The 54,054-nt window shown below is 71.8% G+C and carries 60 protein-coding genes and 1 riboswitch (2 of these 61 running past the window's edge); of the genes, 32 read left to right on the forward strand and 28 right to left on the reverse strand.

Annotated features, from left to right (window positions below; genetic code table 11):
• Positions 1–724 carry the 5' portion of an FAD-binding oxidoreductase gene (locus tag ACGF3C_RS06795; protein WP_393219565.1) on the reverse strand. Its footprint begins 677 nt before the window's first position, so the window shows 724 of its 1,401 coding nt (coding positions 1–724); the start codon lies at positions 722–724; its stop codon lies beyond the left edge, outside the window.
• A 67-nt stretch (positions 725–791) separates the two neighbouring features.
• Here ACGF3C_RS06795 and ACGF3C_RS06800 point away from each other — a divergent pair, with 67 nt between their 5' ends.
• Complete coding sequence (locus tag ACGF3C_RS06800; RefSeq protein WP_357227851.1) at positions 792–1,076, forward strand: DUF4031 domain-containing protein; 285 nt, start codon at positions 792–794, stop codon at positions 1,074–1,076.
• Here ACGF3C_RS06800 and ACGF3C_RS06805 read toward each other — a convergent pair.
• A complete protein-coding gene (locus ACGF3C_RS06805; RefSeq protein ID WP_393219568.1) occupies positions 1,048–1,704 on the reverse strand; it encodes a metal-dependent phosphohydrolase in 657 nt (218 codons plus the stop codon). The genes ACGF3C_RS06800 and ACGF3C_RS06805 overlap by 29 nt on opposite strands.
• Before the next feature lie 106 nt (positions 1,705–1,810).
• Between ACGF3C_RS06805 and ACGF3C_RS06810 the strand changes: the two genes are divergently transcribed.
• Positions 1,811–3,046 carry an FUSC family protein gene (locus ACGF3C_RS06810; RefSeq protein ID WP_393219571.1) on the forward strand — a complete coding sequence of 412 codons (1,236 nt, stop codon included), beginning with the start codon at positions 1,811–1,813 and terminating at the stop codon, positions 3,044–3,046.
• Between the two features lie 23 nt (positions 3,047–3,069).
• Here ACGF3C_RS06810 and ACGF3C_RS06815 read toward each other — a convergent pair whose 3' ends face one another.
• Positions 3,070–4,329, reverse strand: a complete 1,260-nt coding sequence (locus tag ACGF3C_RS06815) for an aminotransferase class V-fold PLP-dependent enzyme (RefSeq protein WP_393219574.1) — start codon at positions 4,327–4,329, stop codon at positions 3,070–3,072.
• 46 nt (positions 4,330–4,375) lie between these two features.
• Positions 4,376–4,496: riboswitch (SAM riboswitch) on the reverse strand.
• Positions 4,497–4,519: 23 nt separating this feature from the next.
• On the opposite strand from ACGF3C_RS06815, the gene ACGF3C_RS06820 reads away from it, so the two are divergent.
• A complete protein-coding gene (locus ACGF3C_RS06820) occupies positions 4,520–6,010 on the forward strand; it encodes a PrsW family intramembrane metalloprotease (RefSeq protein ID WP_357227861.1) in 1,491 nt (496 codons plus the stop codon).
• A gap of 344 nt (positions 6,011–6,354) precedes the next feature.
• Here ACGF3C_RS06820 and ACGF3C_RS06825 read toward each other — a convergent pair whose 3' ends face one another.
• Together ACGF3C_RS06825 and ACGF3C_RS06830 are read right to left on the reverse strand one after the other, a co-directional pair.
• Positions 6,355–6,522 carry a hypothetical protein gene (locus ACGF3C_RS06825; RefSeq protein ID WP_167337262.1) on the reverse strand — a complete coding sequence of 56 codons (168 nt, stop codon included), beginning with the start codon at positions 6,520–6,522 and terminating at the stop codon, positions 6,355–6,357.
• 147 nt (positions 6,523–6,669) lie between these two features.
• Entirely contained in the window at positions 6,670–7,008 is a 339-nt protein-coding gene (locus ACGF3C_RS06830) for a co-chaperone GroES (protein ID WP_091402887.1), read from the reverse strand.
• A 105-nt stretch (positions 7,009–7,113) separates the two neighbouring features.
• Here ACGF3C_RS06830 and ACGF3C_RS06835 point away from each other — a divergent pair, with 105 nt between their 5' ends.
• Positions 7,114–8,478 (forward strand): AI-2E family transporter, encoded by a 1,365-nt coding sequence (locus tag ACGF3C_RS06835; RefSeq protein ID WP_357227864.1) that lies wholly within the window; start codon positions 7,114–7,116, stop codon positions 8,476–8,478.
• 113 nt (positions 8,479–8,591) lie between these two features.
• Here the strand turns inward: ACGF3C_RS06835 and ACGF3C_RS06840 are convergent, their stop codons facing one another.
• Positions 8,592–10,826, reverse strand: coding sequence for an ATP-dependent DNA helicase (locus tag ACGF3C_RS06840; RefSeq protein ID WP_393219581.1), 2,235 nt, complete (start codon positions 10,824–10,826; stop codon positions 8,592–8,594).
• Positions 10,827–10,930: 104 nt separating this feature from the next.
• Between ACGF3C_RS06840 and ACGF3C_RS06845 the strand changes: the two genes are divergently transcribed.
• Positions 10,931–11,437 (forward strand): DUF402 domain-containing protein, encoded by a 507-nt coding sequence (locus ACGF3C_RS06845; protein WP_355005828.1) that lies wholly within the window; start codon positions 10,931–10,933, stop codon positions 11,435–11,437.
• A gap of 24 nt (positions 11,438–11,461) precedes the next feature.
• Here the strand turns inward: ACGF3C_RS06845 and sigJ are convergent, their stop codons facing one another.
• A complete protein-coding gene (gene sigJ / locus ACGF3C_RS06850; protein ID WP_393219585.1) occupies positions 11,462–12,427 on the reverse strand; it encodes an RNA polymerase sigma factor SigJ in 966 nt (321 codons plus the stop codon).
• A 189-nt stretch (positions 12,428–12,616) separates the two neighbouring features.
• On the opposite strand from sigJ, the gene ACGF3C_RS06855 reads away from it, so the two are divergent.
• The 5 genes from ACGF3C_RS06855 to ACGF3C_RS06875 all read left to right on the forward strand — a co-directional run bounded on the left by ACGF3C_RS06855 (position 12,617) and on the right by ACGF3C_RS06875 (position 17,170).
• Positions 12,617–13,558, forward strand: a complete 942-nt coding sequence (locus tag ACGF3C_RS06855) for a PPK2 family polyphosphate kinase (protein WP_393219588.1) — start codon at positions 12,617–12,619, stop codon at positions 13,556–13,558.
• 127 nt (positions 13,559–13,685) lie between these two features.
• Positions 13,686–14,312: a DUF47 domain-containing protein gene (locus ACGF3C_RS06860; RefSeq protein WP_053655020.1), complete on the forward strand. Its 627-nt coding sequence runs from the start codon at positions 13,686–13,688 to the stop codon at positions 14,310–14,312.
• 4 nt (positions 14,313–14,316) lie between these two features.
• Positions 14,317–15,324, forward strand: a complete 1,008-nt coding sequence (locus ACGF3C_RS06865) for an inorganic phosphate transporter (RefSeq protein WP_357227134.1) — start codon at positions 14,317–14,319, stop codon at positions 15,322–15,324.
• 167 nt (positions 15,325–15,491) lie between these two features.
• Positions 15,492–16,016 carry a SigE family RNA polymerase sigma factor gene (locus tag ACGF3C_RS06870; RefSeq protein ID WP_393219593.1) on the forward strand — a complete coding sequence of 175 codons (525 nt, stop codon included), beginning with the start codon at positions 15,492–15,494 and terminating at the stop codon, positions 16,014–16,016.
• Positions 16,013–17,170, forward strand: a complete 1,158-nt coding sequence (locus tag ACGF3C_RS06875; protein WP_393219596.1) for a hypothetical protein — start codon at positions 16,013–16,015, stop codon at positions 17,168–17,170. The genes ACGF3C_RS06870 and ACGF3C_RS06875 overlap by 4 nt, the downstream gene beginning before the upstream one ends.
• A gap of 37 nt (positions 17,171–17,207) precedes the next feature.
• Here the strand turns inward: ACGF3C_RS06875 and ACGF3C_RS06880 are convergent, their stop codons facing one another.
• Positions 17,208–18,176: a Gfo/Idh/MocA family protein gene (locus ACGF3C_RS06880; protein ID WP_393219599.1), complete on the reverse strand. Its 969-nt coding sequence runs from the start codon at positions 18,174–18,176 to the stop codon at positions 17,208–17,210.
• Positions 18,177–18,413: 237 nt separating this feature from the next.
• Here ACGF3C_RS06880 and ACGF3C_RS06885 point away from each other — a divergent pair, with 237 nt between their 5' ends.
• Complete coding sequence (locus ACGF3C_RS06885; RefSeq protein WP_357227146.1) at positions 18,414–19,247, forward strand: NUDIX hydrolase; 834 nt, start codon at positions 18,414–18,416, stop codon at positions 19,245–19,247.
• Between the two features lie 207 nt (positions 19,248–19,454).
• Here the strand turns inward: ACGF3C_RS06885 and pstB are convergent, their stop codons facing one another.
• The 7 genes from pstB to ACGF3C_RS06920 form a co-directional block, all read right to left on the reverse strand.
• A complete protein-coding gene (pstB, locus tag ACGF3C_RS06890) occupies positions 19,455–20,231 on the reverse strand; it encodes a phosphate ABC transporter ATP-binding protein PstB (protein ID WP_112584183.1) in 777 nt (258 codons plus the stop codon).
• Between the two features lie 17 nt (positions 20,232–20,248).
• Complete coding sequence (gene pstA / locus ACGF3C_RS06895) at positions 20,249–21,337, reverse strand: phosphate ABC transporter permease PstA (RefSeq protein WP_357227128.1); 1,089 nt, start codon at positions 21,335–21,337, stop codon at positions 20,249–20,251.
• Positions 21,334–22,425 (reverse strand): phosphate ABC transporter permease subunit PstC, encoded by a 1,092-nt coding sequence (gene pstC / locus ACGF3C_RS06900; protein WP_355005819.1) that lies wholly within the window; start codon positions 22,423–22,425, stop codon positions 21,334–21,336. The genes pstA and pstC overlap by 4 nt, the downstream gene beginning before the upstream one ends.
• A gap of 38 nt (positions 22,426–22,463) precedes the next feature.
• Positions 22,464–23,570: a phosphate ABC transporter substrate-binding protein PstS gene (gene pstS / locus ACGF3C_RS06905; protein WP_393219604.1), complete on the reverse strand. Its 1,107-nt coding sequence runs from the start codon at positions 23,568–23,570 to the stop codon at positions 22,464–22,466.
• Between the two features lie 291 nt (positions 23,571–23,861).
• On the reverse strand, positions 23,862–24,788 hold the full coding sequence (mshD, locus tag ACGF3C_RS06910; protein ID WP_357206454.1) for a mycothiol synthase: 927 nt from the start codon (positions 24,786–24,788) through the stop codon (positions 23,862–23,864).
• 58 nt (positions 24,789–24,846) lie between these two features.
• Positions 24,847–25,647 (reverse strand): polysaccharide deacetylase family protein, encoded by an 801-nt coding sequence (locus tag ACGF3C_RS06915; RefSeq protein WP_393220735.1) that lies wholly within the window; start codon positions 25,645–25,647, stop codon positions 24,847–24,849.
• 232 nt (positions 25,648–25,879) lie between these two features.
• Complete coding sequence (locus ACGF3C_RS06920) at positions 25,880–26,599, reverse strand: response regulator transcription factor (protein WP_357233574.1); 720 nt, start codon at positions 26,597–26,599, stop codon at positions 25,880–25,882.
• A 241-nt stretch (positions 26,600–26,840) separates the two neighbouring features.
• On the opposite strand from ACGF3C_RS06920, the gene ACGF3C_RS06925 reads away from it, so the two are divergent.
• The 7 genes from ACGF3C_RS06925 to ACGF3C_RS06955 all read left to right on the forward strand — a co-directional run bounded on the left by ACGF3C_RS06925 (position 26,841) and on the right by ACGF3C_RS06955 (position 31,942).
• Positions 26,841–27,899, forward strand: a complete 1,059-nt coding sequence (locus tag ACGF3C_RS06925) for a hypothetical protein (RefSeq protein ID WP_357233572.1) — start codon at positions 26,841–26,843, stop codon at positions 27,897–27,899.
• A gap of 104 nt (positions 27,900–28,003) precedes the next feature.
• Positions 28,004–28,792 carry a DUF2993 domain-containing protein gene (locus tag ACGF3C_RS06930; protein ID WP_357233570.1) on the forward strand — a complete coding sequence of 263 codons (789 nt, stop codon included), beginning with the start codon at positions 28,004–28,006 and terminating at the stop codon, positions 28,790–28,792.
• 105 nt (positions 28,793–28,897) lie between these two features.
• On the forward strand, positions 28,898–28,975 hold the full coding sequence (locus ACGF3C_RS06935; RefSeq protein ID WP_310503780.1) for an Ms5788A family Cys-rich leader peptide: 78 nt from the start codon (positions 28,898–28,900) through the stop codon (positions 28,973–28,975).
• A 206-nt stretch (positions 28,976–29,181) separates the two neighbouring features.
• The gene (locus tag ACGF3C_RS06940) at positions 29,182–30,030 is read left to right on the forward strand and encodes a sulfurtransferase (RefSeq protein WP_355005814.1); all 849 of its coding nucleotides are present in this window, start codon (positions 29,182–29,184) and stop codon (positions 30,028–30,030) included.
• 2 nt (positions 30,031–30,032) lie between these two features.
• On the forward strand, positions 30,033–30,353 hold the full coding sequence (locus tag ACGF3C_RS06945; protein ID WP_355005813.1) for a DUF1416 domain-containing protein: 321 nt from the start codon (positions 30,033–30,035) through the stop codon (positions 30,351–30,353).
• A gap of 195 nt (positions 30,354–30,548) precedes the next feature.
• Complete coding sequence (locus ACGF3C_RS06950; protein ID WP_357234686.1) at positions 30,549–31,007, forward strand: winged helix-turn-helix domain-containing protein; 459 nt, start codon at positions 30,549–30,551, stop codon at positions 31,005–31,007.
• Between the two features lie 71 nt (positions 31,008–31,078).
• Entirely contained in the window at positions 31,079–31,942 is an 864-nt protein-coding gene (locus ACGF3C_RS06955; RefSeq protein WP_357234684.1) for a hypothetical protein, read from the forward strand.
• Between the two features lie 10 nt (positions 31,943–31,952).
• Here ACGF3C_RS06955 and ACGF3C_RS06960 read toward each other — a convergent pair whose 3' ends face one another.
• From ACGF3C_RS06960 to ACGF3C_RS06970, 3 genes are all read right to left on the reverse strand, one after another.
• A complete protein-coding gene (locus tag ACGF3C_RS06960) occupies positions 31,953–34,007 on the reverse strand; it encodes a glycogen debranching N-terminal domain-containing protein (RefSeq protein WP_393219610.1) in 2,055 nt (684 codons plus the stop codon).
• Complete coding sequence (locus tag ACGF3C_RS06965; RefSeq protein WP_357229726.1) at positions 34,004–34,384, reverse strand: SCP2 sterol-binding domain-containing protein; 381 nt, start codon at positions 34,382–34,384, stop codon at positions 34,004–34,006. The genes ACGF3C_RS06960 and ACGF3C_RS06965 overlap by 4 nt, the downstream gene beginning before the upstream one ends.
• A 79-nt stretch (positions 34,385–34,463) precedes the next feature.
• Positions 34,464–34,838 (reverse strand): DsrE family protein, encoded by a 375-nt coding sequence (locus tag ACGF3C_RS06970; protein WP_124820325.1) that lies wholly within the window; start codon positions 34,836–34,838, stop codon positions 34,464–34,466.
• Positions 34,839–34,850: 12 nt separating this feature from the next.
• Here ACGF3C_RS06970 and mtfM point away from each other — a divergent pair, with 12 nt between their 5' ends.
• Both mtfM and ACGF3C_RS06980 read left to right on the forward strand, forming a co-directional pair.
• Entirely contained in the window at positions 34,851–34,955 is a 105-nt protein-coding gene (mtfM, locus tag ACGF3C_RS06975) for a small membrane protein MtfM (protein ID WP_030327764.1), read from the forward strand.
• A 2-nt stretch (positions 34,956–34,957) separates the two neighbouring features.
• Complete coding sequence (locus tag ACGF3C_RS06980) at positions 34,958–35,548, forward strand: FABP family protein (RefSeq protein ID WP_357229741.1); 591 nt, start codon at positions 34,958–34,960, stop codon at positions 35,546–35,548.
• 3 nt (positions 35,549–35,551) lie between these two features.
• Here the strand turns inward: ACGF3C_RS06980 and ACGF3C_RS06985 are convergent, their stop codons facing one another.
• On the reverse strand, positions 35,552–36,433 hold the full coding sequence (locus ACGF3C_RS06985; RefSeq protein WP_393219615.1) for an aminotransferase class IV: 882 nt from the start codon (positions 36,431–36,433) through the stop codon (positions 35,552–35,554).
• 68 nt (positions 36,434–36,501) lie between these two features.
• Between ACGF3C_RS06985 and ACGF3C_RS06990 the strand changes: the two genes are divergently transcribed.
• From ACGF3C_RS06990 to ACGF3C_RS07005, 4 genes are all read left to right on the forward strand, one after another.
• Positions 36,502–36,930, forward strand: coding sequence for a Fur family transcriptional regulator (locus ACGF3C_RS06990; protein ID WP_091402843.1), 429 nt, complete (start codon positions 36,502–36,504; stop codon positions 36,928–36,930).
• Entirely contained in the window at positions 36,927–38,039 is a 1,113-nt protein-coding gene (locus ACGF3C_RS06995) for a folate-binding protein (RefSeq protein ID WP_357229732.1), read from the forward strand. The genes ACGF3C_RS06990 and ACGF3C_RS06995 overlap by 4 nt, the downstream gene beginning before the upstream one ends.
• Before the next feature lie 23 nt (positions 38,040–38,062).
• On the forward strand, positions 38,063–38,890 hold the full coding sequence (locus ACGF3C_RS07000) for a 3-keto-5-aminohexanoate cleavage protein (protein WP_357229734.1): 828 nt from the start codon (positions 38,063–38,065) through the stop codon (positions 38,888–38,890).
• Positions 38,891–38,984: 94 nt separating this feature from the next.
• Positions 38,985–39,944: an asparaginase gene (locus ACGF3C_RS07005; RefSeq protein ID WP_393219620.1), complete on the forward strand. Its 960-nt coding sequence runs from the start codon at positions 38,985–38,987 to the stop codon at positions 39,942–39,944.
• A gap of 7 nt (positions 39,945–39,951) precedes the next feature.
• Here ACGF3C_RS07005 and ACGF3C_RS07010 read toward each other — a convergent pair whose 3' ends face one another.
• Complete coding sequence (locus ACGF3C_RS07010; protein ID WP_393219623.1) at positions 39,952–40,749, reverse strand: alpha/beta fold hydrolase; 798 nt, start codon at positions 40,747–40,749, stop codon at positions 39,952–39,954.
• Between the two features lie 112 nt (positions 40,750–40,861).
• Between ACGF3C_RS07010 and ACGF3C_RS07015 the strand changes: the two genes are divergently transcribed.
• The 6 genes from ACGF3C_RS07015 (at position 40,862) to ACGF3C_RS07040 (ending at position 45,073) form a co-directional block, all read left to right on the forward strand.
• Positions 40,862–41,449: a helix-turn-helix domain-containing protein gene (locus tag ACGF3C_RS07015; protein ID WP_393219626.1), complete on the forward strand. Its 588-nt coding sequence runs from the start codon at positions 40,862–40,864 to the stop codon at positions 41,447–41,449.
• On the forward strand, positions 41,446–42,084 hold the full coding sequence (locus tag ACGF3C_RS07020) for a hypothetical protein (protein WP_357202021.1): 639 nt from the start codon (positions 41,446–41,448) through the stop codon (positions 42,082–42,084). Before ACGF3C_RS07015 ends, ACGF3C_RS07020 begins: the two co-directional genes overlap by 4 nt.
• Positions 42,085–42,155: 71 nt before the next feature.
• A complete protein-coding gene (locus tag ACGF3C_RS07025; protein ID WP_334507220.1) occupies positions 42,156–42,470 on the forward strand; it encodes a DUF2516 family protein in 315 nt (104 codons plus the stop codon).
• Complete coding sequence (locus ACGF3C_RS07030; RefSeq protein WP_355005802.1) at positions 42,467–43,354, forward strand: alpha/beta hydrolase; 888 nt, start codon at positions 42,467–42,469, stop codon at positions 43,352–43,354. The genes ACGF3C_RS07025 and ACGF3C_RS07030 overlap by 4 nt, the downstream gene beginning before the upstream one ends.
• A gap of 11 nt (positions 43,355–43,365) precedes the next feature.
• Positions 43,366–44,103 (forward strand): alanyl-tRNA editing protein, encoded by a 738-nt coding sequence (locus tag ACGF3C_RS07035; RefSeq protein WP_124858939.1) that lies wholly within the window; start codon positions 43,366–43,368, stop codon positions 44,101–44,103.
• Positions 44,104–44,158: 55 nt separating this feature from the next.
• Entirely contained in the window at positions 44,159–45,073 is a 915-nt protein-coding gene (locus tag ACGF3C_RS07040; RefSeq protein ID WP_393219633.1) for an SDR family oxidoreductase, read from the forward strand.
• Here ACGF3C_RS07040 and ACGF3C_RS07045 read toward each other — a convergent pair.
• The 5 genes from ACGF3C_RS07045 to ACGF3C_RS07065 are packed head-to-tail and all read right to left on the reverse strand — an operon-like array spanning position 45,064 to position 49,628.
• Entirely contained in the window at positions 45,064–46,032 is a 969-nt protein-coding gene (locus ACGF3C_RS07045) for a YafY family protein (protein WP_357225640.1), read from the reverse strand. The genes ACGF3C_RS07040 and ACGF3C_RS07045 overlap by 10 nt on opposite strands.
• A gap of 23 nt (positions 46,033–46,055) precedes the next feature.
• Complete coding sequence (locus ACGF3C_RS07050; protein ID WP_357225643.1) at positions 46,056–46,697, reverse strand: response regulator transcription factor; 642 nt, start codon at positions 46,695–46,697, stop codon at positions 46,056–46,058.
• Complete coding sequence (locus ACGF3C_RS07055; protein WP_357225646.1) at positions 46,694–47,962, reverse strand: sensor histidine kinase; 1,269 nt, start codon at positions 47,960–47,962, stop codon at positions 46,694–46,696. Before ACGF3C_RS07055 ends, ACGF3C_RS07050 begins: the two co-directional genes overlap by 4 nt.
• Before the next feature lie 11 nt (positions 47,963–47,973).
• Positions 47,974–48,708, reverse strand: a complete 735-nt coding sequence (locus tag ACGF3C_RS07060; RefSeq protein ID WP_357225650.1) for an ABC transporter permease — start codon at positions 48,706–48,708, stop codon at positions 47,974–47,976.
• 11 nt (positions 48,709–48,719) lie between these two features.
• Positions 48,720–49,628, reverse strand: a complete 909-nt coding sequence (locus ACGF3C_RS07065) for an ABC transporter ATP-binding protein (protein WP_112584211.1) — start codon at positions 49,626–49,628, stop codon at positions 48,720–48,722.
• Between the two features lie 200 nt (positions 49,629–49,828).
• Here ACGF3C_RS07065 and ACGF3C_RS07070 point away from each other — a divergent pair, with 200 nt between their 5' ends.
• Complete coding sequence (locus ACGF3C_RS07070) at positions 49,829–50,620, forward strand: EI24 domain-containing protein (RefSeq protein ID WP_357225655.1); 792 nt, start codon at positions 49,829–49,831, stop codon at positions 50,618–50,620.
• 1 nt (position 50,621) lies between these two features.
• Entirely contained in the window at positions 50,622–51,137 is a 516-nt protein-coding gene (locus tag ACGF3C_RS07075; RefSeq protein WP_357225658.1) for an O-acetyl-ADP-ribose deacetylase, read from the forward strand.
• 143 nt (positions 51,138–51,280) lie between these two features.
• Here the strand turns inward: ACGF3C_RS07075 and ACGF3C_RS07080 are convergent, their stop codons facing one another.
• From ACGF3C_RS07080 to ACGF3C_RS07090, 3 genes are all read right to left on the reverse strand, one after another.
• Positions 51,281–52,177 (reverse strand): GNAT family N-acetyltransferase, encoded by an 897-nt coding sequence (locus ACGF3C_RS07080; protein ID WP_393219641.1) that lies wholly within the window; start codon positions 52,175–52,177, stop codon positions 51,281–51,283.
• Between the two features lie 289 nt (positions 52,178–52,466).
• Entirely contained in the window at positions 52,467–53,474 is a 1,008-nt protein-coding gene (locus ACGF3C_RS07085) for a LacI family DNA-binding transcriptional regulator (protein WP_355578337.1), read from the reverse strand.
• Between the two features lie 19 nt (positions 53,475–53,493).
• On the reverse strand, positions 53,494–54,054 hold the 3' end of the coding sequence (locus ACGF3C_RS07090) for a GH1 family beta-glucosidase (protein ID WP_393219645.1). It continues 852 nt past the right edge of the window; only the last 561 of its 1,413 coding nucleotides appear in the window; its start codon lies beyond the right edge, outside the window; it ends in the stop codon at positions 53,494–53,496.

Consider the following 54,054-nt stretch of genomic DNA (forward strand, 5'->3'; position numbering starts at 1 on the left):
CGATCTCGGCCACCGCCGCGCCGGCCGTGGCGGTGGATCCGAAGACCGCCACCAGGGTCAGTGAGTCAGCCGGGGCGGGGCGCAGCGCCACTGTCACCTCGGTGATCACGCCGAGGGTGCCCTCCGAACCGACGAACAGTCGGGTCAGGTCGTAGCCGGCCACCCCCTTGGCCGTACGCCGGCCGGTGCGCAGCACCTCACCGGAGGCGAGCACCACCTCCAGGCCGAGCACGTACTCGGTGGTCACTCCGTACTTCACGCAGCACATGCCGCCGGCGTTGGTGGCCACGTTGCCACCGATAGTGGACGACTCCCAGGAGCCGGGGTCCGGCGGGTACCAGAGGCCCTGTTTCGCCACCGCCCCGGCCAGGGCCGCGTTGACCACCCCCGGTTGGACCACAGCGATCCGGCTCACCGGGTCGATCTCCCGGATCTCGTTCATCGCGACGGTGCTGAGCACCACCGCGCCGTCCACCGCGTTCGCCGCGCCGGCCAGCCCGGTCCGTGCGCCCTGCGGCACCACCGGTACGCCATGCCGCGCCGCCGCCTGGATCACGGCGACCACCTGCTCGGTGTCGCGCGGGCGGGTCACCACCAGCGGGACTCCGGCGGCGCACAGGTCGGCCTCGTCCCGCTGGTGCAGGCGCAGCAGGTCCGGGTCGGTGAGCACGGCGTCGTCACCGAGCGCGGCGCGCAGGTCGTCGAGGAGCGCGGTGGGGGCCATGCAGCCGAGGTTAGGGCGCTACCAGGCGATCATCAACATGATCGACTGGTCGGGTTAACTTGGCACCATGCTCTACCTGGACCGGCCGGCCTGGCCGTGGCGCGGTCGGCTCTGGTCGCACCTGATCAGTGACGTCTCGTACGCCGAGCTGCACGCCTTCGCCGAGGCGCTCGGCGCGCCCCGGCGCGGCTTCGACCGGGACCACTACGACATCCCGGCGGACCGGTTCGCGGCGGCGGTGTGGCTCGGTGCCCAGGTGGTGCCGAGCCGGGAGCTGGTCCGGTTGCTCCGCGCCGCCGACCTGCGTCGGCCGAAGCACCTGGTCAACCCGCGTTCTCGGGTGCCGCGGTGAGGGTGGCCAGCTCGCGGCGCACATTGTCCCGGGCGGGCTCTTCCCACCGGCTCGCCAGCGGTGGCGACCGGAACAGCGCGGGCAGCGACAGCAGTCCGGTCAGCACGGCGGCCCGCCCAGCCCGGAAGGCAGGCTCCGGCACGTGGGCGTACTCCTGGCGGATCGCCGCGGCGTAACGCTCGTAGGTGGCCGCTGGCGCGGCCAGCACGGCCAGGTCCGCGTCGCAGAGCAGCGCGCCGTCCCGGTCGCCCGGCGTCACAGCGTGCCCGGCGGTGAGCAGCACCAGCCGGCGCGCCTCGGCCACCGTGGGCGCCGGCACCCCGAGCCCGGTAAGCACGCTCTCGGCCAGCGCGGCGCTCTCCCGTTCGTTGGCGTCGCCGTCGGCCCGGGGGTCGTAGACCGCGTCGTGGAACCAGGCCGCCAGCCGGACCCCGTCGGCCCTTGCGGCCAGGTCGGCGTGCTGGTCCACCACATCGAGCACCGCCGTCAGGTGGGCCACCGTGTGGTAGTGCCGGTGCGGCTCCCGCCAACGGGCGATCAACTGCTCGCCGGCCCTGGTGACATCCGGCTCGGGCCTCGCGCCGGCACCCCGGGCCGCCGCCCGCCACCGGTCCAACAGATCAACCACCGCCCGAGTCTGCCGCATCCGCCCGCGACGCGCGGGTAGGGAGGGTTCAGCGGGGCCACCACGGGTAGTCGCGCCCATGGCCGTGGCCCGGGACAAGCGACAGCCGATGGTGCGACGTACCGCGCTGCGCGACGGTTTGGTGGACATCGACGGCGCACGGATCGCCGAGGCCACCGAGCAACTGCGCCACCGCAGCCGGGCCACCCTGCACGATCGGCTGCACCGGGTACGGATGGCCGGCGGACTCGCGGTGCAGGCCGGGCTCGCCGCCGGGCTGGCGTACCTGATCTCGCACAAGGTGCTCGGCAACCCGCAACCGGTCTTCGCGCCGATCTCCGCGGTCGGCACCCTGGCCGCGTCGGTCGGTCAGCGGTTCCGCCGGACGGTGGAGCTGATCGTCGGGGTGGGGGTCGGGGTGGCTGTAGGCGACCTCCTGATCTACCTGCTCGGCACCGGGGCGTGGCAGCTCGGCCTGGTGGTCACCGTGGCGATCCTGCTCACCATCTTCGCCGGAGCGAGCGTGGCCATCGTCATCCAGGCGGCGGCCACGGCGGTGCTGATCGTGACGCTGAGCCCGTCGACCCAGAACCTGGAGATCCCCCGCTTCGTCGACGCGTTCCTCGGAGGTGGGATCGCGCTGCTGGTCACGGCGGTGCTGCTGCCACTAAACCCACTCCGGGTGATCAACCGGGCGGCCCGCCCCGCCCTGGACCTGCTCGCCGCCCAGCTCGACGCCACCGCCGACGGGCTGCGCAACCGGGACCGCGCCACCATCCAGGCCGCACTGGAGAGGCTGCGCAACAACAAGGAGGAGCTGGCCACGCTGGGCGAGGCGATCGAGGGGGCGAAGGAGACCGCCACTCTCTCCCCGGCCCGCTGGCACCGCCGCGACGAACTGACCCACTACGCCGAGGCGGCCGACCCGATCGACCGGGCGATGCGCAACAGCGGCACCCTGATCCGCCGATCCGTCACGCTGGTCGAGGACGACGAACCGGTACCCGATCCGATGCCGGACGCGATCGGCCACCTCGCCGAGTCGGTCCGGCTGCTCAAGCACGAGTTCGCCGCCGGTGAGGAGCCGGAGGAGGCCCGGGAGCGGTCGCTGCGGGCGGTCAGCGAGTCCGGCCGGGCGTACGGCGCCGGGGTGGGGTTCTCCGGCAGCGTGGTGATCGCCCAGATCCGGACGACAGCGAGTGACCTGCTGGTCGCCTCCGGCATCGAGCAGGAGGAGGCGAACCGGTGGATCCGCACCGCCTTCGGGGAGCAGGAGCGCCCGGTCGGTGAGCCCGCCGAGCCCGGCGAGACGCCGAAGCCACCCACCGCCCCGCCGGTCGGCTGAGCGGAAAGACCGCCGGGCGCACCTCAGGCCAGCTCGGCCAGGGCCGCGAGCAGCCGGTCCACCTCGTCGGCCGTGCTGCCCAGCCCGATGCTGGCACGCAGCGCGGTGGGCGGCAGGTCCCGCCGGCCGGTACGCCCCGCCGCCTCGCCGAGCAGACGCCGGGCCAGCGGGTGGGCACAGAACAACCCGTCCCGTACGCCGATGTGGTGCTCGGCGGCCAGCCGGGTGGCCACCTCGGTGGAGTCCCAGCCGGCGACCACGAACGAGACGATGCCGACCCGGGGCGCGTCCGGGCCGAAGGTGCGCAGCTCGACGATGTGCGGCAGGGCGGCGAGGCCGGTCCGCAGCCGGGCCAGCAGGGCCTGCTCGTGGGCGGCCAGCGCGCCCTGGTCCGCCTCGTCGAGCGCCCTGCACACCGCCGCCAGCGCGACCGCTCCGAGCAGATTCGGGGTGCCGCCCTCGTGTCGGGCCGGGCCGGTCGCCCAGGTCACGTCGTGGGTGGCCGGACCGACGTGGCTGGTGGCGCCACCGCCGGCCAGGTAGGGCGGGGCGGCGTCCAGCCAGTCGGCGCGACCGATCAGCACGCCCGCGCCGAACGGCGCGTACAGCTTGTGGCCGGACACGGCCAGGTAGTCGACGTCGAGCGCGAGCAGGTCGACCGGGGCGTGCGGGGCGAGCTGCGCGGCGTCGAGCACGATCCGGGCGCCGTGCCGGTGCGCCACCCGCGCCAGTTCGGCGACCGGCCACCGCTCACCGGTCACGTTGCTCGCACCGGTCACCGCTACCAGCACCGGCAACGCCGGGCTGCTGCCCCGGCGCAGCTCGGTGAGGGCGGCGGCGAGATCGCGTACCGCCCCGTCGGGGTCGCTGGGCACCGGCAGCCGCACCGACCCGCGCGGCCAGGGCAGCAGGTTGGCGTGGTGTTCGCCAGCGAACGTGACCACTGTGGTGCCGGCCGGCACGGCCCGTGCCAGCAGGTTGAGCGCGTCAGTGGTGTTGCGGGTGAAGATCACATGATCGTCGGCGCGAGCGCCGAAGAAGTCCCCGATCGTCTGCCGGGCCTGCTCGTACGCGAGGGTGCAGCGCCGCGACAGCGCTCCCGCCCCGCGATGCACGCTGGCGTACCAGGGCAGCAGCTTTGCCACCGCGTCGGCGGCGGCCCGCGCGCACGGCGCACTGGCCGCGTAGTCCAGGTTGATCTCGCCGGGCACGCCGAGGACGTCGAGCGACGCGGACGGCACGGTGGGCAGGCTGGGCAGCGAGGGTACGAGAGTGACGGACACGCCGGAACCTCCGGGGTCAGGGACCCCGGGTGCGACATCGGGACGGGGTCCGCGCTTGCCCAGCACACCGATCGGGCTGGGCCCGGTCATCACCCGGGGCACCCCACCGCGAACTCGACGAGGGTTGCCGGCCAGCAAGCCGGGGCTTGACGCTGGCGCTCGTGACCTGCCGGCAGCATAGCGGCTACCGATGCGACCGAACCAGCCGGCGGCGGATGGCTACGCTGACCGCATGGCCGACACCCCGCCCGGTTCACCGCTGCCGCCTGCGCCCGCCTCCCCGCCCGCGCCCGCCGGCCCGCCCATGGGTGAGACGCCGCGAATGCCGCTGCGCCGACTGGGCTGGCGGCGGTTCCTGGTGCTGGCCGGGGTGGTGCTGTTGATCGCGGCGTGCGCGGTCTTCATGGTCTTCACGCTCGGCCAGTCGCTCGGTGCGCAGGCCCTGCTGATCGGGGTGGTCGCCGCCATTCTGCCGGTGCCGGTGCTGGTCGGCTGCTTCCTCTGGCTGGACCGGTACGAACCGGAGCCGTTGAAGTATCTGATCTTCTGCTTCGCCTGGGGGGCGTTCGTCTCCACCGCCGCCTCGCTCACCGTGAACGACTTCGCGGCCAACCGCTTCGCCGACTGGGGCCTGCCGTCGGCGCTCACCGGGGTGCTGGTGGCGCCGTTCATCGAAGAGCTGACCAAGGCGCTGGGCCCGATCCTGCTGCTGGTGTTCCGCCGCCGCGAGTGGTCGGGGATCACCGACGGCCTGGTCTACTGCGGGCTCGCCGCGGTCGGCTTCGCGATGGTGGAGAACATCCTCTACCTGGGCGGGTTGGGCTACGCGTCCGGCGCCGACCGGTACGGCCCGGCCACCGGCATCCAGCAGGTCATCGCGATCTTCATCCTGCGGATCCTGCTGTTCGGGTTCGCCCATCCCCTCTTCACCTCGATGACCGGTGTGGGGTTGGGTATCGCCTCCCGGACGGCGGACCGGCGCATCCGGGTGCTCGCCCCGGTCGCCGGCCTGCTGCTGGCGATGATGCTGCACGGCACCTGGAACCTGCTGCCCACGCTGACCCAGGCCACCGGCGAGGCCATGATCATGCTGTACGGCTTCCTGGGCCTCATGGTGCCGGTCTTCTTCGGCACCGTGGGGCTGGCGCTGTGGCTGCGCGCCTGGGAGGGGCGGCTGACCGAGCGGGTCCTGCCCGACTACGTACGCGCCGGCTGGCTCAGCCCGCCCGAGGTGGCCGCCCTGAGCAGTCTCGGCCGGCGGCACGCAGCCCGCAGTTGGGCGCGGCGGGTGGCCGGCGACGCCGGGGTGCGGGCGATGCGGGGTTACCAGTCCGCCGCCACCCGACTGGCCCTGCTGCGCGACGGGGCGCTGCGCGGCCTGGACCGCAAACCCGCCGACCAGGAGCGGACCGCCCGCGAGGAGCGGGAGCTGCTGGACGCGATCACCGGATACCGGTCGTTCTTCGTGGGTCGGGACCCGCAGGCCCCGGCGGGGGTCTGGGACGGCAGCCGCTACCACCTGCGCTTCCCGGACGGCACCGAGCGCGCGGTGGACGCGCCGGACGAGCCGGTGGTGCCGATCCCGGTGGTGCTGGCTCCCGCCCCGGCTCCGATGGGTTACGCCCCGCCCGCCCCGCCCGGCCTGCGCCCGGCGTCTCCCTGGCCGCCAACACACCCCTGACCCCGCCGACTACCGCCCAACCCGCGCCCGCGCCGAGCGCCCGCGCCCGCGCCGAGCGCCCGCGCCCCTGCCCGCGCCGATCTTGCAGTTTCGGTCGTCGAAAAGCGTGGAATGCCCTCTACGCCGGGACAGTAAGTGCAAGATCGCGGCCGACTCCGGTCGATCATGGAGTTGTGGTGCCTGACTTGGTGCTACTTGTGGACTTTGTCCGGCACCACAACTCCATGATCGACGTGGCGTGGCGTGGCGTGGCGTGGCGTGGCGTGGCGTGGCGTGGCGTGGCGTGGCGTGGCGTGGCGTGGCGTGGCGTGGCGTGGCGTGGCGTGGCTTGGTCTGGCTTGGCGTCAGGTCATCAGCGAGGTTAGGAAGTCACCGAGGCCCTGGAACATTGCGATCAGCGCTGCTCCGATCGCCCGGAACATCTGCGCGGCGCCGTCCGGCCGAAAGGCCATGAAGTAGATCAGGAACGCGACACTGCCCCAGGTCAACAGCTTCTTCACGAATACCGGCATCGTCCCTCCCCAGGGCCACGGTCGCCGGATGGCTTCCCGTCGTGCGGCTGGGCAAACGGTGCGCGACGGGGCCTGGTGGCCGGGAGAGGTGCGTCAGGGGTAGAGGCCGGTCGAGGTGCGTCAGAGGTAGAGGCCGGTCGAGGTGCGTCAGAGGTAGAGGCCGGTCGAGTCGTTCTCGATCCGCTCGGCGGCGACGGCGTGCACGTCCCGCTCCCGCAGCAGCACGTAACCGCGGCCATGCAGCTCGACCTCGGAGCGCTCGTCCGGGTCGAAGAGCACCCGGTCGCCGGAGACGATGGCGCGCACGTTCGGCCCCACCCCGACCGCAGTGGCCCAGGCGAGGCGCTTGCCGACCGCTGCGGTCGCCGGAATGACGATGCCAGCGGTGGAGCGGCGTTCGCCCTCGCTGCCCTCCATCCGCACCAGCACGCGGTCGTGCAGCAGGCGGATCGGCAGGCCGGCGTCGAGATCGTTGTCGGCGGTCACGTCGCAGACGCTACCGTGTGGCCGACGGTGGCCGGCCGGTGGTTACGCCGGAGGTGGTCGGGGCATTGTGTGGCGGAACCGCCCTACGGTGTCGGGAACGGACGTATGCTGTCCGACCTGTCGCCGTCGGCGGGCCGGGTTCTCTGCCAGGAGGTGCGCTTGAGCCGCTTCGAGCGGGTACGCGGGCGGCTTCGCCGCGCCTACCAGTCACGACAGGAGTCGGCGCCTGCCGACGAGGGCGCCGCGAGTGACGCGTTGAACGACGCGTCGGAGGCGGCCCGGGTGGCGTCGCCGGCCGTGCCGGGGCCGACCGCGCCGCCGAGCGCCGCTGTCTACGGCGCGGAACCTCCGGTGGACCTGCACAGCTCCACCTCCAGTCGGGACGACGCCGACGTTCCGCACGGGTTGCGGATCGCCGCCGCGTGGTGTTGGCGACTGATCGTGATCGGCGTGGTGGCCTGGGCGCTGCTGCGGATCGTCGGCACGGTCAAGATCGTGATCATTCCGCTGGCCATCGCGCTGCTGCTCTCCGCGCTGCTCGCCCCCGCGGTGGGCTGGTTGCTGCGGGTCCGGTTCCCCCGGTCGCTGGCGACGGCGGTGGTGCTGGTCGGCGGCCTGGCCGCGGTGATCGGCACGCTGACGCTGGTGGTCAACGAGTTCATCCGTGGCGTACCGGAGCTGAGCGAGAAGTCCTCGGAGGGCGTCCGGCAGATCCAGAACTGGCTGAAGACGGGCCCACTGCACCTCTCCGACACCCAGCTCGACCGCTACATCGACGAGGCGCAGGCCTGGATCAACAACAACACCTCGAGGTTCACCAGCGGCGCGCTGAGCACCGCCGCGACGCTGGCCGAGGTGCTGACCGGCACGCTGCTGGTGCTCTTCGCGACGTTCTTCTTCCTGCGCGACGGCAACCGGATCTGGCGGTTCCTGGTCCGGCTGCTGCCGGTGGCCGCCCGGTGGAAGGTCGACGACGCCGGCCGCGCCTCCTGGCAGACCCTTGTCGCCTACGTCCGCGCGACAGTGCTTGTCGCCTTCATCGACGCGGTCGGCATCGGCATCTTCCTGGTCGCCTTCGACATCCCGTTCGCCTTCCCGCTGGCCGCGCTGGTCTTCCTCGGCGCGTTCATCCCGATCGTCGGTGCGGCGCTCTCCGGCGGCGTGGCGGTGTTGGTGGCCCTCGTCGACAGCGGGCCGGTCACCGCGTTGATCATCCTCGCTGCGGTGATCGTCGTGCAGCAGGTGGAGGGTCACATCCTGCAACCGCTGATCATGGGCCGGGCGGTCGCCCTGCACCCGCTCGCGGTGATCATCGGCATCGCTGCCGGCGTCGTACTCGCGGGCATCACCGGCGCGCTGGTCTCCGTGCCGCTCATCGCGGTGCTGAACACCGCGGTCCGCCGGCTTGCCGCCCGCAGGGTGCCGGACACCCCGCCCGACGCAGTGGTCGTCGCCTCCCAGGCCCCCTAGGGCCGCGGTAACGCAGGATCACGGAAAGAGTGGCCTCCCGTCAGCGGGAGGCCACTCTTTCCTTGTCGTAGCGCGATCGTGGGCCGACCAGAGCGGCCCAGGCGCGGCGAGGGTCAGGACTTGGCGAGACGTTCCAGGGCTCCTCGGGCCACCTCGGGGCGGGTCGTGTACCAGAACGGGGGCAGCGAGCGGCGCAGGAACGGCCCGTAGCCCCGCGCCGTCTCCAGTCGGGAGTCGAGCACCGCGACCACGCCCTTGTCGCCGGTCGCCCGGATCAGCCGGCCGACGCCCTGCGCCAGCCTCACCGCCGCGATCGGCACGCTGACCGCCGCGAAGCCGGAGCCGCCGCCCGCGTCCACCGCCGCCGCGCGGGCCGCCGCCAGCGGTTCGTCCGGACGGGGGAAGGGCAGCCGGTCGATGACGACGAGCTGACAGGCGTCGCCCGGCACGTCCACCCCCTGCCAGAGCGACATCACCCCGAACAGGCAGCTGGCGCGCTCCTCGCGGAAGCGACGCACCAGCAGCGGCAGCGCCTCCTCGCCCTGGAGCAGGACCGGCAGGTCGGTCCGCGCGCGCAACAGCTCCGCGGCCTGCTGCGCGGCCCGCCGGGAGGAGAAGAGCCCGAGAGTACGACCACCGAGCGCCTCGACCAGCCCGAGCAGTTCCTCCCCGGCAGCCTCGGGCAACCCGGAGACGCTGGGGCGGGGGAGGTGCGCGGCGACGTACAGGATGCCCTGCCGGGCGTAGTCGAACGGCGAACCGACGTCGAGTGACCGCCACCCGGGGCCCTCGGTGGCCGGGACGACGGCGTTCGGGGTGACGTCGCCGGCGAGGCGACGGCCCGGCGCCTCGGCAGCCGGCCGGCCGGGGCCGGTGCGGGCGGCCTGTGCGGCCGCGGCGGGGGTCGGCGGGGCGGGCGGTGGCGCGTCCAGCCCGAGGGCGCGGGCGACAGTGTCGAACCGGCCGCCCAGCGCCAGGGTCGCCGAGGTGGCCACGACGGTGCGTTCGTCGTACAGGTGGGTGGCGAGGGTGCCGGCCACCGACAGCGGCGCGACCACGAGCGCCCGGCGGTTTCCGCTGTCGTTCTTCTCCACCCAGGCCACGTCGTGGTCGCCCTCCTCCAGTAGCCGCTGCGCGGTCGTGGAGAGCTCGTCCAGGGCGGCCTTGGCCTGCTGCTTACGGACCGGGTCGGGGTCGTCGGCCTTGATGTCGCCGATCGCGTCCAGGGCGGAGCGGGTCGCCGCGTCGAGCAGCGTGCACGCCTCCCGCAGTGGCGTCGGCAGCCCCGCGGTGATCCGGCCGGCCGGCGCCTCGGCCAGCCCGACCGCCAGGGCGTCCCCGGCGGCGGTGAGCGCCTCGGCGGTCTCCGGGCGCAGCAGCGTACGGGCCCGCCGGGTGGTCCGGTCGATCAGCTCGGGCACCAGCTCCGCCTGGGCGGCGGAGGAGACCCGGTCGGCCAGCTCGTGCGCCTCGTCGACGATGAGCAGCTTGTGCGGCGGCACGATGTGCCGGTCGGCGAGCATGTCGACAGCGAGCAGGCTGTGGTTGGTCACCACGATGTCGGCCTCCCGGGCGCGGGCCCGCGACGCCTCGGCGAAGCACTCCTGCCCGAACGGGCAACGGGCCGCGCCGACGCACTCGCGGGCCGGCATCGACACCAGCCGCCAGGCCTGGTCCTCAACGCCCGGGTCCAGCTCGTCCCGGTCGCCGGTGGCGGTCTTCTCGGCCCAGTCGCGTAGCCGCTCGATCTGCTTGCCCAGCCGGCCCGCCTCACCGAGCCACTTCACCGGCTGGGCCGGGCCAGGCTTGCCGAGCGTCCCGCCGCCGGGGCGCGCCGCGGGGGCGTCGAAGAGGGTGTCCTCCGGCTCCTCCTCGGTGGAGTTGTCCAGTCGGGCGAGGCAGAGGTAGTGATGGCGGCCCTTGAGCACGGCGAAGGTGGGCCGACGGCCGAGCACCGGCTCGACCGCGTCGGCGAGCCGGGGCAGGTCGTGGTCGACCAGCTGGGACTGCAACGCCAGGGTGGCAGTGGAGACCACCACCGGACCGTCCACAGTGAGCGCCGGCGCGAGGTACGCCAGTGACTTGCCGGTGCCGGTGCCCGCCTGCACGAGCAGATGCTCGCCGCCGGCCACGCACTCCTCGATCGCCGTGGTCATCTGCAGTTGGCCGGGGCGCTCCGCACCGCCGGGCACCGCGCCGACCGCCGCCGCCAGCAGTTCGGTGCCACTGGGTCGGGCACCCCGCCGCCGGCCCTTGGCACGGGCCGACGGGGTGGCGGAACCGGTGGCGGTGCGGGGCGGAGTCACCGTGCGACGGTACCCGGCGCCGCCGACACCGACCGCGCCCATCCGCCGCGTGGCGCGATGCCGACCGGGGCGGGGTGTCTCGGCCGACCCCGTCCGGTTACGGCCACGCTACGACGCGTTGGGCTGTATCGGTTAGGGTGCGAATCATGCCGAGCGACATGGTCCGAGTGATCTACCGCAAGTACGACGGCAGCGCCCACCGCGACTACCCGGCCCGTCGGCTCACCGAGGACGATCTCGGCGTCTGGCTCGGCGTGCCGGAGGGCACCGAGTCGGTCTACCACGGCCGGCCCTCGGTGGAGAAGATCCCGTTCGTGCTGTTGGTGCCACACCGCGCCTGGTGGACAGGCATGTTCAACCCCCCACCCCGCACCAGCGAGGTCTACTGCGACATCACCACCCCGGCCCGCTGGGAGTCCGACGACACGGTCCACCTGATCGACCTGGACCTGGACGTCGTCAGGCGTCGGGCCACCGGCCTGGTGGAGCTGCTCGACGAGGACGAGTTCGCCGAGCACCGGGCCCGGTTCGGCTACCCGGACGACGTGGTGGCCGAGGCCGAGGCCGCGGCACAGCGGCTGCTGAGGGCGCTCGGCGACGGCACCGAGCCGTTCGCCACCGCGTACCGCAAGTGGTTGGCCCTGGTGGTCTGAGGCCGCACGGCCGGTCTGGCCGGCTCACCAGCGTGGCGGCCAGCCGTCGTCGGCGCCCAGTGGCGGCAGGTCGGTCAGTTTCTCCGGGTTGAGCTGGTTGTAGATGGCGGTGATCCGGCCCTGGTCGACAGCGAACGCGGTGACCAGGCGGATCGGTTGACCATCGCTGTGCGTGGTCTCCAACTGGAGGCCGAGAATGCCGTCGACGAGCACGGGCCGAGCCAGCACCCGGCCGGTGTACCGGCCGGTCCGGCCGAACAGGCCGAGCGTGAGGCGAGCCACGGGGTCCGCGCCGAACACCGGCCACCGGGCGGCCGGGAAGTGCCCGCCCGAGTCGCCGACGAAGACCACGTCCGGCGCGAGCACCTCAAGCAGTTGATCCAACTCGCCGGACTCGGTGGCGGCGACGAACGCCTTGAGCACCCGACGCTGCTCGGCCGGGTCGGCGGTGTGCCGGGGTACGTCCGGCGAGGTGACCGCCCGCCGGGCCCGGGAGGCGAGCTGCCGGGCCGCCACCTCGGTCGTGCCGAGCACCCCCGCGACCCGGGCGAACGGCAGCGCGAACACGTCGTGCAGGACGAGGGCGACCCGTTGCTCCGGCGCGAGCCGCTCCAGCACCACCAGCAGCGCCGTGCCGACCTCGTCGGTGCGCACCGCCCGCTCCGCCGGGTCGGGCGCGTAGCCGTCGGCCGGCGGCCGGCCGCCCAATGGGCTCACCACCGGCTCCGGCAGCCACTGCCCCGGGTACGCCTCCCGGCGGACCCGGGCCGAGCGGAGCACGTCCAGACAGATCCGAGCGCAGGTGGTGGTCAGCCACGCGGACAGGTCCCTGATCTCGGCGCGGGCCGCCGGGTCGGCCAGCGCCCCGGCGTAGCGCAGCCAGGTCTCCTGTACGGCGTCCTCCGCCTCGCTGCGGCTGCCCAGCATCCGGTGGGCCACCGCGAGCAACCGGCTCCGCTCGGCCTCGAACTCCGTCGCCAGCTCCCGCACGACCCACCACCCCTTCCGGTCGGCGTCCCGGACTACATCCTCCCGCCGAGTGGGCTCGCCGGCTGCCCCGAGGCGGCCCGGCGAACCTGTGCTCGCCGTGGGCGCAGGTCGGTCGGTGCCGATCGGCGGGCCAGGTTCGGAGGTGGGCCTCGGCGGGCGGAACGGCGGTGGGTGGGCGATGATCCGTGCATGAGCGCACCCCAGCAAGGGCAGGTCGTGGCACCCGAGGGCGGTTCCGTGCGGGAGCTGCTGCGGGTCACCGCGCCGGTGGATCTCGGCGCGATCGACCCGCGGTCCATGCCCGGCCTACCGGAGCCCGCGGGCCGCGGCGAGCACCGTAAGACCTGGGCGCGGGAGCAGGTGGAACTGGTCGGCGAGGAGCTGGGCCGGCAGCAGGAGATGCTTTTCGCGATGGCCAAGACCGGGTCGGAACGGCCGGCGCAGCGGGTGCTGCTGGTGCTCCAGGCCATGGACTGCGGCGGCAAGGACGGCACGATCAAGCGGGTGGCCGGCGCGATGAACCCGCTGGGCCTGCACATCCGCTCGTTCGGGCCGCCGACCCGCCAGGAGTTGCGGCACGACTTCCTCTGGCGGATCCGTCGGGAGCTGCCACCGCAGGGCTACGTGGGGATGTTCAACCGTTCGCACTACGAGGACGTGTTGATCGCTCGGGTCGGCTCGCTGGTGCCGGAGACGACCTGGCGAGCCCGCTATGACGAGATCAACTCGTTCGAGCAGGAGCTGACCGAGGGCGGCGTCACCCTGATCAAGGTGATGCTGCACATCTCGTACGCCGAGCAGGGCAAGCGCTTGATGGATCGGCTCACCGACCCGCGTAAGCACTGGAAGTACAACCCCTCCGACATCGACTCGCGAGGGCACTGGGACGACTATCAGGCTGCGTACGCCGAGGCCCTGAGCCGGTGCGGCACGGACGCCGCACCCTGGTTCGTGGTGCCGGCGGACCGCAAGTGGTACCGGGACTGGGCGGTGGCCCACCTGCTGCGTGAGACGTTCGACACGCTTGAACTGGGGTATCCGGCTGCCGATTTCGACGTGGCGCGGGAGCGGAAGCGCCTACTGGCTGGGGGAGCGGGTGCTGGTGGGGCGGCCGAGATGAACGGCAGGTGAACGAGCGGTGAATGACGCCTGGCCAGGGGTGGGCCGGCGAATTCCCGGTTCCGCCGTTTCCTAGCATTCACCGAGCGGGCGCTCTCGGGCACCGCCACCCTTCCACCGACGCGACGAGGTCTGTGCTGTGAAGTTTTCCTTCCGCCCCACCGAGGGCGCCTTCTACGAGCTCTTCACCAGGGCCGCGCAGAACCTGGTCCGGGGCACCGCGCTGCTCAACGAACTGGCCCTGCCTGGCGTGGACGTGCAGTCCGTCAGCGAGCGGCTGACCGAGGTCGAGCACGACAGCGACCAGATCACCCACGACCTCTACAAGAAGATCAACTCGACCTTCATCACCCCGTTCGACCGGGAGGACATCTACCGGCTCGGCTCGTTGCTGGACGACGTGATGGACCACCTGGAAGCGGTGGGCGACCTGCTCTACCTGTACGGGTTGACCGAGCTTCCGGCGCTGCCCCGCGAGCTGCACGAGATGGTCAACGTGCTCGACCAGCAGGCCAAGCTGACCGCCGACGCGATGCCCCGGCTGAAGTCGATGAAGGACCTCGAGGACTACTGGATCGAGTGCAACCGGCTGGAGAACGAGGGCGACCGGATCAACCGGCAGCTGCTCGTCCGCCTCTTCTCGGGTGAGTACGACGCGTTGACGGTGCTGAAGATGAAGGAGGTCGCCGACGAGCTGGAGGCTGCCTGCGACGCCTTCGAGCACGTGGCCAACACCGTCGAGACCATCGCCGTCAAGGAGTCCTGAGCCGGTGTCCCCTGAACTCATCGCCGTGCTGGCGGTGATCGCGGTGGCCCTGGCGTTCGACTACACCAACGGCTTCCACGACGCCGCCAACGCGATCGCCACAAGCGTCTCCACCCGGGCGCTGACACCCCGGATCGCCCTGGCGCTCGCCGCGGTCGGCAACTTCATCGGCGCCCACTTCGGCGCCGGCGTCGCCAAGACCGTCGGCGACGGTCTGGTCACCCTCCCCACCGGGGTGAGCAGCCTCGGTGTGGTCTTCGCCGGGGTGCTCGGAGCGATCGCCTGGAACCTGATCACCTGGTACTTCGGTCTGCCCTCGTCGTCCTCGCACGCGCTCTTCGGCGGTCTGGTCGGCGCCACCCTGCTCTCCACCGGCGGCATCGTGCAGTGGGGCAACATCGGCGTGAAGGTGCTGCTGCCGATGGTGCTGTCGCCGATCGTCGGCCTCACCCTCGGTTACCTGCTGATGCTGGCCATCCTGTGGCTGTTCCGAAAGGGACAGCCGGGCAAGCTCAACCGGGGCTTCCGTTGGGCGCAGACCGCCTCGGCGGCCGCCATGTCGGTCGGCCACGGCATGCAGGACGCTGCCAAGACCATGGGCATCGTGGTGCTGGCGCTCTACACCGGCGGTTTCCAGGAGAGCAAGACGCACATCCCGGGTTGGGTGTTCTGGACCTCGGCGACGATGCTCGCCCTCGGCACCTACGCGGGCGGTTGGCGGATCATCCGTACCCTCGGTCGCAAGATCATCGACCTGGGTCCGCCGGAGGGCTTCGCCGCCGAGACCGTCGCCAGCGCTGTGCTCTACTTCAACGCCCTGGTCCTGAAGGCCCCGATCTCCACCACCCACACCATCACCTCGGCGATCATGGGTGTGGGCGCGACCAAGCGACTCTCCGCGGTTCGCTGGAACGTGGCCGGCAACATCGTGCTCGCCTGGATCATCACGTTCCCGGCCGCCGCGCTGATCGCGTGCGTCACGTACCTGCTGGTCCGGCCGCTCTTCGGCTGACCCACCCGTCCGGTCCGCGCGGCTTGAGGGGCTCCCTTCCCGACGTCTCACGTTGGGAAGGGAGCCCCTCCCGCAATCCGTGCCCGCCGGTGGCCCGTCGAACCACTCAACCCAAATCGATCCCAGGTGCGTTTATCAGGTTGAGGGTTGTGACAGGAGGTCGTCGTGTGAGTCGTGCCGACCGCTACGCGGGTTTCCGGGAGTTCGCGGACGCCCACGGTGCCGCCCTGTCCCGGGCCGCCTACCTACTCACCGGCGATCACCAAGCGGCCGAGGACCTGCTGCAGGAGGCGCTCGCTCGTACAGCGGTGCACTGGCGACGGGTGGAAGCCGGCGGGAACCCAGCCGCGTACGTCCGAAAGGCGATGCTCAATCAGTTGCGCTCGTGGCGGCGCCGCCGTACCCATGGCGAACTCCTTGGCGGAGCACCTGATCGTCCCGCCCGGGGCGATGTGGCGCACGAGGTCGCCCAACGTGAAGTGTTGGCGGCGGCCCTGGCGTCCCTGCCGCCGAGGCAGCGCGCTGTGCTGTTTCTCAGGTACTTCGAGGACCTGTCGGAGGTTGAGACCGCGCGCCGACTCGGCTGTGCCGTCGGGACCGTCAAGCGGCACAGCCACGACGCGCTGGTCACCCTGCGCCGGCTCAGCCCCGGTCTGTCCAACCAGTCCACCACTGCGGAGGCGGATCAGTGAACGACGACTTCCGTACCGTCTACCGAGAGTTGGCCGACGATGCCCGGAACTACTCCGACCCGGAGCGGGCATTGGCAGTGGGGCACCGTAGGCGGCGAACCATGCTTGCCGCTCCCGCGTTGGCGGCCGCGGTAGCCGTCGTTGCTTTCGGCACCTGGGTGACACTGCGTCCGCCCATGCCCACGGGCTCGCCGGGCAACCAGGTGACCGAGGTGATGACAGCGGCCTCCACGCCGGTGCCCACGCTCAGCCCGCCGCCGGCGGCACCCGCCCTGCCGCCCGGAGCGGTGGGTCGGGCCAGCTTCGCCTATGCCGGATGTCGGTCGGGTTGCCCTTGGCTTGTGGTGGTGGGCGACCGCCAGTTCGTCGTCCCCGGTGAGGACCGCAACCCGGGTTCGTCTGCCATGCTGCTGAGCTTGTCGCCGGACGGTCGTTGGGTCGGTTACCCGGCGGGCGACGGTTACGTGGTACGTGACCTCACCGGCACCCGGACGATGGCCTTCCCGCCGTCCGAAACCGGCCGCCGGGTGGCCGCGTGGGTCTGGTCCGCAGACTCGAAGCGCCTGTTGGTTGGTGACTTCCGCGAAGGTGATGACAACACCTACACGGTCGTGGACGTCCTCACCGGCAGCAGGACTCCGGCCGTGATCCCGCCCGCTCGTACCCCCCTCGCGGTGACCGATGAGGGGAAGATCGTTTCCCGTGACCGCGACCAGCACCCCGAGCCCACACGGGTGCTGACGCTCACGGTCTCTGCCATCGGTGAAGCGACCGGGCGAAGTGTCTCCATCGACGCCTCGGCGGTCCTTGCCCAGAATGAGAGTCTCTTCCCAGGGTCGGTCCTCGTGGACCCCGACGCCGGCGGATACCTCCTCGGGGTGGGCACCTCCGATGGCATCTCCACCGCAGTGTTGCGGGTGGCCGCCGACGGACGCGTCGTTGAGCGCGTCGTCGACCTGCCCCGCGACACCCGCAACCGCGAGTTCTGGAACGTTCTCGGCGTCAACGCTGACGGCCTGCTGCTCAGTCGGCAGACCAACGACACCGGGCGGCAGGCCACCACAGTGGTCGCAGTGACCGATGGGGCTTCGCGGGACCTCGTCGCGCTGCCACACGAGTCAATCGTGGCCGTGCCAGGCGCTTCTGCACGCTGACGGCGGTCGCGCGGTTACGGCGGTTAGGGCACCACCCTCACTCGTAGCGCACGCCGATCTGCTCGCGGACCGTGTCCAGCAGGGTCATCACCTCGAGGGTCGTGGCGTGCGGCACCGCCGGGCTCTCGGTCAGGCCGGCGGCCAGGCAGCGCTGCACCTCGATCGCCTCGTACTGGTAGCCGTTGCCGGCTCCGTCGGAGACGATCGTCTCCGGCTCCGCGCCGGCCCGGTGCAGGGTCACCGAACCTGGCCGGAAGAACGGCTCGGGCAGGTCGATCCGCCCCGTGGTGCCGGTGATCGAGGCGGTCTGTCCGCTCAATCCGACCATGCCGCAGCTCAGGGTCGCCAGGGCTCCGGTGTCGTAGCCGAACAGCATGCCGGTGTTCTCGTCCGTCCCCTCCGGGCCGAGCTGCGCCCAGGACCTGATGTGCTGCGGCACCCCGAGCAGCAGGTGGGCCAGGCTGATCGGGTAGATCCCCAGGTCGAGGAGGGCGCCCCCGCCCAGCGCCGCGTTGCGCATCCGGTGCTCCGGCGGGAACGGCCCGGCCACCCCGAAGTCGGCCCGGACGCCGGTCACCGTGCCGATCGCCCCGTCCGCGATCAGCTCGACGACCCGCAGGATCATCGGATTCAGCCGCATCCACATGGCCTCCATCAGGAAGACACCGGCGGCCCGGGCGGTCTCCACCAACTCGGTGCTGGTGGCCAGGTCGAGGGTGAACGGCTTCTCCAACAGCACAGCCCGGCCGGCGGTGAGGCAGGTCATCGCCGCCTCGTAGTGCGCGGAGTGCGGGGTCGCCACGTAGATCGCGTCCACCTCCGGGTCGGCGGCCAGCTCCACCCAGGAGCCGTAGGCGCGCTTCGCGCCGTACGTGTCGGCGAAGCGCTGTGCGCTCTCCGCGGTGCGGGAACCGACCGCGACCAACTCGGCGTCCGGCACCAGCCGGAGGTCTTCGGCGAAACGGCTGGCGATGTGGCCGGTGGCCAGGATGCCCCAACGAGTCATGCCGGAACGCTAGCCCAGCCAGGTGAACCGCCCGCCGCCCGGCCTGCGACGCAACCACATCCCGGCCCGGCGCTTTGGGCATGACGCCCTGATGAGCGTGATGACCCTGAGACATATTGATGTCTCAGGGTCATCACGCTCGAAAAGCCGACCTCGCCGACCTCGCCGACCTCGCCGACCTCGCCATGGCCCAGCGCGCGGCCGGCGTTCCCCGAGGCGGGAACTAGGCTCGCGGGCATGACGATCGACAGTGACGGCTTCCCCGCCCCGGCCGCCCTGGTCGAGCACGCCCGCCGGTTCCAGGCCGAGGGCGGCACCCCGGCGACGCCGCGGGTCGCGGCCACCGTGTTGCTGCTGCGTCCGACCGACGCCGACTTCGAGGTGTACGTCATCCGTCGGGTCGCGGCGATGACCTTCGGCGGGATGTACGCCTTCCCCGGAGGCGGGGTGGACCGCTCCGACTCGGAGGCGCACCTGGACTGGGCCGGCCCGACGCCGGGCGAGTGGGCGGACCGTCTCGGAGTGGCCCCGCAGGCCGCGCAGGCGGTGGTCTGCGCGGCAGCGCGGGAGGTCTTCGAGGAGGCCGGTGTGCTGCTCGCGGGCCCGGACCGGGAGACCGTGGTGGGCGACGTCAGCGGCGACGACTGGGAGGCGGCCCGACAGGACCTGGAGGGACGCCGGCTGGGCTTCGCGGCACTGCTCGCCGACCGTCAGCTCACGCTTCGGTCGGACCTGCTGCTGCCCTGGAGTCGGTGGATCACTCCCGAGTTCGAGCCGCGCCGCTTCGACACGTACTTCTTCGTCGCCCTGTTGCCGGCGGGCCAGCGGACCCGCGACGTCTCCGGCGAGGCCGACCACACCCTGTGGATCCGCCCGGCGGACGCGCTGGCCCGCGCGCAGGCCGGCGAGCTGACCATGCTGCCACCGACCCTGGTCACACTGGCCCAGGTGGCGGCTGCCGGTGACCTGGCCGGGGTGGCGCGGGCGGCGGCCGATCGGGACGCCGTCACTCCGGTCATCCCGCGCCTGGACCTGCCCCCGGACGGTGAACCCCGCTTCGTCCTGGGCTGAGCCCACACACCGTGCCGCAGTCTCGGTCGCCCACGTTCGTTGTCTGCGCGCCCTCGATGCCCGCCGCCGCGACCCTGGGACGGGGCCGGCGGCGTGATGGCCCGGCCGCACCACGCGGCCGGCCGGCCGGCGGGGCGGTGTTGGCGGCGGACATGGCACCGGCGCCCACGCCGGGAGGCGGGGCGCCGGTGACCGGACGAGGTCGGCTCAGCCGAAGCGGCCGGTGATGTAGTCCTCGGTCTTCTTCACGCTCGGGTTGCTGAAGATCTTCTGGGTGTTGTCGTACTCGATCAGCCGGCCCGGGTCGCCGGTCTTCTCGATCGAGAAGAAGGCGGTCCGGTCCGAGACACGCGCTGCCTGCTGCATGTTGTGCGTCACGATGATGATCGTGAACTTGTCCTTGAGCTGGAACATCAGGTCCTCGATCGCCAGCGTGGAGATCGGGTCCAGGGCGGAGCACGGCTCGTCCATCAGGACGACCTGCGGCTCGACCGCGATGGTCCGGGCGATGCAGAGCCGCTGCTGCTGACCGCCGGAGAGGCCCGCGCCGGGCTTGCCCAGCCGGTCCTTGACCTCGCCCCACAGGTTCGCGGCGCGCAGGGCCTTCTCGGCCGCGTCCTCCAGGATCGACTTCTTGCGGACCCCGTTGAGCTTCAGCCCGGCCACCACGTTTTCGAAGATGCTCATGGTGGGGAACGGGTTCGGCCGCTGGAAGACCATGCCGATGGTGCGCCGGACCGCTGTGACGTCCACGTCCCGGTCGTAGATGTCCTGGTCGTCGATGGTCAGGCTGCCCTCGACCCGGGCCCCCGGCAGCACCTCGTGCATCCGGTTGATCGACCGCAGGAACGTCGACTTGCCGCAACCGGACGGCCCGATGAGAGCGGTGACCGTCTTCGGCTCGACCGTCAGGTTGATGTTCTCGATCGCCTTGAAGCCGCCGTAGTACGCGGTGACGTTCGAGGCGGAGACGCGCTTGGCCATGGTGGTACCTCCGGGGTTCATCGGCTGAGCCTGTTGCGACGGGCCAGCAGCTTCGCCGCGATCGTCAGGATGAGCACGAGGGCGACCAGGGTGAGTGCCGCGGTCCACGCCCGTGCCGGGGCGTACTTCGACGCGTCGCCGGCCTGCTGGTAGACGAAGAGGGACAGCGACGACTGGTTGTTCTCGAAGGGGTTGGTATTGATCGCGGCCCCACCGCCGGCGACCAGCAGCACCGGGGCCGTCTCGCCGGCCGCGCGGGCGATGGCGAGCATGACGCCGGTGACGATGCCGGGCAGCGCCGTCGGCAGGACCACCCGCAGGATGGTCTTCCACTTGGGTACGCCGAGCGCGTACGCGCCCTCGCGCAGTGGCGCCGGTACGAGGCGGAGCATCTCCTCGGTGGACCGGACGATGGTGGGCAGCATGAGCACGCTCAGCGCGAGCGCGGCGGCGAAGCCGGAGAAGCTGGGCCGACCGTCGTTGAACCACGGCGACACGATGAGCACCCAGAACGCCAGCACGAAGAGGCCGGAGACGATCGACGGGATGCCGGTCATCACGTCCACGAAGAACCGGATCGCGAAGGCGAACTTGCCCCGCCCGTACTCGACGATGTAGATCGCGCAGAGAACGCCGAGCGGGACGGTGATCAGGGTGGCGATGCCGACCTGCTCCAGCGTGCCGACGATCGCGTGGTACGCGCCGCCGTTGGCGTCCCGGGCCCCGATGTTGTTCATCGATGTCTGGAAGAAGTTGACGTCGAGTCGGTCGGCACCCTTGCTGACCAGCGTCCAGACCACCGACACGAGCGGCAGCACCGCCAGCACGAAGGCGGAGTGGATCAGTGCGCTCCAGGTGCGGTTGCGGGCCGATCGGCGTCCTTCGACCGCGTTGGCGGCGGCGAAGAGCCCGACCAGGTAGAGGATCGCGCCGAGGACGACCACGAGGACCGGGCCGCCGATGCCGGTGCCGTAGACGACCACGGCGGAGAGCGCCAGGGCTGCCACGGCGACGGCCGGGGCGGCGTACCAGGGCAGTCGCTTTGCCCGCAGCGAGTCGGGCTGGGCCGGCGGCCGGGTGCGGTGGGAGGTGGCGGTTGTGGTCATGCGGCCGACTCCGTGAACTCCCGGCGGCGGTAGATGATCGCCCGCGCCGTGATGTTGACGATCAGCGTGATGGTGAACAGCACCAGACCGGAGGCGATGAGCGCACCCCGTCCGGTCTCGTTCGCCTCGCCGAACGCGTTGGCGATGTTGGCGGCGATGGTGTTGCCGCCGTTCTGGATCAGGTTGAACGAGATGCCGAAGGTGATGCCGAGGGTCAGCGCCAGGGCGATGGTCTCGCCGAGCGCACGACCGAGGCCGAGCATCATCGCGGCGATGATGCCGGGACGGCCGTAGGGGAGCACCGCGGTGCGGAGCATCTCCCAGCGGGTGGCGCCCAGGGCGAGGGCGGCCTCCTCGTTCGCCGTCGGCGTCTGGAGGAACACCTCGCGGGAGAGCGAGGTGATGATCGGCAGCACCATGATCGCGAGCACCAGGGCACCGAGCATGACGGACGCCCCGAAGGGGCCGTCGCCACCGAAGAGCGGGATCCAACCGAAGTGCTGGTTCAGCCAGACCGAGAAGTCCCGGACAGGGCTGCTGAAGACGTCCCGCCCCCAGAGGCCGAAGACCACGCTCGGTACGGCGGCCAGCAGGTCGACCAGGAAGCCGAGCGCGGTGCCCAACCGGCGCGGCGCGTAGTGCGAGAGGTAGAGCGCGATGCCGAGCGCCACCGGCACCGCGATGAGCAGGGCGAGCGCCGAGCTGAGCACGGTGCCGAAGGCCAGCGCACCGATGCCGAACTTCGGCTCGGTGTCGTTGGGGGACCAGCCCTCGTAGGACCAGAAGTTCTCGGTGTTGGCGCGTAGGGCCGGCACCGCCTTGGCGACCAGGAAGATCGCGATGGCGGCGATGATGACCAGAACGGCGGTGCCGGCGGCCAGAGTGAGGCCGCGGAAGGCCCGCTCGGCGCCGAACTTACGGCTGCGCGGCAGCGCGCCGCCGCCGCCCAGCCCGGTGCCGCCCGGGGAACGGGTGCTGACTGGTGCCTCGGCCACACGCGCCGAGGCACCGGCGGGCCACTCGTGACTCTGGGTCACGCGCGTCCCGCCGGTGCCGGCGTCGGCCGAGCGGTGAGGGGTTTCACCCATCTGCTCGCTCGATTCGGTTGCGGAGGTGTGGAATCGGGTCAGGAGAGGTTCTTGACCGCGGTCTCGACCTTGGTGCGGACCGTCTCCGGCAGCGGGGCGTAGCCCAGCTCGGTGAGAGAGGCCTGGCCCTCGGCGCTGGCGGCGTGGCCCAGCAGGCCCTTGACCAGCTTCAGCTTGTCGGCCGCGAGGCCCTTGCTGCAGACGATCTCGTACGTGGCCAGGACGATCGGGTACGCCCCGGCCTCCTCGGTGTTGTAGTCGATCTTCAGCTTGAGGTCGTCGCCCTGGCCCTCGATGGCAGCGCCCGCGATGGTCTTGCCGGCCGCCTCGGCGGTCAGCGCGGCGAACTCGCCGTTGCCGTTGCCGATCTTCGACATCTTCAGACCGGCGTTCTCGGCGAACGACCACTCCATGTAGCCGATGGAGCCGTCGGCGCCCTTGACCCGGCTGGCGACGCCGTCCGAGCCCTTGGCGCCGGTGCCGCCCGGGGCCTTCCACGCCTTGGCGTTGCCCAGGGTCCAGTCGCTCTCAGCGGTCTTCGAGAGGTACTTGGTGAAGTTGTCGGTGGTGCCCGACTCGTCCGAACGGTGGACGGTCTGGATCGTGGTCGCCGGGAGCTTGGCTTCCGGGTTGTCGGCCTTGATCGTGGCGTCGTCCCACTTGGTGACCTTGCCAGCGAAGATCTTCGCCAGGGTGGCCGGCTTGAGCTGGAGGTTGTCCACGCCGCTGACGTTGTAGGCGACGGCCACCGGGCCGATCACCATCGGCAGGTGGATGGCCTTGCCACCGACGCACTTGGCGTCCGCCTGCGGCTGCTCCTCCGGCTTGAGCGCGGAGTCGGAGCCGGCGAAGTCGGCGGTCCCGGCGATGAACGCCTGGATGCCGGCGCCCGAGCCGGAAGCCTCGTAGTTGATTGTGGTGCCCTGGCACTTCTGCTGGTACGCCTTGATCCACTCGGCCATGGCGTTCTTCTGCGCCGACGAGCCCTGGGCGTTCAGCGTGCCGGTAGCGCAGTCGACCGCGGCGGCCGAGCCCGAGGCGCTCGCGCCGGAGGCGGGCTCGTTGTTGTCCGAGCCGCATGCACTGAGGCCGAGCGTCGCGGCAAGAGCGAGGCAGGCAATAGTGCCGTACCGCTGGAGCTTCACCTGAGGGGTTTCCCTTCGCGTCTGACTTGGCGCCCCGATCCCGGGGCCCGAGGACCGGCACTGACCGGCTGACACGAAAGTTAGAAGTGCCAGGTAGCCGGTTCGCCGGTCGCAAGTGAACGCAAGGTGAACACGTACGGCCCCTGAGGTGACCGCTTGCTGAGGGTGAGTTGTCCGTTAAGTGAACCCGGATACACCTGTCGGAAGTATGGCTATATTTCCGGTTCAGCGTTATCCCGCCGACGCTCGCCCGTTACCCATCGGTGACGCGTTCGGAGCGACGGCCGACGGTCAGCCCAGGTGGTAGTTGATGTGCGCGGACCAGCGGGCGAAGCCCAGCCGCTCGTAGAGCGCGACGGCCCCGGTGTTCGAGTCGTCCACGAAGAGCATCACCCGGTCGAGGCCACGCTTGTCCCGCAGGTGTGCCAACCCGGCGGTGGTCAGGGCCCGGCCCAGCCCGCCACCGTGCGCGGTCGGCTCCACCCCCAGGACGTACACCTCGCCGATCCGGGCCGACCCCGGCCGCTCGTGCACCTTGGTCCAGTGGAAACCGAGCAGTCGGCCGGTCGCGGTCTCTTCGGCGAGCAGGAAGCCTGCCGGATCGAACCACGGCTCGGCGAGGCGGACCCGCAGGTCGTCCGATGTCCACCGGCCCTGTTCGGGGTGCTCGGCGAAGGCCCGTGCGTTGAGGGCCAGCCAGGCCGCGTCGTCCGCCCCGGGCCGGAACGCGCGCAGCGCCACCCCGTCGGGCAGGCGCGGCTCACCCAGCGGCGCCGCCAACGGCCGGCGCAGCTGCCAGAGCACCCGGGCGCGGGCGAAGCCGAGGTCGACGGCGAGCGCGGCGGCCGAGGGGTGGTCGCCGTGCGCCCACGCCCGCAGCGGCCCGGTGGCCGAGGCGAGTACGCCCCGGGCGAGCGCCCGCCCGGTGCCCCGCCGCCGGTACGCGGGGTGCACGACCAGCTCCACCCCGATTCCACCGACCGGGTCGGTGGTGTCCAGGTGCGCGTACCCGGTGAGGGTGCCGTCGTCGGCGCGGGCGATCAGATGCACGGCGGGGGCGTCGGGGTCGCGCAGCCGCAGCAGGACGTGTTCGTCGAGCGGGTCGGCTCCGTCCGTGTCACCTGCGGCGCCGGCGAGGGCGAGTACGTCGGCGATCTCCGCCGGCGCCAGCTGGTCGCTCCGGGTCACCTGGTCGCTGGTCGGCTCCGCGCTGCTCATCCCGCCACCGTATCCGTTGCGTGTCGTGACGCCCGGAGCGTCGCCGTAAAGCCCCGGCTCACGTCGGGTCGGTGGGGAGTGCCTCCAGCTCGAACCGGGCGGTCAGGTCGGGCAGGATGCGGCGCAGCGCGTCCATCGTGCCCTGCCGGTCCCCACCGGCGTCGTGCAGCAGCACCACCGAGCCCGGCGCGGCCTGGCTCAGCACCGTCGCGGTGATCTTGGTGGCGCCGGGTAGCTCCCAGTCCGACGGGTCCACCGACCAGTGCAGCGGGGTCATGCCGAGCTGCCGCGCCACCGACACCACCGGGTACGTCCACGCTCCGCCCGGCTGGCGGTACCAGACGATCGGCGCGTTCGGCACCGCCGCCCGGATCGCCGCGTTGGTGCGCAGAAGGTCGGAGCGGATCGCGTCGGCCGGCCGGGTGCCCAGGCCGACGTCGTGGTGCCAGGAGTGGTTGCACAGGGTGTGCCCGTCGTCCACGATCGACTGGATCAGGTCGGGGTGGTCCTGCGCGTTCTCGCCGACGACGCAGAACGTGGCGCGCACGTCGTATTCGCGCAGGAGGGCGAGGACCTGCGGCGTGTAGCGCGGGTCCGGCCCGTCGTCGAAGGTCAGCGCGAGCCGCGGGGTGCCGGTGGTGGCGTGCGCGCCGAACAGGTTGTCGCCTCCGGCCACCCGTCCGGACCCGTCCTGGCCGGTCTCGGCCGGGCCGGTCTCGGCCGCGCTCGCGCTGGCGCTCGGGGCTCCGCCCGGCTCGCCGACGCTGGGTTGGTCGGCGTAGTGCGGTCCGTCGGCGCTCGTGGTGACACCGGTGGAATGCCGAGGCGTCTGGTCGGGGACGAGGCTGCGGCCCAGCATGTACGCGGAGCCGAGCAGCCCCGCCACCACCAGCGTCACGATCCCCGCGGCCCGGGCGGTGGTGCTGCCCCGCGTCACGACTTCCGCCTGGCTTGCCGGTCACGCCGGCCCGTCGCCCCCGTGGTCAGTGCGCGCACCGTCGCCCCTTTCTCCGACAAACCCGGCAGTCAGAATAGAGCTGCCGAGCTGCGCAAAAAGGGCATATGGGAAATCGCCCCGAGTCGTCTCCGGATCAGACCGGCAGGGGCGCGTGCTCCGCCTCGACAAGCGACCGCGACGGGGGCACGACGAACTTGTAGCCGACCTGGCGAACGGTGCCGATCATCGACTCGTACTCCGAGCCGAGCTTGGCGCGCAGTCGCCGGACGTGCACGTCCACCGTGCGGGTGCCGCCGAAGTAGTCGTAGCCCCAGACCTCGCGCAGGAGCTGGTCCCGGGTGAACACCCGGCCCGGGTGCTGAGCCAGGAACTTGAGCAGCTCGAACTCCTTGTAGGTGAGGTCGAGCGGACGGCCCTTGAGCTTGGCCGCGTAGGTGTCCGGGTCGATGGTCAACTCGCCGGCCCGGATCGAGCCACCCGCGCCAGCCGTCGCGTTGCTCAGCCGGCCCACCGCCAGCCGCAGCCGTGCCTCGACCTCGGCGGGGCCGGCCGAGGCGAGGATGACGTCGTCGACGCCCCAGTCGGCGTTGAGTGCGATCAGGCCGGCCTCGGTCACCACCGCGACCAACGGCACGCCGAGCCCGGTGGCGTGCAACATCCGGCAGGTCGCCCGGGCCTCGCTCAACTCCGATCGGGCATCCACCATCACCGCGTCGGGGCTGGGGCCCGCGACCAGGGTGCGAACGTCACGCGGCGCGGTGCGGACCGAGTGCGGTAGCAGGTCGAGCGCCGGCAGCACAGCCGACGGTTCTCCTGCGCGCGCGGTCACCAGCAGCAGGATCTCCACGATCACCTCCGTCCCGGCGGCGCAAGGCCGCACGCGACCAGTCGCACTCTTCAAGGAGTGCGCTGAGAAATTGCGTGGTCCCGGCGTCGCTGACGGGCGGGTAACGCGTTGAGCCTAACCGATCGCCTCGGCCGCGCCGTCAGGCCATTTCCCGTTTGTCTAGCTTGCCCCTGATCGTGGCCCGGTTTTTAACGTCGCTGAAACCCTTGACCACCGCGTCGGGCCGTCGGTCTGGCACGATCGGGTCGTGTTTCCTTCCACCTCGCCCGAGGCCGGCCGCGAATCGTGGCCCGCCGGGCCCCAACCGGGTCCGGCCGCCGCAGCGACGCGCGGCCAACCGCCCGCGCCGCGTACCGGTCCGGCCACCACCGATGGCGACCGCCGCGAACGGGGTGGGCCGCGCCGTGCCCGCCGCTCCGGCGAGCCGGCCCGCCGATCCGAAGACGAGATCGACGAGCCGGAAGAGGAGGTCGTTCCCCCGGTCGCGGTGCACCGTCAACTGGCGCTGACCATCGCCGGCTTCGCTGCCCTGCTCGGCGTCGGCCTGGTGCTCGGCGCGCAGACGTCGGGTCCCGGTCACCGGCTGCCGTTCGCCTTCATCATCTTCGGCGTCCAACTGCTCTTCGTGCTCGCCTGGACGATGGCGATGCGTCCGCCCGCGCTGTTGGTGGTCGCCGGGATCAGCGCCGTTGTCGCGGCGCTGGTCGACATCGCGGCGGTGCAGACCGACGTCGCCGGCCTGGCGCCGCTGGGCTACCTGGCCGCCGGTGGGTTCCTCGCCGCGGTGCTCGGCCAACTGGTTCGTCGCGTCGACCGGGTCCGGGTCACCGACTCCGTCGGTTCCACACTGCTCATCGTGGTCGGGGTGGTGGCCTTCGGCACCCTGATCGTGCTCAGCCGGATCCCGGCCGGCACGCAGGCGATCACCGTCTGCCTGACCGCGAGCGGTGTCGCGCTCACCGTCGCCCGGCTCACCGACGCCGTCCTGCCCTGGCCCCGGCTCGCACCGCAGGTGCCCCGGGGCGCCGCCGGCGTGGTGGCCGGCGCGATGGTCGGCACGCTGACCAGCGCCCTCCTCGGCAGCTACCTGGTGGCTCCCTTCACGCCGACCCGGGCCGCCGTGATCGGCCTGGTCGCGGCGGTCACCGCCGTCCTCTCCGATCTCGCCGTGGGGTACGCGGAGGCGGGCCGGTTGATGGCCGGTGAACCGCCCACGATGTGGGTGGCCCGGCACATGCAGGGCCCGCTCGGCGGCTTCGCCCTGGCGGCGCCCGCCGCGTACGCCATGTGCATGCTTCTCCTCTGAGTCGCGGTTGAGCGCTGGGCCGGTCGGGTACCTACGGGTGCGCCGCCCTGCGGCGTCGGTATGAACGACCCGTCGCGGCGCGACGGGCGGAGACAGGAGGCGGCGTGGCGCAGGACTATCCGGTGGACCAGGCGCGACCCCGACGGCGTGGCCGCAAGCTGCTCATCGGGCTGTTCGTGCTGCTCCTGCTGCTGGCGGGGTTGCTGGTGGTCGCCGACCGGGTCGCGGTCGGGGTCGCCGAGCGGATGATCGCCGACCGTGTCCGCCAGGAGATCACCAAGCAGGGCGCGCAGTCCGCCGCTCCTGAGGTGGAGGTGGGCGGGACCCCGTTCCTCACCCAGGTGCTGGATGGCCGTTACCAGCGGATCACCATCAACCTGCGGGACGTGCAGGCCCCGGTCGAGGGCGAAGCCGTTCGGCTCCCGGTGCTCGACGTGACCGCCCGCAAGGTGCGGGCCTCGCTGGACACCCTGCGCACCGGCCAGGGTGACATCGTGGCGGACACCGTCAACGGCGCCGGCACGATCAGCTACGAGAGTCTGGCCGCGCTGCTGAAGCGCCCGGGCCTCACGCTCGGCGAGCAGAACGGCAAGCTCACCGTCACGGCCCCGGCCGACATCCTCGGTCAGAAGCTCACCATCAGCGGCACCGCCGACGTCACTGTCGCCGACAACGGCGCTGTCGCCCTGCGGTTCAACGACCTGGACGCCGCCGGTCTGCCGAACCTGCCGCTGGCCCGGGCCTTCCTGAGCAACTACGCCAAGAGCATCTCCATCGATGTTCCCCTGCCGGAGCTGCCGTTCCAGCTCGCGGTCCGCGAGGTCCGTCCGCTGCCGGAGGGGCTGGCGGTCACCGTCGACGCGAAGAACGTCCCGATCAACTCCGCTGGCTGACGCCGGAGGCGCGGTGGGACGCCGGAATCCCCGGCGATCCCGGCGATTCCCGGATGGTGGTCGGCCCAGTGGCAGCACGGTCACTGGCTGGTAAGCTCCCTGGCCATGGGGACCCACCTCACCAAACGGCGCGCGGTCGACCTGTGCCGCGTGGCCACCTGCCTGTGTCGCCCCGTCATCTGACGGCGGGGCTGTCTCCGGCCGCCTGACGGCGGCCACCGGCACGGGGTTCTCACACCCTCCGGTCATCCCACCGAACGCCCGGCAGCGGCGCCGTCGCACGAACCCGTGATCCCGTCCTTCCGCTGGGTCCCGCGCGTGGTGCGACAGTTGCATCCATCGATCTCCGCGCGTTGGCTCACCATCCATCCTCACCAGGGAGTGATTCGATGAGTCGCGACACCGCACTCGTTTCGGCCGAGTGGGCCGAGAAGAACCTCGACGCCCCGGGCGTCGTCTTCGTCGAGGTCGACGAGGACACCTCGGCCTACGAGACCGGCCACATCGCCGGCGCCATCAAGATTGACTGGAAGACGGACCTCCAGGACCAGGTCCGCCGGGACTTCGTCAACAAGTCGCAGTTCGAGGCGCTGCTCTCCGAGCGGGGCATCAGCAACGACGACGTCGTCGTCCTGTACGGCGGCAACAACAACTGGTTCGCCGCGTACGCCTACTGGTACTTCAAGCTCTACGGCCACCGGGACGTGAAGCTGCTCGACGGCGGCCGTAAGAAGTGGGAGCTGGACGCCCGTCCGCTCGTCACCGACGCGGTGTCCCGCCCGGCGACGCAGTACGTCGCGCAGGAGCCGGACACCTCCATCCGGGCGTTCCGCGACGAGGTCGTCGCGGCGATCGGCACCAAGAACCTGGTCGACGTGCGCAGCCCCGACGAGTTCGCCGGTCGCCTGCTCGCCCCCGCCCACCTGCCGCAGGAGCAGGCGCAGCGGGCCGGCCACATCCCCACCGCGATCAGCGTGCCGTGGTCCAAGGCGGCCAACGAGGACGGCACCTTCCGGTCCGACGACGAGCTGCGCAGGATCTACGGCGACGCGGGGCTCGACGACGGCAGGGAGACCATCGCGTACTGCCGGATCGGTGAGCGCTCGTCGCACACCTGGTTCGTGCTCCAGGAACTGCTGGGTCACCGCAACGTCAAGAACTACGACGGCTCCTGGACCGAGTACGGCTCGCTGGTCGGTGTGCCGGTCGCGCTCGGCGACGAACCCGGGGAGGCATGATCATGACTCTTCCCACCGCCGCGGGTTGCGCCGCACCGGACCAGGCCGCGCCGCTGCCGGCCAGCCTGGACCTGGAGAAGGAAACCGTGATCACCGGCATCGTCCGTTCCGCCGAGGCCGAGCCGGTGCCCGGCGCGTACGTCCGGCTGCTCGATTCGACCGGTGAGTTCACCGCCGAGGTGGTCACCTCGTCCGCCGGGCAGTTCCGGTTCTTCGCCGCACCGGGTTCCTGGACGCTGCGGGCGTTGTCCCGGCACGGCAACGGCGACACCGCCGTCACTGCCGGCCGAGGCGTCAACGAGGTTGCCGTCACCGTCGCCTGACCCACTGCTCTGATCGACCGGGGCCGGTCACCCTCCCGGGGGTGGCTGGCCCCGGTCGTTTGTCGTCGGCGTGCCGGCACGCCGGGGCGGGTGCCGAAATCCATCGGCGTGCGTCACTATCTACTGGTGAATTTCAGGGATGAAAGCGGCGGGTCCGACGAAGCGGTCCCCATCGTCCTCTGCGTGGGCACCGACATGTCGCTGCGGGAGCGGGTGCTGAGCCAACTCGACGGGCGTGCCCCGGTGCTCAGCTGTTCCGATCTGACCGAGCTACGCGAGCTGTTGTCGTCGCCGGTGGGTCCGGCGCGGGTCAGTCCCACGGTCCTTCCACTCAACGAGGCGCGGGGCCTGGTGAAGTGGGGTGAGCTGGTCGTCGACCGGGCCGGCCATCAGGTCACCTGGCGCGGCGAGGTGCTCCCGCTGACCCCCACGGAACGGGAGTTGCTCACCCTGCTCATCGGCCCACCGCTGGTGGTGTGGAGCTACGAACGGCTCTGCGTCTCCGCGCTGGGTGGCGCTGACACCGCAGCGCTGCAATCCACCGTCAGGCGGCTTCGCCGCAGGCTGCGGGGTCTACCGGGCGGCCCGCAGGTGCACACCGTGCGGGGCGTCGGCTACCGGCTCGACCCGCCGCCCCGGCTGAACGACCACTGACCCGCTGTCGCTCCGTCGGGCCGACCGCCTCCGCTGCCGGCCCGGCAGCGGGCGCGTGACACCATGGCCGGGTGAGCGGTGCTGTCCAGACGGGTTGGGCCTCCTCGGCCGGCCCCGCCGCGCCGACACCGGCCCGGTCGCGGCGGCGTTGGCTGCTGGCCGTGACAGTGGCCTGGGCGGTGCTGCTGGCCGGGCTCACCTGGATATCGGTGCGCAACGACCCGCCGACAGTCCGCGAGCAGCGTTCCCTCGATCAGGCTGGCCCGGTGGTCGACCGGGCGGTCGGCGAGTTGGCTCGCGCGGCCGGTGCGGCCGGACTGCTGGAACTGAGCCCGGCGCGGGTGGCGTCCGGCTGCCGGGTCACCCCGTTCGCCGACGGGGCGAGGTTGCGGCGCGAGGTCGGGGTGCTCGCTGCCACCGGTGACGAGCGGGCCGTGCTGGCCGGCATCGCCGAGCGGCTGCCGGCGAGCTGGCGGGCGGGGGTCGGGCCCGGCTTGGACGGCCCCGAGCTGCGCGCCGACGCCGGAGACTTCGTGGCCGTCGAGGGCCGGCCGACCGTCGACGGCCGGGTGCGTCTGGTCGTCGACACCGGTTGCCGGCCCGTCGGCGCCGGCTACACGCCGGCTCCGGCCACCGCTTCCGGCCCGGAGGCCGCCGCGCTGACCGCCGCGTTGAAGGCCCTCGACCGGCCGGGCGACGCCGCGTCGGAGCTGGCCACCGCGCCCTGCCCGGGCGGCGGGATCGCCCGTACCGCCTGGTTCGTCAACGGTCCCGGCCCGGCGGCCTCGACGGTCGCCCTCGCCCCGCTGGCCGGCAACACCCCACTGCTGGACCAACCCCCGGTGTACGCGTACCGCAGCGGTGCCGTCACGGTGCTGGCCGAGATCAGCCCGGACGCCACCCGACTCGCCGCCACCGTCGGCTGCCCGAGCTGAGCCGGGCGGTTCAGCGGCCGTCCGGCTGGTCCTCGGGGCCACGGCTGCGGCCCAACGCGTCGACCTTGCCCCACCGGCCGGGGATGTCCAGCAGCTCCACCCGGCCCATGCCCGGTGGCACGGCCGGGTCGATGATCAGGTGCTCGCCCTGCGGCTCCAACCCCAGCATCACCCGCAGCAGCAGCAGCGGGGTGCCTGTCGACCAGGCCTGCGGGCTGCATGCGGTCGGGTACTCCACCGGATAGTCGGTGAGGTCACGGGCGTAGCCGGCGAACGCCTCCGGTAGCCGACCCTCGAAGTACCGGGACGCGGCCAGCATCGTCTCGCAGAGCAACCCGGCCTCCTCCCGGAAGCCGTACCGCCACAACCCCCAGGCGATGATCGAGTTGTCGAACGGCCAGACGGTGCCCACGTGGTAGCCGATCGGGTTGTACCGTCCCTCGTCCGAGGCGAGCGTCCGCACCCCCCAGCCGGAGAACAGTCGTGGCCCGAGCAGGTGCTCGACCACCTTGCCGGCGCGGGACTCGTCCACGATGCCGCTCCACAGCAGGTGCCCGATGTTCGAGGTCAGCGCGTCCACCTGCCGGCCGTCGGCGTCCAGCGCGAGCGCGTAGTGCTCGCGGTCGGCGATCCAGAAGTCGCGGTCGAACCGCCGTTTCAGGTCGGCGGCCTGCCGCTCCAACTCGTCGGCGAACTCCGGGTCGTTCCAGAAGTCCCGAGCCAGCCGGGCGGCCCGGACCTTCGCGTCGTAGGCGTAGCCCTGCAACTCGCAGGTGGCCCGGGGAAAGCCGGGCAGTTGACCGTCGGCGTACGAGATGGCGTCCCAGGAGTCCTTCCAGCACTGGTTCTGCAGGCCGGTCTCCGGGTTGCGGGTCTGGTACCAGAGGTAACCGGTGCCGAGCAGGTCACCATAGGTGTCGATCCACTCCAACGCCGCGCGGATCTGCGGTTCCAGCTTACGGACGAGTGCCGCGTCACCGGTCCACCGCTCGTACTCGTCGACCAGGATGATGAACAGGGGCGTCGAGTCGGCCGACCCGTAGTACGGCGAGTGCGGCTGCTCCTCGAAGCCGGCGGTCTCCCCGTACCGCAGCTCGTGCAGGATCTTGCCGGGTTCCTCGTCCCGGAAGTCGTCCACCCGCTGCCCCTGTAGTCCGGCCAGCATCAGGATGGTCGGCGGGACCAGTTCCGGCAGGAACGGCAGCACCTGCAACGAGGTGATGATGCTGTCCCGGCCGAACAGGGTCATGAACCAGGGGAGTCCCGCGGCGATCAGCCGTACGCCCAGGGCGATCGACTCGTAGCGCAGCGCGGCCAGGTCGTTGAGGCTGCGCCGGTACGCCCCGGCCAGCGGCTCGCAGTCGCAGCCGAGCTTCGGCGCCCGGTCGATGAGCTCCTGCTGTTCGGCCCGGATCGCGTCCGCGCTGCGGCTGCCGCCGTACGGGAGGGTGGCCCGGATGTCCTCGCCCCGGGCACCGAAGACGACGCTGGACACGTGCAGTCTGGTGGTCCAGCTGTCGTTGCGGGCTATCCGGATCCGGAAGGTCATTCCGGTGTCGTCGACCTGCGCCGGCGCGGTGGTGCTGACCACCATCTCCCGGTGGAACGCCTCCCGCCGGTAGGACAGCCGCAATTCGTTCTCGGCGACCGTGATCGTGGTCCGGCCCCGCTTCTGCCGAGAGTTCTTGATCTCGAACAGGTCGGCGAAATCGGCCCCGATCTCGATCCGGAGGGTGCACTCGACCTCCGCGCCGAGGTGGTTCAGCACTGTCAGTTCCTCCTCGAAGCTGCCCACTATCGCCCGGCTGCGGATCACCGACGCCTTGGCGTCCAGATAGTGCGTGGGTTCGCCGGGGGCGAGGAAGAACCGGGTGCGGTACGACTCGGCATCGTCGACGGAGAGGGCGTGCAGCCGTTCGCCGTCCAGGGTGAGCACCCACGTGGACAGGAAGCGGGTGTCGAAGGAGAACAGCCCGGTGGGGAAGTCGTAGGACGGTTCGATGTCGCCACGCCGGTCGCTGACCAGGAAGGTGTTGCCGTCCAGGATGCTGACGAGGTCCTTCATCGAAGTCGCCCGGCTGCTCGGCGGGCCGTTTCGCGGGGGTCGCGGGTGCCGGGCGGGTCCGGAAAGAACCGGCGGAAGGCGAGGAAGAGCACCACGTTCCCGCTGAACGTGCTCTCGTTGCGCAGCACCGCCGCGACCCCCTGGGCCTCGCCGCGGATCAGCCGGTCGAAGAGGTCGGCGCTGCTGTACCAGATCGCGTCGGCCGGCCCACGCCCTCGGGTGACCTGCACCGACCCGGGTCGCATCCGGACCAGCCAGTGTTCGGTGCGGTGGTCGTCGCCGAGGTCGATCTGGAGGGTGCCGTCGGCCAGGCCGCCCAGAACCTCGGCTGCGCGCGACGGCAGTGTCTCGAAGAACCTCTCCGCCGCCTCGGTCACATCCGAATCGTAGGCAGCCGTCCGAGATGTCGGGTCGGTATCGGCACTCCGCTCGGATCGACAGGCCGCCGCCGTGCGGTCAGTAGACGAGCGCCTGCGCGCCCTCGGCCAACGCCTCCTCGACGAAAACCGCTGCACCGGCGATCCGGACGCCGGGGAGTACGTCGTCCGGGCCGATCTCCCGACGGGCCGCGCACTGCGTGCAGGCGGTCACCCGGCCGCTGGTCAGGATGACGTGCAACAACTCGGCCAGGGGCGCGGAGTGCGGCAGGTCGAACTGCTGGGCGCGACCGGGCAGCGCGAACCAGGTGGACTCACCGGTCAGCCAGAGCGAGACGTCCACCCCGGCCGCTACCGCCGTCGCGGCGACGGTGAATGCCTGCGCGCACCGCTCCGGGGCGTCCGCCCCCGCGGTGGCCTTCACGACGAGATTGCGGGCCATGTGGCCCAGCATAGGATGGCCGGGATGGTTACCGAGATCGGGTTTGTCAGCCTGCTGGTCGCTGGCCTGGGCGGGCTCGCGGGTGGCCTGGTCTACCTTGCCGTACGCATTTCGAGAGGACGCTGGTGACGCTGATGAGCGAGAACCCGCTGCAGCCGCCGTGGCTGAACGCGCCGCCGGTCGAGGAGTACCCGTTCGAGGAGAGCCACGACCTGCGGGTCGGGCCGAAGCTGCACCCCGCGCTGGACGCCCTGCTGCCGTACATCGGTCTGTGGCGCGGTCGGGGCAAGGGCGGCTTCCCCACCATCGAGGACTTCGACTACGCGCAGGAAATTCGGATCAGCCACGACGGCCGACCGTTCCTGCACTACGAGTCGCGTGCGTGGATCCTCGACGAGCAGAGCAAGCCGGTCCGTCCGGCCGGCCGCGAGGTGGGCTGGTGGCGACCGGTGCTGGTGGACGGGCGGGCGACCGACGAGCTGGAGGCGCTGATCACCACCCCGACCGGGGTGATGGAGCTGCACCTGGGCAAGCGCACCGGCACGCAGCTCGAGTTCGCCACCGACGCGGTGATCCGGACTCCGACCGCCAAGGAGGTCACCGGCGGGCACCGGCTCTTCGGCATCGTCGAGGGTGCGCTGCTCTACGCCCAGGAGATGGCCGCCATGGGGCACGGGCTCAGTCCGCACCTCTCCGCCCGACTCGTCCGGGTCGGCGGCTGACCGCTACCCGACGGGGAAGCCCAGCAGTGAGTGCAGGGCGGGGGTGCGCGGGCAAGGGTTCCGGCGCACCCCGTCCAGCATTCGGATTTCGGCGAGCCCGCGCACGGACGAGCTGAACCAGACCCCGTCGGCGGCGTGCAGCTCGGCTGGCGTGACCATCCGTTCGGCGGCGTCCAGGCCCAGCTCGTGAGCATGGGCGAGCAGCCAGGCCGCTGTCGTGCCGGGCAGGATGCCGGTGGTCGCGGCCGGCACGGTGCAGAGCGTGCCCGCGGTGAGCCACACCACGTTCGCGATCGGCCCCTCCAGGGCGTACCCGTCGGAGGAGACCCAGAGCACGTCGTCCACGCCGGCCCGCTGTGCCCAGCGTCGGGCGGCGCTGTTGACCGCGTACGACGTGGATTTGATCCCGGCCGGTAACCAGTCGAGCCCGGTACGCGCGTCGGCGGGCACCCCCAACGGCAGGGTGGCCACTGTGATCCCGTTCCGCCGGGCCGCCCGCGACGACGCCGGCACCTCGGTCAGCGTGGCGTAGACGGTCGGCGGGCCGCCGGCCTCGGAGCCCCGGGTGCAGACCAGCCGTAGCGCGCCCTCCACCGGTGCGGGCCAGCCCGCACGCACCGTGTCGAGGAGGTCGATGAGCGCGTCGGCGGGGGGCAGGTCCAGGTCGACGGCCGCCGCGGCCGTGGTCATTCGGGCCAGGTGCTCGTCGCGCAACCACGGCCGGCCCTGGCGCAGGTGCATGGACTCGAAAAGCCCGTCGCCGCGCAGAACGCCCAGGTCGTCGCCGCGGAGCACGGGCTCGTCGGTCGCGATGAGGCCCCGCCCGAGCACGGCGATCCGCGGGCTCGGCGCAGCCGGGACATTGCCGACGGACGACGTCACCATGACCGCGAGCGTAGCGGTGATCGATCGCGGTGCGGGGAACAGCCTGGTGGCCGAACTATGATCGGAGCGTGTCCGAATCCTCCCTCGCGGAAATGCTGCGGGCCCGTGGGCTGCGGCTGACGGCCCAGCGGCAGCTCGTTCTCCAGGCGGTGCTCGATCTGGGCCACGCCACTCCGGAGCAGGTGCACACCGCAGTCCGGGAGGTGGCCGCCGGCGTCAACATCACCACCATCTACCGCACGCTTGAGCTGCTGGAACGGCTCGGCCTGGTCACCCACACGCACCTGTCGCACGGCTCACCGACCTATCACGCCGCCGGTGAGCACCAACACGTCCACCTGGTCTGCCGGGAGTGTGGCGCGATCGACGAGATCGATCCGGAGCTGCTCCGCCCGCTCGCCGACCAGTTGGCCGCGCAGCGCGGGTTCCGGGTGGACATCGGGCACGTGTCACTCTTCGGCGTCTGCGTACGCTGCGAGAACGGGGACGAAAAATGATCGACATCGCGGGCGCGGTGGCCGTCGAGAGCATCGACGAGGCCAGCCGTGACCAGCCAGATCCGGCGCACGTCGCGGCCGGTGTGCGGGGGGTGGCCGCGCACTACGGCGACCCGCTGCGCGAGCAGCGCACCCTCGACACCGCTGTCGGTCTGGTCGACAGGTCGCACCGGGGGGTCATCGCGGTGCCCGGGGAAGAGCGGGCCAGCTGGCTGCACACTGTCACCTCGCAGCACCTGACCGCGCTCTCCGCAGGCGAGGGCACCGAGTTGCTGGTGCTGTCCCCGCACGGCCACGTCGAGCAGCACGCCATGGTCGCCGAGGACGGCGAGACCGCCTGGCTCGACACCGAGCCCGGTGCGACGGAGGGTCTGCTGACCTACCTGGAGAAGATGCGGTTCTTCAGCAAGGTCGAGCCACGCGACGCGACGGCCGAGCGCGCGCTGTTGTCGCTGGTGGGGCCGGCGGCCATGGAGGCGCTCGGCTCGCTCGGCGTGACCGGGCTCGCCGCACCGGACGTGGTCGCGGTGCCGGGTCCGAAGTTCCCGCACGGTGCCGTGCCACCACGGGCGAGCGCGCGGTACGACGTACGACCGCTGCCGATCGGCGGCTGGGCCCGACGTGGTCCGCTCGGGGTGGACCTGCTGGTGCCCCGGTCGGCGATGGACCAGGTGGTGGCGGAGTTGCGCGGCGCCGGCGTCCCGCTCGCGGGGCTGTGGGCGTACGAGGCGATCCGGGTGGCCGCCCGGCAGCCCCGGGTCGGGGTGGACACCGACCACCGGACCATCCCGGCCGAGGTCGACCTGATCGCCCCGGCGGTGCATCTGGACAAGGGTTGCTACCGGGGGCAGGAGACGGTGGCGCGGGTGCACAACATGGGCCGGCCGCCGCGTCGCCTCGTACTGCTGCATCTGGACGGGGTGACCACCGATCAGCCGCCGGTGGCCGGTACGCCGGTGACGCTCGATGGCCGGGCGGTCGGCTTCGTCGGCACCGCCGTGCTGCACCACGAGCTGGGCCAGGTCGCGCTCGCGGTCCTGAAGCGGAACGTCCCGGACGACGCCGCCTTGCTGATCGGCGAGACCGCAGCGGCGATCGACCCCTCCTGACCGGGCCGTCTAGGATCGCCGGCATGACGACAGGGACGTTGATCACGGTGGCCCCGACCGGCGCTGAGTCGGCCAAGGCGGAGGTGCCGGCGCTGCCGGTGACCCTCGACGAGTTGCTGCTCACCGCCAAGGAGTGCGAGGCGCTCGGCGCCGCCGTGATCCACGTCCACATCCGCGACGACGAGGCCCGACCGACGCTCGACCCGGTGCGGCTGGCCGACACCGTGGCGGCGCTGCGGGAGAGCACGGACCTGATCGTGCAGCTCTCCTCCGGTGGCGCGGTGACCGACCCGGAGGCCGCCCGACTCGCCGTGCTCGACGCCCGTCCGGACATGGCCTCCTGCACCATGGGCACTGTCAACTTCGGCGACGACGTCTTCCTCAACCGCTGGGAGTTCATCGTCGACCTGCACACCCGGATGCAGGAACGCGGGATCGTGCCGGAGTACGAGATCTTCGACCTCGGCCACCTGTCCGCGTTGCAGCGGTTGCTCGGCAAGTACGGGCTGCCGGCCGGTGGGCACGTGCACGTCGACTTCGTGATGGGCGTGCCGGGCGGGATGCCGGGCACCACCGAGACCCTCGTCGCGGCCCACCGGATGCTGCGGGACCTGCCCGAGGGCACCACCTTCTCGGCCACCGGCGTCGGCCGCAGCACGATCCCGGTGATGCTGGCCGCTCTGTCGACCGGCGGGCACCTGCGGGTCGGCATGGAGGACACCGTGACGTACGCCAAGGGCCGTCCGGTGGAGTCGAACATGCAACTGGTGGCCCGCGCGGTGGGTTTCGCCCAGCTCGCCCAGCGCCCGCCATTGACCACCACCGAGGCTCGCGAACTGCTCGGGCTGTAAGGCCGGGTCTGTCCCGCGCCCCTGTCACCCGGGCGGTGGACCTCCTGGTCACCCCGCCGCCGGGCACCCCCGGACCGTCGGTACCGTCCAGCGCGTGACGAAGACGTACGAGGGTGGCGCGCCGCTCGCCGAGGTGGTCCGGTCCGGGTTCGTGGAGGGTGCGCACCGCGGCTCGGTGGTGGTGCTTGACGCCGCCGGTGTCGCGGTGGCGTCCGCCGGGGACGTGACCTCGCCGATCTTTCCCCGCTCGGCCAGCAAGCCGATGCAGACGATCGGGATGCTCCGGGCCGGCCTGGCCCTGACCGACCCGGCCGACGTGGCGCTGGTCTCGGCGAGCCACGCCGGTGAGGAGTTCCACCTGGCTCGGGTCGGTGCGCTGCTGGAGCGCGCCGGGCTGGACGCGTCGGCGCTGCACTGCCCGCCCGACCTGCCGGTGGGGGCCGCGGCCCGGGAGGCGGTGCTCCGGGCCGGTGGCGGCCCGACCCGGGTGCAGATGAACTGCTCCGGCAAGCACAGCGGGATGCTGCTGACCTGCGAGGCCGCCGGATGGTCGCGGGAAGGCTACTGGCGACCGGAGCACCCGCTTCAGCAGCGGCTGCGGGCCGCCATCGAGGAGTTCACCGGCGAGCAGGCGGCGGCGGTGGGGGTCGACGGTTGCGGTGCGCCGGTCCTCGCGGTGTCGCTGGCCGGTCTGGCCGGGGCGTACCTGCGGCTGGTCGACGCCGAACCCGGCTCGGTGCCGCGCACGGTGGCCGACGCGATGCGGGCGTACCCGGAGATCGTGGGTGGCACCCAGGCCGACGACACCCGGCTGATGCGTGGTGTCCCGGGTGCGCTGGCCAAGGTCGGTGCCGAGGGCGTGATCGCCGTGGGGCTGCCGGGCGTCGGCGCCGTCGCGTTGAAGATCGACGACGGCGCCGACCGGGCCCGGATGCCGGTACTGGTCTCCGCGCTGCGCCGGCTCGGCGTGGACGCTCCGGTGCTGACCGAGTACGCCGAGGTGCCGCTCTTCGGTGGTGGGGTACCGGTCGGGGCGGTCCGTCCGCTCTGGTGAGCGCGCTCTAGCTCAGGAAGTCGAGCAGCGCGGCGTTGACCGGCTCCGGGCGCTCCAGCGGCAGCAGGTGGGCCGCGTCCGGCACGTCGGGCAGTCGTACCGCGCCGGGGACCTCGGCGGCGATCCGGTCGGCGAGCCGACTGATGTCCGGCACGTCGGCGGCGCCGGCGGTGACCAGGACGGGGATCTTCAGCTCACCGAGACGACCGATCGCCGGTGGCGACAGCTCTCCCACCTCGACCGCGCCGAGCGCCAGCTCCGCGGCGAGGGCACGCTGGTCCATCTCCTGCGCGAACGCGACCAGCTCCGGGCCGACGTCCTCCGGCTGGCGTCGCGGGCCGACCACCCAGAACCGCACCTCACCGGCCGCACCGGCGGCGAAGTCGTCCGGGTCGACCTCGCCGACCAGGTCGTCCCAGAGGTCGTTCGCCTCGTCGGACCACTCGTTTCCGGAGACCGCCGTGTCGAACAGCGCGAGCGCGCTCACCCGGTCGGGGTGGGCCAGCGCGGTGTCGATGGCGACCGCCCCACCGAAGGAGCAGCCGACCAGGGCGGCCCGGGGCAGGTCGAGCGCGTCCAGCAGCCCGGCCACGTCGTCGTGGTGCGTGAACGGGGTCGGCGGGAGCTCGGAGTCTCCGTAGCCGCGCAGGTCCGGCACGATCACCCGGTGCCGGGCGGCGAGCGCGGACACCTGCCCCCGCCACATCCGCCGGTCGGCGATTCCGGCGTGCAGCAGGACGACGGGCGAACCGGTGCCGGCCTCGTCGTACGCGATGCTTGCTCCATTGACTGTGATCTTGTCCACGGACGGACCGTACGGATCGGTCGAGCGGCGCGCAAACGCGATCCTGAGACCTTGCTAACTATGGCTAGCGTTTTGCTTGCAACAGCTAGCGCGGGCGGTTAGCGTCGCTGCCATGGCCACACCCAAGGACCTTCCCGACGTCGGCGGGTTCATCCGCGATCTTCGGCGCAACGCCAAGATCTCGCTACGGCAGCTCGCCGAGCAGGCGGGGGTCAGCAACCCGTACCTCAGCCAGATCGAGCGCGGCCTGCGCAGGCCCAGCGCCGAGGTGCTCCAGCAACTGGCGAGCGCGCTGCGGGTCTCCACGCCGGCGATGTACCTGCGCGCCGGTCTGCTCGACGACAAGGAAGGCCACGGGGTGCTCGCCGCCATCGCCGTGGACGCCGACCTGACGATGGCGCAGAAGCAGTCGCTCAGTCAGATCTACGAGACGTTCCGCCGGGAGAACACCCGGCTGGCCGAGGCCCAGGCCGAAGCCGAGACGGCGCAGGCCGACCAGCCCGCCGACCAGCCCGCCAGCCAGGCCGCGGACCTGGCCAATGTGGCCGCCACCGGCCCCACCACCGTCGGCGGCACCCCGACCGAGGCCGTGCTCGAGTCGGTCGCCGTCACCGAGGCGGGCACCGCCCCCGCCCCGGGCAGCACCAGCATCCCCCAGAAGAAGAAGGCCGCCGAGGCGGCCGAAGAGGAGACGTCATGAGCGAGCCGAAGACCAACCGCATCCCCGCCCCGATCTACGCCGCTGCCGGCGCCGGTGAGCTGGCCATCGAGCAGTTGCGCAAGCTGCCGGCCGTGGTCGGCGTCCTCAGCACCCGGGTCGTCGCCGACCTGGGCGGCCGGGCCGTGCTGACCGGCTTCGAGCTGAAGCAGAAGGCCACCGAGACGCTGCGCACCGCCAACGAGACCGCCGACCTGGCGAAGCTGCGCGAGGCCGCCGACATCGACAAGCTGCGCGCCGCCGCGACCCGCAACGCCGCCCTGGTGGTCGCGGGCGCCCAGGTCGCCCAGGAGCGCGCGTTCGCGGCGTACGGCGCGCTGGTCGCCCGGGGCGAGCGGGTCGTCGGTGCCGGCGTGCTGGAGGCCGCCGAGACGGTCAACGCCGACATCGAGGCCACCGAGGCCGTGACGCCGGCCGCCACCCCCGCGGCTGCCGCCACCCCCACCGCTGCGGCCCCCACCGACGCGCCGACCCCGGCCGACGTGGCGGAGATCGCCGAGGCCAAGCCGGCCGCCGTCAAGAAGGCCGCCCGCGCGCCGAAGGCCGCCAAGCCGGTCGAGGCCCCGTCGGCGAAGCTTCCCCGGGCCACCAAGCGGACCCGTCCGGCAGCCGAGTAGTTCACCGTGGCCGCGACCCCGGTGGCGTCCTTGTCGGACGTAGCCGGGGTCGTGGACATAAACTGGCCGGCATGGCCAACGCCGCGCCGATCTTCGCCTTCGCCGTCCGTGAAGTGATCCAGCTGATCCTGCTCGTCTTCGCGCTGATCGTTCAGGGCGTTGCCCTGGTGCACGCGATCACGCAGCGCTCCGACGCCTTCCCCGCCATCGGGACGCTGCCCAAGGGCGGCTGGATCGCCATCCTGGCGGTCTGCCTCGTGCTCACCCTGCTCGGCTTCGGTCCGATCAGTCTCTTCGGACTGGTCGGCATCGCCGCCGGTCTGATCTACCTGCTCGATGTCCGAATCGGCCTCCGCGAACTCGGTGACGGCAAAGGGTTCTGGTGAGAGGTTTTCGCTGGCCGCCCCCACCCGACAGCGGGCCCCGCACCTGGGGTCCCGGGCCGGGTGGGCCGCGTACCGGCCGGCCGGCGCTGCCGGAGCCGGAGACCGAGCTGATCACCACCCCGCACGGTGTACGGCTGGAACGGCTGGTCACCGGCACCGGTGATCCGGTCACCGTGTTCGCGCACGGGTTGGGCAACGGCATCGCCACCACCCGACCGTTCGGCAGTGGGGTGAACGGTCGCAAGGTGTTCTTCCAGTTCCGTGGGCACGGCCGTTCCGAAGCCCCGGACGGGCCATGGGACTATCTGGACCTGGCCCGGGATCTGCGGGCGATCGCCGACCTTGGCGGCGCCAGCCGGGCGTTCGGCGCGAGTCTCGGCGCGGGTGCCCTCTGCCGACTCCTCGTGGAGAGCCCGGAGCGCTTCGACAAGCTGGTCTTCTTCCTGCCGGCGGTCCTCGACGAGCCACGCGGGCCGGCCGCCCGGGAGCGCATCACCGACCTCCTGGAAGCGGTGGAGAGCGGGGATGCCTCGGCGGTCGCCGACATCGTCACGCTGGAGTTGCCCCCGGCTGTGCGTAACACCCCGGCCGGCTGGGCCTACCTGCGACAACGGCTCGACCAACTGCTCCGCGACGGTCTCGCCGACGGTCTGGCCACGCTCACCGACCAGACACCGCTGCGCCAGATCGGTGACCTGACGGCGGTCACCGCACCGGCGCTGGTGATCGGTTGCGCGGGCGACGACCTGCACCCGGTCGAGGTCGCCGAGCGGCTCGCCGTGGCGCTTCCCCAGGCCACCCTGCACGTGTACGACCGGCCCGGCGTGCTCTGGTCGGAACGCGCCGATCTGCGGGACCGCATCTCCGGCTTCCTGAACGAGTAACCTGCCCTGTCATGGGCGTCACACAGCACGGCCGGACGCACCGGCTGGACCTTGCCGACCCGACCCTGCGCGAATGGACGTGCACGGTCCTGCACTCCGATGCCGAGCAGGGCATCGTGTTGGACCGTTCGGCGTTCTACCCGGGCGGTGGTGGCCAACCACCCGACCACGGTGTGCTGCTCTGGCAGGGCGTGCAGACCCGGATCGTCGGCACTCGCAAGGGCGACGACCCCTACCTGATTCCCGCCGAGGGTGATCCGCTGCCGCCGGTCGGCACCGAGGTCGTCGGCGCGGTGGAGGACGAGCGCCGCACCCGGCTGATGCGTACCCACTCCGGGCTGCACGTGCTCTGCGGTGTGGTGTTCCGCGACTTCGGCGCGCTCGTGACCGGCAACTCGATGGAACCGGGCGAGGCCCGGATGGACTTCAACCTCCCCGAGGTGCCCCCGGACTTCAAGAGTCGCATCGAGGAGCTGGTCAACGCCGAGGTGGCCGCCGACCGCTCGGTCGCCACCCGGGTGCTGCCGCGCACCGAGGCGCTGGCCCTGCCGGACATCATCCGTACCCAGTCCAACCTCATCCCGCCCGATGAGCAGGAGGTCCGGATCGTCGACATCGTCGGGCTGGACGTGCAGGCCGACGGCGGCACCCACGTCGCCTCCACCGCCCAGATCGGCAAGGTTCAGGTCGTGAAGGTGGAGAGCAAGGGCCGGGCCAACCGCCGGGTCCGGGTCCGACTGGTCGACTAGATCGAGTACCGAATTCGGACGTCGGATGTCAGGTATTCCTGACAACGTCGCAGGCATGACACAACCGCTAACCGGAAAGATCGCGCTCGTCGCCGGTGCCACCCGTGGCGCCGGACGGCAGATCGCCGTTCAGCTCGGCGCGGCCGGGGCCACTGTCTACGCCACCGGTCGCAGCTCACGGGCCGGCCGCTCCGAGATGGATCGACCGGAGACCATCGAGGAGACCGCCGAGCTGGTCAGCGCGGCCGGCGGCACCGGCATCGCCGTCCAGGTCGACCACCTGGTGCCCGATCAGGTCCGCGACCTGGTCGCCCGGATCGACGCCGAGCACCGCCAACTCGACGTGCTGGTGAACGACATCTGGGGCGGCGACCCACTGGTCACCTGGGACAAGCCGGTCTGGGAGCAACCGCTCGACGCCGGCTTCCGTACCCTGCGACTGGCCGTCGACACGCACATCATCACCAGCCACTTCGCCCTGCCGCTGCTGATCCGCAAGCCCGGTGGCCTGGTGGTGGAGATGGGCGACGGCACCAAGGCGTACAACGACGAGAACTACCGGCTGTCGGTCTTCTACGACCTGGCGAAGGTCTCGGTCAACCGGCTCGCCTTCAGCCAGGCGCACGAACTGAAGCCGCACGGCTGCACGGCCGTGGCACTGACCCCCGGCTGGATCCGTTCCGAGGCGATGCTGGAGCACTTCGGCGTGACCGAGGACAACTGGCGCGACGGGGCCGCCACCGACCCGAACTTCCTCATCTCGGAGACCCCGGCCTTCGTCGGCCGGGCGGTGGCCGCGCTCGCCGCCGACGAGGAGAAGGCCCGCTGGAACGGCAGGTCCGTCGACGCCGGCAGCCTGTCCAAGGTGTACGGCTTCACCGACCTCGACGGCAGCCAACCCGAGGGTTTCCGCTACATCACCGAGGTGGTCGACGCGGGCAAGCCGGCGGACGTGACCGGCTACCGGTAGAGCGCGGCGAGCCGTTCGGCGCTCTCCACGAACAACCGCCGCAGCTCGGGCGGGTCGATGACCTCGACCTCGGGGCCGAGGCCCAGCAGTTGGTGGTACGCCACCGGGACCGACTCGACGGGCAGCCGCGTCACCACCCAGCCCTGCCCGTCGGGCGGGCCAGCGGCGGCGACCAGTTCGTCGTACACGTCGGGGGCACTGACCAGGTGCCGGAGCTGGCGCAGGCCGGCGGGGCTCAGCCGGACGGCGACCTCGGCCCGCAGCATGGTCCGCAGGAACGACCCGGCCTGCTCGCGCCAGTGCCCGGCCAGGTCGAAGCCCTCGTCGCGGTCGAAGTGTTCGTCGCCCACCTCGACCCCGGTGACCCGGTCCACCCGGTAGGTGCGCACATCGTCGCCGACGCGGCCGACCAGGTACCAGACCCCGCTCTTGAGCACCAGGCCGTACGGCTGGACCTGGCGGGTCACCTCCTGGTCGCCGCGTCGGTAGCGCAGCTCCACCACAGTGTCGCCCCAGACCGCCCGGGCCAGCTCGGGCAGCCAGGGCGGTGGCGTGCTCTGCCGGAACCAGCCCGGTACGTCCAGGTGGAACCGCTGCCCGGCCCGGGCCGGCGCGTCGCGCAGGGCGGGTGGCAGCGCGGCGAGCACCTTCAGCTCGGCGGACGCGACGGCGTCGGCGAGCCCCATCTCGCCGGCCGGTCCGGGCAGCCCGGCGAGGAAGAGCGCCTCCGCCTCGTCCCGGGTCAGCCCGGTCAGCCGGGTGCGGTACCCGCCGAGCAGGCGGTAGCCGCCGGCCCGCCCTCGGTCGGCGTAGACCGGCACCCCCGCTGCGGAGAGCGCCAGAACGTCCCGATAGACGGTCCGCTCGGAGATCTCCAGCTCCCGTGCCAGCTCGCCCGCTGTCATCGACCCGCGTGACTGCAACAGCAACAGCAACGAGATCAGTCGGGACGCGCGCATCCGCCCATCCTGCCCGGTGCCGCTCACCGCCCGCCGGGCGTCAGCAACCCCCGGTCGTACGCGGTGGCCACCGCGGCAGCCCGGTCGTTGACCCCGAGCTTGGCGTACACGTGCAGCAGGTGCGTCTTCACGGTGGCCTCGCTGATGAACAGGCGGGTCGCCGCCTCCCGGTTGGAGGCGCCCCGGGCCACCAGGGTGAGCACCTCAAGCTCCCGTTGACTGAGCGGTTCCTCGGCGGGAGCGCGCAGCCGACCCATCAGCCGGCCGGCGACGCTCGGCGCCAGCACCGACTCGCCCCGGGCCGCGGCCCGGACCGCCCGAACCAGATCCTCCCGAGGTGTGTCCTTGAGCAGGTAACCGGTCGCCCCTGCCTCGATCGCCGGCAGCACGTCCGCGTCCGTGTCGTAGGTGGTGAGCACCAGCACCCGGGCGGTGCTGCCGGTGCGAGCCAGCCTGCGGATGGCGGTCACCCCGTCCATCCCGGGCATCCGCAGATCCATCAGCACCACGTCCGGCCGCAGCGACGCGACCAGGGCCAACGCCTCCGAGCCGTCCGCCGCCTCGCCCACCACCTCGAAATCGGGGTCACCGGTGAACATCCCCCGCAGGCCGTCCCGCACCACCGGGTGATCATCGACGATCAACAGCCGAACCGGGGCGGTCAACCGGCACCTCCAGGTAGCGCGGGAACGGACGCCGAGATGGCGGTGCCGTTGCCCGGCTCGGACTCGACGGCCAACTCGCCACCGACCCTTGCCACCCGTTGCCGCATGGCGGTCAACCCGTACCCGCCGCCCGGCTCACGGGACGCCGGCTGGTCGGCGACGTCGAAGCCCGCCCCGTCGTCACGGACGTCGAGCGTGACCACGTCCGCCATGTACGACAGGGTCAGCCCGACCCGCGACGCGGCGGCGTGCCGGGCCACGTTGGACAGCGCCTCCTGGGCGGCCCGCAGTAGGGTCACCTCCACCTCCGGGTGCAGCGGGCGGGGCGTGCCCGTGGTGGCCACGTCGGCCCGTACCCCGTTCAGGGCCGACCAACGCCCGCCCAGCTCGACCAGGGCGTCGGGTAGCCGGGCCGTTTCCAACGGTTCCGGGCGGACCGCCTGCACCGAGCGGCGGGCCTCGGTGAGGCTCTCCCGAGCCAGGACGAGCGCGTTGTCGACGTGCCGGCGCCAGTCGGCCGACCGGTCGCGGCTCTGCTCGGCCGCCTCCAGTTGAGTGATGATGCCGGTCAATCCCTGCGCCAGGGTGTCGTGGATCTCCCGCGCCATTCGTTGCCGCTCATCCAGCACGCCGGCCTCCCGGGCCTGGGTGAGCAGCTGGGCGTGCAGCCCGGCGTTCTCATTCACCGTCTCGGTGAGCTGACGGTTGGTCTCACCGAGTTCCGCCATCAACCGTTTGCGTTTGGCGTCCTCCTGTTCGGCGATCACCGCGAACCAGCTCACCGAGCCAGCCACCACCAGGTTGAACAGCACCAGCAACAGCCACAGCGGCAGGTGCGACACCACCACCGACAGACCACCGCCCTGCGACGTGGCGACCAGGGTGGCCGTGGTGACCACGCCCGCGACGCGCCAGCGCCCGGGCAGCACCGGAAAGGCGTGGATGTAGCCGATCCAGGCGAAGAAGCCGTACCACGGACTGGCCGCCACCAGCGCGGCGGCGAACGTGAGCAGCCCGGCGTAGTAGACCGCCATCGGTCTGCGCCGGCTCTGCCAGCCGGGGTGCAGGATGACGAACCAGGCGACCCAGCCTCCGGCCGCCACGGCGACGGCGAGGGTGGGCAGCGCCCCGGGCTGGTCAGGTGCCGGTGCGACGAGGGCCAGCAGGGTGCCCAGAGTCAGCCCGCCGAAGGGGAAGACGCGGTAGAGGACCGCCTCGCGTTCTCGCCAGCTGGCCAGACGGTCGTGCCCACCGTCGCGTGTCATCGCATCCCCGCTCACTCCCAGCGGAACAGTCTCGCCGCGCCGGCACCGGCCGCCACGGCGATCACCGCCATTATTCCCAGGTGCAGCGGCTGTGGCGGAGTGCCGGTCCAGGCGTCGAGGAGCGCCTGCACCCCGGGCGGCGTGTAGTCGCCGATCCGCGCCACGACGTCGGGGAGCAGGAACCGGGGGAGGTAGACCCCGCCGAAGAACATGGTGAGCAGGAACAGTGGGACGGCCAGGGCCTGTGCCGCCTTCGTGGTTTTGGCCACGGCGGCGACCAGCAGGCCGAGCGCCAGCAGCGCCGCCGTGCCGAGGACGAACGCCAGGGTGAAGCCGAACGGGTGCCGGGGGAGCGGCACCTCGAACGCCAACCGGCCGACGACGATGAGCAGCAACGCGCTGGCCAGGATCGCGGCCAGGGCCACCACCAGTTGGGCGGCGAGCAGAGCGCCCGGGTGCGCCGGAGTGGTCGCCAGCCGACGCAGCACGCCGCGTTCCCGGTAGGTGGCCAGCGCCATGGGCATCGTGTTCACCCCCACCATGGCCAGGGTGACCACCAACAGCGACGGGGCGAAGTAATTGACGAAGTTCTGCCCGTCGAAGTTCGGATCCGGCTCGCGGAGCGAGGGAATCAACCCGAGCACCACCAGGATCAGTGTGGGCAGCCCGACTATGGTGAGCAGCGTCGGTAGGTCCCGCAGGTAGAGCCGCGCCTCGACCTTCAGGATCTGGCGGAAGGCGTGCATTGTGCTTCCTCTCAGTTGGCGGGCCGGTGCCCGGTCAGCTCGACGAAGGCGTCGTCGAGGGTGGACTGCTCCAGCCGCAGGTCTGCCGCGACGATCTGGTGACGGGCGAGCACCGACGTGACGGCGTGCAGCAGCTCGCCGGTTCCGGTCACCACCACCTGGCTGCCGGTTCGCTGCACGGCGGAAACCTCGGGCAGGTCGGTGAGGAGCCGGTCGTCGACCGGAGCTGAGGGCCGGAACCGGATCCGCTGCTCCGGAGCCACCGTCGACACCAGGCCCGCCGGGCTGTCCAGGGCGACCACCCGACCCCGGTCGATCACCGCGACCCGGTCGCAGAGCCGCTCGGCCTCCTCCATGAAGTGGGTGACCAGCACGATCGTCACCCCGCTGTCGCGGACCTGTTCGATGAGGCCCCAGGTGTCCCGGCGGGCCTGCGGGTCCAGCCCGGTGGTCAATTCGTCGAGGATGGCGATCTCCGGGTTGCCGACCAGGGCCAGCGCGATGGAGAGCCGCTGCTTCTGGCCGCCGGAGAGCTTCTTGTACGCGGTGTTCCGCTTGTCGCCGAGGCCCAGCTTGTCGATCAGCTCGGCCGGGTCGGCCGGGTTGCGGTAGAACGAGGCGTACAGCTCCAGCGCCTCGGCCACCCGCAACCGGTCCGGCAGTTGGCTTTCCTGGAGTTGCACCCCGACCCGCTGGCGTAGCTGGGCCGCGTCCCGGCGGGGGTCGAGCCCGAGGACCGACACCCCGCCCCCGTCGGGGACACGCAGCCCGGCTACGCACTCCACAGTGGTGGTCTTGCCGGCGCCGTTCGGGCCGAGGACGCCGAAGATCTCCCCGGCCTCCACGGCGAGCGACACGTCGTCCACCGCCACCAGGTCGCCGTACCGCTTCTTCAGGTGGGTCACCTCGATGACCGGCATCGTGTCGCCTTTCGCCGCCGCTGACTTCGTACCCCTCAAGGGTGGTCGGGGTGGCCCGCCGGCGAATCGACCGGTCAGCGACGAACCTCGGTGCCCCCGGTGGATCGCTGCCGTCCGTCAACCGGTTGATGTGTACGCGGCGGCTCGCTGCTAGCGCTCCGCCCGGCGGATCCGATCACGGCTGGTTAGGCTGCTCGATCGTGGATGCCAGCAGAATCGCCAGCCCGGTGACCGGGGTCGTCGGACGCTTCCTCGCCGGGGCGGGGCTGCTCCTGCGTGGGTTGGGCCTCTACGTCCGCAGCCCGGGGCTGATGCTGCTCGGCATCGTGCCGGCGTTGATCTCCGGCGTGCTATTCCTGGCCGCGCTCGCCACACTGGTGTACTTCGTGGACGATCTCGCCGCGCTGGTCACCCCGTTCGCCGACGACTGGTCGAACACCGGACGCAGCCTGGTCCGGGTGATCGCCGGGTTGGCCTTCCTGGGGGTCGGCGGCCTGCTTGGCGTGCTCACCTTCACCGCCGTCACCCTGGTCATCGGCGACCCGTTCTACGAGAAAATCTCCGAGCAGGTCGAGCAGCGGTACGGCGGCACGCCGGGCGCTGTGGACGTGCCCTTCTGGTCGTCGCTGCGCCGTAGCCTCGCCGACTCGGTACGCCTGCTGGCGCTCACGGCGTTGGTTGGCGTCCCGCTCTTCGTCGCCGGCTTCATCCCGGTGGTCGGCCAGACCGTCGTCCCGGTCATCGGGGCGGCCGTGGGCGGGTGGTTCCTCGCCGTGGAGTTGGTCGGTGCACCGTTCTACCGACGGGGGATGCGGCTGCCGCAGCGCCGGACGATCCTGAAGGCCGACCGACCCACCGCGCTCGGCTTCGGAGTGGCCGTCTTCCTGTGCTTCCTGATCCCGCTCGGCGCGGTGTTGATCATGCCGGCGGCGGTCGCGGGCGCCACCCTGCTGGCCCGCCGATCGCTCGGCCAGTCCATCGAGAAGGACTGACGTGGAGATCACCCTGGTCGAGGGCGACATCACCGCCCAGCGGGTCGACGCCGTCGTGAACGCCGCGAACTCGTCCCTGCTCGGTGGCGGTGGGGTCGACGGTGCCATCCACCGGCGCGGTGGCCCTGCGATCCTCGCGGAGTGCCGGGCGCTGCGGGCGTCCCACTACGGCAGAGGGCTGCCGACCGGGCAGGCGGTGGCGACCACGGCCGGTGAGCTGCCGGCCCGCTGGGTGATCCACACCGTCGGACCGGTCTGGTCCGGCACGGAGGACCGCTCGGCGCTGCTGCGCGACTGCTACGCCAACAGCCTGCGGGTGGCCGACGGACTGGGCGCGGCCGTTGTGGCCTTCCCGCTGATCTCCGCCGGCATCTACGGCTGGCCGGTCGACGACGCGGTCCGCCAGGCCCTGACGGTGCTGCGCCCGGCCACGCCCGCCACCGTCACCGAGGCCCGCCTGGTGCTGTTCGGGCCGGATACCTACGCCACCGCCCGCAGAATCTCCGAAACACCCTGACCCCACCCCACCCCACCCCACCCCCGCCCCGCCCTCACCCCGCCCTGCCCCGCCGATCTTGCAGTTTCGGTTGTCGACATGAGGGCCTATGTCCCTTGTGTCGGGACAGAAAGTGCAAGATCGACGCAGGGTGTGCCGTCAGGTCAGGTCAGGTCGGTCAGGCAGGACCACTCGGATGCCACCGGGCGGTAGCCAAGCCGGGTGTTGATCGCGAGCATCGGCCCGTTCGCCTCGTCGTTCGAGGTGTACGCGACGCGCACGCCGTTCGCGGCGGCCCGGTGCAGCGCTGCCGTCTTGGCGAGCCGGGCGAGGCCCCGCCCCCGGTACGCCGGGAGACTGCCGGTGAAGTCCGACCACATCCGGTCCCCGTCCCGCTTCACCAGGCTGAAGGCGGCCACCTCCCCGTCGACGTCGACAGCGGTGCTGGACTCCTTGTCCAGACCCAGGTTGTCCCAGACGTCGTACTGCCAGCTCTCGTAGCTGATCGAGTCGACCGGCACGTCGCCCGGCTCGTCCAGCGACGAGGCCACGTCCGCCGCGTACAGCAGATGCGGGTCGAGGTCGGAGATCGGGAGCAGTCGTACGCCCGGGGGCGGCTCCGGCAGCGCGGGTGCCGGATTCAGTTCGAGCGCCGAGAAGCGCAGCTCACGACTGGGCTCGTAGCCGTGTCGGCGGGCGAACGGCAGCGCCTCCGGTTGAGCGAAGGTGCGGAGCCGGCGGACCCCCAGCGGGGCAAGGTGACCTGTCGCGGTCGTCAGCAGCGCGGTGCCGATGCCGCGCCGCCGGTGCTCCGGGTGCACGTGCAGGAGGGAGATGTCACCGAAGTCCGCCGTCGAGGTCGACGCGTTGCGTTGCGCCGTCACCCAACCGACGACCTGGGCGTCGACCTCGGCCACGAAGGCGACCCAGTCCCGGCCCGGTACCGGATCGGCGATCATCTTCCGGGTCGACTCGACGCCGCGCACCTGGTACGGGTAGACGATCGTCCGTAGCGCCACCACGCCCGGAGCGTCGTCCGGCTGCGCAACACGAATGCGCATGTCAGGCCCCCATCCGTACGGCCGCGACGACGGCCTCGACCTCGACGAGTTGGTGGGAGCAGCTGAGCAGTGCGACAGGATCCGGCATGTCGGCGAGGCTAGCCAAGATCTTCTGCCCGGACGACGCATTAACCGCGTGCTCCCGCAGCCGGCGACCGACCAGCAGGCGGCAACTTCAGGGAAATAGTGGCCTCCCGGCGCTCGGAGACCACTATTTCCCTGAAGTTGTGCGGATCTTGCAGGGCGGGTCCGGCGCGGACCCGCGGCCGACGGAGCGACGCAATAACCGTCAGGCGGAGGCGCGACGGATCAGCTCGGTGGGCAGCATGATCGCCTGCTCGATGGTCTCCCCGGCGGCCAGCCGGAGCAGTTGGCGGGTCATCCGGCGGCCGAGCTCCACGATCGGCTGCCGGACGGTGGTCAGCGGCGGCTCGGTGTAGGCGGCTGTCTCGATGTCGTCGAAGCCGACCACCGCCACGTCGTCGGGCACCCGCCGACCCGCCTCGCGCAGCGTCCGCAGGGCGGCGTGCGCCATCAGGTCGGAGGCGGCGAAGACGCCGTCGAGGTCGGGGTGCTCGGCGAGCAGGCGGCGCATCGCCGCCGACCCGGATTCCCTGGTGAAGTCGCCGATGGCGATCAGCTCGGGCAGCCCCGCGTCGGCGACCGTGCTGCGGTAACCGCTGAGCCGTTCGATCCCGGCGACCATGTCCTGTGGCCCGGCGATGGTCGCGATCCGTCGACGACCGCTGTCGATCATGTGCCGGACGGCCGCGGTCACCCCGGCCACGTGGTCGACGTCGACGTACGGGACGGGCACGTCGCCGAGCGGCCGGCCGCTGACCACCACCGGGATGCCGAGTCGGGCCAGCGTGCCGGGCAGCGGGTCGGCACCGTGCAGCGACGCGAAGAGCACGCCGTCGACGTGCCGGCCGGTGGTGTACCGCTCGACCCGGTGGTGCCCGGCCGGCGAGCCGGCGAGCATCAGCACCAGTTGCTTGTCGGCCGCCTCCAGTTCCTGGCTGACGCCCCGGATGATGCCGGGGAAGACCTGGTCGTCGGAGAAGACCCGGGTGGCCGCCTCCGGCATGACCAGGGCGATCGAGTCGGTGCGCTGGGTGACCAGGCTGCGGGCCGCCAGGTTGGGGACGTACCCCAACTCGGCGACCGCCCGGGTGACCGCCTCGCGGATCGGTTCGGCGACGGTGGTGGAGCCGTTGACCACCCGGGAAACGGTGGCGCGGGACACTCCGGCCCGCGCTGCCACCGCTTCGAGCGTCGGCCGCTGCGCCGTCGTCATCGCGCTTTCCCCCCGCTCGTCACAGCCCGTTCCGGGAGATCACCTCCTGGTACCACCGGGCGCTGGCCTTCGGTGTGCGCCGCTGGGTCAGGTAGTCGACGTGCACGATCCCGAACCGCTTGCGGTAACCCTCCGCCCACTCGAAGTTGTCCAGGAATGACCATACGAGATAACCGCGCAGGTCCACGCCCCGGGAGATCGCCTCATGCGCTGCGCGGAGGTGCCCGTCGAGGTAGGCGATGCGATCGGCGTCGATCACCTGCGTCGGGCCGTCGGGCGAGTCGGCGCCGGGCTTGTCGGGGAACGCCGCACCGTTCTCGGTGATCAGCAGCGGCACACCGGGGTAGTCGGCGGCGATCCGCTCCAGCAGCCGGGTGAGCCCGGCCGGCTCGATCATCCACCCCATGTCGGTGAGCGGCCCGGCCGGTGGCAGGAAGTGCACAGCGCCCTCGGTGCCCGGGTACGCGCCGTTGCCGCCGCCGTCGGGCCGCCCGGCCACGTAGGTCGGGGCGTAGTAGTTGATGCCGAGCAGGTCGATCGGGGCGGCGATCACCTTCTCGTCGCCGTCGCGGATGAACGT

It is taken from the genome of Micromonospora sp. NPDC047762 (genome assembly GCF_043204655.1).
GTDB lineage: Bacteria > Actinomycetota > Actinomycetes > Mycobacteriales > Micromonosporaceae > Micromonospora.

Bases quoted from the DNA above. Each gene is read 5' to 3' on its own strand.
- ACGF3C_RS07060 (WP_357225650.1), bottom strand. From the start codon at position 48,708: ATGCACGCCTTCCGCCAGATCCTGAAGGTCGAGGCGCGGCTCTACCTG.
- ACGF3C_RS06885 (WP_357227146.1), top strand. From the start codon at position 18,414: ATGACGATCGACAGTGACGGCTTCCCCGCCCCGGCCGCCCTGGTCGAG.
- ACGF3C_RS06915 (WP_393220735.1), bottom strand. From the start codon at position 25,647: ATGCTGGGCCGCAGCCTCGTCCCCGACCAGACGCCTCGGCATTCCACC.
- ACGF3C_RS06995 (WP_357229732.1), top strand. From the start codon at position 36,927: ATGATCGACATCGCGGGCGCGGTGGCCGTCGAGAGCATCGACGAGGCC.
- ACGF3C_RS06825 (WP_167337262.1), bottom strand. From the start codon at position 6,522: ATGCCGGTATTCGTGAAGAAGCTGTTGACCTGGGGCAGTGTCGCGTTC.
- ACGF3C_RS06945 (WP_355005813.1), top strand. From the start codon at position 30,033: ATGACTCTTCCCACCGCCGCGGGTTGCGCCGCACCGGACCAGGCCGCG.
- ACGF3C_RS07000 (WP_357229734.1), top strand. From the start codon at position 38,063: ATGACGACAGGGACGTTGATCACGGTGGCCCCGACCGGCGCTGAGTCG.
- ACGF3C_RS06960 (WP_393219610.1), bottom strand. From the start codon at position 34,007: ATGAAGGACCTCGTCAGCATCCTGGACGGCAACACCTTCCTGGTCAGC.
- ACGF3C_RS07035 (WP_124858939.1), top strand. From the start codon at position 43,366: ATGGGCGTCACACAGCACGGCCGGACGCACCGGCTGGACCTTGCCGAC.
- ACGF3C_RS06835 (WP_357227864.1), top strand. From the start codon at position 7,114: ATGCTGTCCGACCTGTCGCCGTCGGCGGGCCGGGTTCTCTGCCAGGAG.
- ACGF3C_RS07065 (WP_112584211.1), bottom strand. From the start codon at position 49,628: ATGCCGGTCATCGAGGTGACCCACCTGAAGAAGCGGTACGGCGACCTG.
- ACGF3C_RS07025 (WP_334507220.1), top strand. From the start codon at position 42,156: ATGGCCAACGCCGCGCCGATCTTCGCCTTCGCCGTCCGTGAAGTGATC.
- ACGF3C_RS07085 (WP_355578337.1), bottom strand. From the start codon at position 53,474: ATGACGACGGCGCAGCGGCCGACGCTCGAAGCGGTGGCAGCGCGGGCC.
- ACGF3C_RS06820 (WP_357227861.1), top strand. From the start codon at position 4,520: ATGCGACCGAACCAGCCGGCGGCGGATGGCTACGCTGACCGCATGGCC.
- ACGF3C_RS07020 (WP_357202021.1), top strand. From the start codon at position 41,446: ATGAGCGAGCCGAAGACCAACCGCATCCCCGCCCCGATCTACGCCGCT.
- ACGF3C_RS06950 (WP_357234686.1), top strand. From the start codon at position 30,549: ATGTCGCTGCGGGAGCGGGTGCTGAGCCAACTCGACGGGCGTGCCCCG.
- ACGF3C_RS06855 (WP_393219588.1), top strand. From the start codon at position 12,617: ATGAGCGCACCCCAGCAAGGGCAGGTCGTGGCACCCGAGGGCGGTTCC.
- pstA (WP_357227128.1), bottom strand. From the start codon at position 21,337: ATGACCACAACCGCCACCTCCCACCGCACCCGGCCGCCGGCCCAGCCC.
- pstC (WP_355005819.1), bottom strand. From the start codon at position 22,425: ATGGGTGAAACCCCTCACCGCTCGGCCGACGCCGGCACCGGCGGGACG.
- pstB (WP_112584183.1), bottom strand. From the start codon at position 20,231: ATGGCCAAGCGCGTCTCCGCCTCGAACGTCACCGCGTACTACGGCGGC.
- mshD (WP_357206454.1), bottom strand. From the start codon at position 24,788: ATGAGCAGCGCGGAGCCGACCAGCGACCAGGTGACCCGGAGCGACCAG.
- ACGF3C_RS06940 (WP_355005814.1), top strand. From the start codon at position 29,182: ATGAGTCGCGACACCGCACTCGTTTCGGCCGAGTGGGCCGAGAAGAAC.
- ACGF3C_RS07040 (WP_393219633.1), top strand. From the start codon at position 44,159: ATGACACAACCGCTAACCGGAAAGATCGCGCTCGTCGCCGGTGCCACC.
- mtfM (WP_030327764.1), top strand. From the start codon at position 34,851: ATGGTTACCGAGATCGGGTTTGTCAGCCTGCTGGTCGCTGGCCTGGGC.
- ACGF3C_RS06970 (WP_124820325.1), bottom strand. From the start codon at position 34,838: ATGCTGGGCCACATGGCCCGCAATCTCGTCGTGAAGGCCACCGCGGGG.
- ACGF3C_RS07080 (WP_393219641.1), bottom strand. From the start codon at position 52,177: ATGCGCATTCGTGTTGCGCAGCCGGACGACGCTCCGGGCGTGGTGGCG.
- ACGF3C_RS06880 (WP_393219599.1), bottom strand. From the start codon at position 18,176: ATGACTCGTTGGGGCATCCTGGCCACCGGCCACATCGCCAGCCGTTTC.
- ACGF3C_RS06935 (WP_310503780.1), top strand. From the start codon at position 28,898: ATGGGGACCCACCTCACCAAACGGCGCGCGGTCGACCTGTGCCGCGTG.
- ACGF3C_RS07015 (WP_393219626.1), top strand. From the start codon at position 40,862: ATGGCCACACCCAAGGACCTTCCCGACGTCGGCGGGTTCATCCGCGAT.
- ACGF3C_RS06810 (WP_393219571.1), top strand. From the start codon at position 1,811: ATGGTGCGACGTACCGCGCTGCGCGACGGTTTGGTGGACATCGACGGC.
- ACGF3C_RS06845 (WP_355005828.1), top strand. From the start codon at position 10,931: ATGCCGAGCGACATGGTCCGAGTGATCTACCGCAAGTACGACGGCAGC.
- ACGF3C_RS06800 (WP_357227851.1), top strand. From the start codon at position 792: ATGCTCTACCTGGACCGGCCGGCCTGGCCGTGGCGCGGTCGGCTCTGG.
- ACGF3C_RS06840 (WP_393219581.1), bottom strand. From the start codon at position 10,826: ATGGGCGCGGTCGGTGTCGGCGGCGCCGGGTACCGTCGCACGGTGACT.
- ACGF3C_RS07045 (WP_357225640.1), bottom strand. From the start codon at position 46,032: ATGCGCGCGTCCCGACTGATCTCGTTGCTGTTGCTGTTGCAGTCACGC.
- ACGF3C_RS06985 (WP_393219615.1), bottom strand. From the start codon at position 36,433: ATGGTGACGTCGTCCGTCGGCAATGTCCCGGCTGCGCCGAGCCCGCGG.
- ACGF3C_RS07055 (WP_357225646.1), bottom strand. From the start codon at position 47,962: ATGACACGCGACGGTGGGCACGACCGTCTGGCCAGCTGGCGAGAACGC.